At 60.6% G+C, this 55,317-nt stretch carries 59 protein-coding genes and 1 tRNA gene (1 of these 60 cut by a window edge); 34 read left to right on the top strand and 26 right to left on the bottom strand.

What is annotated here, in order from left to right; all coding sequences use genetic code 11:
• From coaD to tgt, 5 genes are all read left to right on the top strand, one after another.
• A protein-coding gene (gene coaD, locus JL39_RS04945; protein ID WP_037146892.1) for a pantetheine-phosphate adenylyltransferase crosses the window boundary here: on the top strand, positions 1-245 show its 3' end. Its footprint begins 250 nt before the window's first position; the window shows 245 of its 495 coding nt (coding positions 251-495); the start codon falls outside the window, past its left edge; its stop codon occupies positions 243-245.
• A 24-nt stretch (positions 246-269) separates the two neighbouring features.
• Complete coding sequence (locus tag JL39_RS04950) at positions 270-842, top strand: peptidylprolyl isomerase (RefSeq protein ID WP_037146894.1); 573 nt, start codon at positions 270-272, stop codon at positions 840-842.
• A 53-nt stretch (positions 843-895) separates the two neighbouring features.
• Complete coding sequence (locus JL39_RS04955; RefSeq protein WP_037146897.1) at positions 896-1,405, top strand: peptidylprolyl isomerase; 510 nt, start codon at positions 896-898, stop codon at positions 1,403-1,405.
• Between the two features lie 65 nt (positions 1,406-1,470).
• Positions 1,471-2,556, top strand: a complete 1,086-nt coding sequence (queA, locus tag JL39_RS04960) for a tRNA preQ1(34) S-adenosylmethionine ribosyltransferase-isomerase QueA (protein ID WP_037146899.1) — start codon at positions 1,471-1,473, stop codon at positions 2,554-2,556.
• Entirely contained in the window at positions 2,553-3,683 is a 1,131-nt protein-coding gene (gene tgt / locus JL39_RS04965; protein ID WP_037146902.1) for a tRNA guanosine(34) transglycosylase Tgt, read from the top strand. Before queA ends, tgt begins: the two co-directional genes overlap by 4 nt.
• A 3-nt stretch (positions 3,684-3,686) precedes the next feature.
• On the opposite strand, the gene JL39_RS04970 is transcribed toward tgt, so the two are convergent.
• Positions 3,687-4,112, bottom strand: a complete 426-nt coding sequence (locus tag JL39_RS04970) for a DUF4864 domain-containing protein (RefSeq protein ID WP_037146905.1) — start codon at positions 4,110-4,112, stop codon at positions 3,687-3,689.
• 278 nt (positions 4,113-4,390) lie between these two features.
• Here JL39_RS04970 and JL39_RS04975 point away from each other — a divergent pair, with 278 nt between their 5' ends.
• A complete protein-coding gene (locus JL39_RS04975; RefSeq protein WP_037146908.1) occupies positions 4,391-5,545 on the top strand; it encodes an MFS transporter in 1,155 nt (384 codons plus the stop codon).
• 77 nt (positions 5,546-5,622) lie between these two features.
• On the opposite strand, the gene JL39_RS04980 is transcribed toward JL39_RS04975, so the two are convergent.
• Positions 5,623-6,741: an LLM class flavin-dependent oxidoreductase gene (locus JL39_RS04980; RefSeq protein WP_037146911.1), complete on the bottom strand. Its 1,119-nt coding sequence runs from the start codon at positions 6,739-6,741 to the stop codon at positions 5,623-5,625.
• 101 nt (positions 6,742-6,842) lie between these two features.
• Between JL39_RS04980 and JL39_RS04985 the strand changes: the two genes are divergently transcribed.
• The 3 genes from JL39_RS04985 (at position 6,843) to JL39_RS04995 (ending at position 8,687) form a co-directional block, all read left to right on the top strand.
• Entirely contained in the window at positions 6,843-7,397 is a 555-nt protein-coding gene (locus JL39_RS04985; protein ID WP_037148439.1) for a winged helix DNA-binding protein, read from the top strand.
• Positions 7,398-7,540: 143 nt separating this feature from the next.
• Positions 7,541-8,128 (top strand): J domain-containing protein, encoded by a 588-nt coding sequence (locus JL39_RS04990; RefSeq protein WP_037146913.1) that lies wholly within the window; start codon positions 7,541-7,543, stop codon positions 8,126-8,128.
• 79 nt (positions 8,129-8,207) lie between these two features.
• A complete protein-coding gene (locus JL39_RS04995; protein WP_037146916.1) occupies positions 8,208-8,687 on the top strand; it encodes a GNAT family N-acetyltransferase in 480 nt (159 codons plus the stop codon).
• Positions 8,688-8,832: 145 nt separating this feature from the next.
• On the opposite strand, the gene JL39_RS05000 is transcribed toward JL39_RS04995, so the two are convergent.
• The 7 genes from JL39_RS05000 to JL39_RS05030 all read right to left on the bottom strand — a co-directional run bounded on the left by JL39_RS05000 (position 8,833) and on the right by JL39_RS05030 (position 16,212).
• The gene (locus tag JL39_RS05000) at positions 8,833-9,654 is read right to left on the bottom strand and encodes an MBL fold metallo-hydrolase (RefSeq protein ID WP_037146919.1); all 822 of its coding nucleotides are present in this window, start codon (positions 9,652-9,654) and stop codon (positions 8,833-8,835) included.
• Between the two features lie 3 nt (positions 9,655-9,657).
• Positions 9,658-10,440 carry a TatD family hydrolase gene (locus JL39_RS05005; RefSeq protein WP_037146922.1) on the bottom strand — a complete coding sequence of 261 codons (783 nt, stop codon included), beginning with the start codon at positions 10,438-10,440 and terminating at the stop codon, positions 9,658-9,660.
• 19 nt (positions 10,441-10,459) lie between these two features.
• A complete protein-coding gene (gene metG, locus JL39_RS05010) occupies positions 10,460-12,013 on the bottom strand; it encodes a methionine--tRNA ligase (protein WP_037146925.1) in 1,554 nt (517 codons plus the stop codon).
• A gap of 105 nt (positions 12,014-12,118) precedes the next feature.
• Positions 12,119-13,147, bottom strand: coding sequence for a DNA polymerase III subunit delta' (locus JL39_RS05015; protein WP_037146930.1), 1,029 nt, complete (start codon positions 13,145-13,147; stop codon positions 12,119-12,121).
• Positions 13,144-13,824 carry a dTMP kinase gene (gene tmk, locus JL39_RS05020; RefSeq protein ID WP_037148441.1) on the bottom strand — a complete coding sequence of 227 codons (681 nt, stop codon included), beginning with the start codon at positions 13,822-13,824 and terminating at the stop codon, positions 13,144-13,146. Before tmk ends, JL39_RS05015 begins: the two co-directional genes overlap by 4 nt.
• Before the next feature lie 80 nt (positions 13,825-13,904).
• Positions 13,905-15,071, bottom strand: coding sequence for a D-alanyl-D-alanine carboxypeptidase family protein (locus JL39_RS05025; RefSeq protein ID WP_081952754.1), 1,167 nt, complete (start codon positions 15,069-15,071; stop codon positions 13,905-13,907).
• 67 nt (positions 15,072-15,138) lie between these two features.
• Entirely contained in the window at positions 15,139-16,212 is a 1,074-nt protein-coding gene (locus JL39_RS05030; RefSeq protein WP_037146933.1) for a septal ring lytic transglycosylase RlpA family protein, read from the bottom strand.
• Positions 16,213-16,613: 401 nt separating this feature from the next.
• Between JL39_RS05030 and JL39_RS05035 the strand changes: the two genes are divergently transcribed.
• The 11 genes from JL39_RS05035 (at position 16,614) to JL39_RS05085 (ending at position 27,329) form a co-directional block, all read left to right on the top strand.
• Positions 16,614-16,703 (top strand) — tRNA-Ser (locus JL39_RS05035).
• Between the two features lie 175 nt (positions 16,704-16,878).
• Positions 16,879-17,970, top strand: a complete 1,092-nt coding sequence (locus tag JL39_RS05040; protein ID WP_037146936.1) for a nitroreductase family protein — start codon at positions 16,879-16,881, stop codon at positions 17,968-17,970.
• A 409-nt stretch (positions 17,971-18,379) separates the two neighbouring features.
• Complete coding sequence (locus JL39_RS32080; protein WP_210165744.1) at positions 18,380-18,544, top strand: hypothetical protein; 165 nt, start codon at positions 18,380-18,382, stop codon at positions 18,542-18,544.
• A gap of 373 nt (positions 18,545-18,917) precedes the next feature.
• A complete protein-coding gene (locus JL39_RS05050) occupies positions 18,918-19,265 on the top strand; it encodes a DMT family protein (RefSeq protein WP_037146943.1) in 348 nt (115 codons plus the stop codon).
• 61 nt (positions 19,266-19,326) lie between these two features.
• Positions 19,327-20,301: a DUF72 domain-containing protein gene (locus JL39_RS05055; RefSeq protein ID WP_081952721.1), complete on the top strand. Its 975-nt coding sequence runs from the start codon at positions 19,327-19,329 to the stop codon at positions 20,299-20,301.
• 61 nt (positions 20,302-20,362) lie between these two features.
• The gene (locus JL39_RS05060; protein WP_037146946.1) at positions 20,363-22,246 is read left to right on the top strand and encodes a peptidylprolyl isomerase; all 1,884 of its coding nucleotides are present in this window, start codon (positions 20,363-20,365) and stop codon (positions 22,244-22,246) included.
• Between the two features lie 18 nt (positions 22,247-22,264).
• Positions 22,265-23,281: an anthranilate phosphoribosyltransferase gene (trpD, locus tag JL39_RS05065; RefSeq protein ID WP_037146948.1), complete on the top strand. Its 1,017-nt coding sequence runs from the start codon at positions 22,265-22,267 to the stop codon at positions 23,279-23,281.
• Between the two features lie 4 nt (positions 23,282-23,285).
• Positions 23,286-24,101, top strand: coding sequence for an indole-3-glycerol phosphate synthase TrpC (gene trpC / locus JL39_RS05070; RefSeq protein WP_037146950.1), 816 nt, complete (start codon positions 23,286-23,288; stop codon positions 24,099-24,101).
• Positions 24,101-24,580: a cyclic pyranopterin monophosphate synthase MoaC gene (gene moaC, locus JL39_RS05075; protein WP_037146952.1), complete on the top strand. Its 480-nt coding sequence runs from the start codon at positions 24,101-24,103 to the stop codon at positions 24,578-24,580. Before trpC ends, moaC begins: the two co-directional genes overlap by 1 nt.
• A gap of 16 nt (positions 24,581-24,596) precedes the next feature.
• Positions 24,597-25,811 carry a gephyrin-like molybdotransferase Glp gene (glp, locus tag JL39_RS05080; RefSeq protein WP_037146955.1) on the top strand — a complete coding sequence of 405 codons (1,215 nt, stop codon included), beginning with the start codon at positions 24,597-24,599 and terminating at the stop codon, positions 25,809-25,811.
• A 63-nt stretch (positions 25,812-25,874) separates the two neighbouring features.
• Complete coding sequence (locus JL39_RS05085; RefSeq protein ID WP_037146957.1) at positions 25,875-27,329, top strand: deoxyribodipyrimidine photo-lyase; 1,455 nt, start codon at positions 25,875-25,877, stop codon at positions 27,327-27,329.
• Positions 27,330-27,379: 50 nt separating this feature from the next.
• On the opposite strand, the gene JL39_RS05090 is transcribed toward JL39_RS05085, so the two are convergent.
• Positions 27,380-28,525, bottom strand: coding sequence for a citrate synthase (locus JL39_RS05090; RefSeq protein ID WP_037148447.1), 1,146 nt, complete (start codon positions 28,523-28,525; stop codon positions 27,380-27,382).
• Between the two features lie 79 nt (positions 28,526-28,604).
• Between JL39_RS05090 and JL39_RS05095 the strand changes: the two genes are divergently transcribed.
• Positions 28,605-29,693 (top strand): citrate synthase/methylcitrate synthase, encoded by a 1,089-nt coding sequence (locus JL39_RS05095; protein ID WP_037146959.1) that lies wholly within the window; start codon positions 28,605-28,607, stop codon positions 29,691-29,693.
• A gap of 50 nt (positions 29,694-29,743) precedes the next feature.
• Here JL39_RS05095 and JL39_RS05100 read toward each other — a convergent pair whose 3' ends face one another.
• The 4 genes from JL39_RS05100 to JL39_RS05115 all read right to left on the bottom strand — a co-directional run bounded on the left by JL39_RS05100 (position 29,744) and on the right by JL39_RS05115 (position 33,823).
• On the bottom strand, positions 29,744-31,381 hold the full coding sequence (locus JL39_RS05100) for a CTP synthase (RefSeq protein WP_280107519.1): 1,638 nt from the start codon (positions 31,379-31,381) through the stop codon (positions 29,744-29,746).
• 126 nt (positions 31,382-31,507) lie between these two features.
• The gene (secG, locus tag JL39_RS05105; protein WP_081952755.1) at positions 31,508-31,984 is read right to left on the bottom strand and encodes a preprotein translocase subunit SecG; all 477 of its coding nucleotides are present in this window, start codon (positions 31,982-31,984) and stop codon (positions 31,508-31,510) included.
• Positions 31,985-32,077: 93 nt separating this feature from the next.
• Entirely contained in the window at positions 32,078-32,848 is a 771-nt protein-coding gene (gene tpiA, locus JL39_RS05110; RefSeq protein WP_037146966.1) for a triose-phosphate isomerase, read from the bottom strand.
• Positions 32,849-32,995: 147 nt separating this feature from the next.
• Positions 32,996-33,823, bottom strand: coding sequence for an alpha/beta hydrolase (locus JL39_RS05115; protein WP_227705130.1), 828 nt, complete (start codon positions 33,821-33,823; stop codon positions 32,996-32,998).
• Positions 33,824-34,077: 254 nt separating this feature from the next.
• On the opposite strand from JL39_RS05115, the gene parE reads away from it, so the two are divergent.
• The 3 genes from parE (at position 34,078) to JL39_RS05125 (ending at position 37,835) form a co-directional block, all read left to right on the top strand.
• A complete protein-coding gene (gene parE, locus JL39_RS05120; RefSeq protein WP_037148451.1) occupies positions 34,078-36,129 on the top strand; it encodes a DNA topoisomerase IV subunit B in 2,052 nt (683 codons plus the stop codon).
• Between the two features lie 231 nt (positions 36,130-36,360).
• Positions 36,361-36,492: a hypothetical protein gene (locus tag JL39_RS30835; RefSeq protein ID WP_081952723.1), complete on the top strand. Its 132-nt coding sequence runs from the start codon at positions 36,361-36,363 to the stop codon at positions 36,490-36,492.
• Between the two features lie 128 nt (positions 36,493-36,620).
• Complete coding sequence (locus JL39_RS05125) at positions 36,621-37,835, top strand: AI-2E family transporter (RefSeq protein WP_037146968.1); 1,215 nt, start codon at positions 36,621-36,623, stop codon at positions 37,833-37,835.
• Here the strand turns inward: JL39_RS05125 and JL39_RS05130 are convergent.
• Positions 37,813-38,271, bottom strand: a complete 459-nt coding sequence (locus tag JL39_RS05130; protein ID WP_037146972.1) for a GNAT family N-acetyltransferase — start codon at positions 38,269-38,271, stop codon at positions 37,813-37,815. The genes JL39_RS05125 and JL39_RS05130 overlap by 23 nt on opposite strands.
• Before the next feature lie 123 nt (positions 38,272-38,394).
• Between JL39_RS05130 and JL39_RS05135 the strand changes: the two genes are divergently transcribed.
• Entirely contained in the window at positions 38,395-38,820 is a 426-nt protein-coding gene (locus JL39_RS05135) for a hypothetical protein (RefSeq protein ID WP_037146975.1), read from the top strand.
• A gap of 5 nt (positions 38,821-38,825) precedes the next feature.
• Here the strand turns inward: JL39_RS05135 and JL39_RS05140 are convergent, their stop codons facing one another.
• The gene (locus tag JL39_RS05140; protein WP_037146977.1) at positions 38,826-39,953 is read right to left on the bottom strand and encodes a DUF2336 domain-containing protein; all 1,128 of its coding nucleotides are present in this window, start codon (positions 39,951-39,953) and stop codon (positions 38,826-38,828) included.
• A 57-nt stretch (positions 39,954-40,010) separates the two neighbouring features.
• Here JL39_RS05140 and JL39_RS05145 point away from each other — a divergent pair, with 57 nt between their 5' ends.
• Complete coding sequence (locus JL39_RS05145; RefSeq protein WP_152601051.1) at positions 40,011-40,715, top strand: hypothetical protein; 705 nt, start codon at positions 40,011-40,013, stop codon at positions 40,713-40,715.
• Here JL39_RS05145 and JL39_RS05150 read toward each other — a convergent pair.
• Both JL39_RS05150 and JL39_RS05155 read right to left on the bottom strand, forming a co-directional pair.
• Positions 40,712-41,326: a flavin reductase family protein gene (locus JL39_RS05150; RefSeq protein WP_037146983.1), complete on the bottom strand. Its 615-nt coding sequence runs from the start codon at positions 41,324-41,326 to the stop codon at positions 40,712-40,714. The two genes, JL39_RS05145 and JL39_RS05150, sit on opposite strands and share 4 nt — an antisense overlap.
• The gene (locus tag JL39_RS05155; protein ID WP_037146986.1) at positions 41,326-41,913 is read right to left on the bottom strand and encodes a nitroreductase; all 588 of its coding nucleotides are present in this window, start codon (positions 41,911-41,913) and stop codon (positions 41,326-41,328) included. The genes JL39_RS05150 and JL39_RS05155 overlap by 1 nt, the downstream gene beginning before the upstream one ends.
• Positions 41,914-42,022: 109 nt before the next feature.
• On the opposite strand from JL39_RS05155, the gene JL39_RS05160 reads away from it, so the two are divergent.
• Positions 42,023-43,012: a hypothetical protein gene (locus tag JL39_RS05160; protein ID WP_037146988.1), complete on the top strand. Its 990-nt coding sequence runs from the start codon at positions 42,023-42,025 to the stop codon at positions 43,010-43,012.
• On the opposite strand, the gene JL39_RS05165 is transcribed toward JL39_RS05160, so the two are convergent.
• From JL39_RS05165 to JL39_RS05185, 5 genes are all read right to left on the bottom strand, one after another.
• Positions 43,009-43,848, bottom strand: a complete 840-nt coding sequence (locus tag JL39_RS05165; protein ID WP_037146991.1) for a lysophospholipid acyltransferase family protein — start codon at positions 43,846-43,848, stop codon at positions 43,009-43,011. The genes JL39_RS05160 and JL39_RS05165 overlap by 4 nt on opposite strands.
• A 111-nt stretch (positions 43,849-43,959) precedes the next feature.
• Entirely contained in the window at positions 43,960-45,981 is a 2,022-nt protein-coding gene (thrS, locus tag JL39_RS05170) for a threonine--tRNA ligase (RefSeq protein ID WP_037146994.1), read from the bottom strand.
• A 123-nt stretch (positions 45,982-46,104) separates the two neighbouring features.
• A complete protein-coding gene (locus JL39_RS05175; protein WP_052182763.1) occupies positions 46,105-46,572 on the bottom strand; it encodes a DUF1697 domain-containing protein in 468 nt (155 codons plus the stop codon).
• Positions 46,573-46,622: 50 nt separating this feature from the next.
• On the bottom strand, positions 46,623-46,982 hold the full coding sequence (yidD, locus tag JL39_RS05180; protein WP_037146996.1) for a membrane protein insertion efficiency factor YidD: 360 nt from the start codon (positions 46,980-46,982) through the stop codon (positions 46,623-46,625).
• A gap of 4 nt (positions 46,983-46,986) precedes the next feature.
• Positions 46,987-47,436, bottom strand: a complete 450-nt coding sequence (locus JL39_RS05185) for an iron-sulfur cluster assembly scaffold protein (protein WP_037148454.1) — start codon at positions 47,434-47,436, stop codon at positions 46,987-46,989.
• A 286-nt stretch (positions 47,437-47,722) separates the two neighbouring features.
• Between JL39_RS05185 and folE the strand changes: the two genes are divergently transcribed.
• The 3 genes from folE (at position 47,723) to JL39_RS05200 (ending at position 49,894) form a co-directional block, all read left to right on the top strand.
• Positions 47,723-48,337, top strand: coding sequence for a GTP cyclohydrolase I FolE (gene folE, locus JL39_RS05190; protein WP_037146999.1), 615 nt, complete (start codon positions 47,723-47,725; stop codon positions 48,335-48,337).
• 25 nt (positions 48,338-48,362) lie between these two features.
• Complete coding sequence (hisI, locus tag JL39_RS05195; RefSeq protein WP_244446849.1) at positions 48,363-48,827, top strand: phosphoribosyl-AMP cyclohydrolase; 465 nt, start codon at positions 48,363-48,365, stop codon at positions 48,825-48,827.
• A 107-nt stretch (positions 48,828-48,934) separates the two neighbouring features.
• Positions 48,935-49,894, top strand: a complete 960-nt coding sequence (locus JL39_RS05200) for a patatin-like phospholipase family protein (RefSeq protein ID WP_037147004.1) — start codon at positions 48,935-48,937, stop codon at positions 49,892-49,894.
• A 38-nt stretch (positions 49,895-49,932) separates the two neighbouring features.
• Here the strand turns inward: JL39_RS05200 and JL39_RS05205 are convergent, their stop codons facing one another.
• Together JL39_RS05205 and JL39_RS05210 are read right to left on the bottom strand one after the other, a co-directional pair.
• Complete coding sequence (locus tag JL39_RS05205; protein ID WP_037147007.1) at positions 49,933-50,367, bottom strand: CBS domain-containing protein; 435 nt, start codon at positions 50,365-50,367, stop codon at positions 49,933-49,935.
• A 95-nt stretch (positions 50,368-50,462) separates the two neighbouring features.
• On the bottom strand, positions 50,463-51,227 hold the full coding sequence (locus JL39_RS05210; RefSeq protein WP_200883915.1) for a rhomboid family intramembrane serine protease: 765 nt from the start codon (positions 51,225-51,227) through the stop codon (positions 50,463-50,465).
• A gap of 214 nt (positions 51,228-51,441) precedes the next feature.
• Between JL39_RS05210 and JL39_RS05215 the strand changes: the two genes are divergently transcribed.
• The 3 genes from JL39_RS05215 (at position 51,442) to JL39_RS05225 (ending at position 53,850) form a co-directional block, all read left to right on the top strand.
• On the top strand, positions 51,442-52,029 hold the full coding sequence (locus JL39_RS05215; protein WP_052182683.1) for a PAS domain-containing protein: 588 nt from the start codon (positions 51,442-51,444) through the stop codon (positions 52,027-52,029).
• A 98-nt stretch (positions 52,030-52,127) separates the two neighbouring features.
• Positions 52,128-52,739, top strand: coding sequence for a PilZ domain-containing protein (locus JL39_RS05220; RefSeq protein ID WP_037147010.1), 612 nt, complete (start codon positions 52,128-52,130; stop codon positions 52,737-52,739).
• 499 nt (positions 52,740-53,238) lie between these two features.
• Positions 53,239-53,850 (top strand): transglutaminase-like cysteine peptidase, encoded by a 612-nt coding sequence (locus JL39_RS05225; protein ID WP_037147012.1) that lies wholly within the window; start codon positions 53,239-53,241, stop codon positions 53,848-53,850.
• A 47-nt stretch (positions 53,851-53,897) separates the two neighbouring features.
• Here JL39_RS05225 and JL39_RS05230 read toward each other — a convergent pair whose 3' ends face one another.
• Positions 53,898-54,266, bottom strand: a complete 369-nt coding sequence (locus JL39_RS05230) for a VOC family protein (RefSeq protein WP_037147015.1) — start codon at positions 54,264-54,266, stop codon at positions 53,898-53,900.
• Positions 54,267-54,458: 192 nt separating this feature from the next.
• On the opposite strand from JL39_RS05230, the gene JL39_RS05235 reads away from it, so the two are divergent.
• Positions 54,459-55,193 carry a hypothetical protein gene (locus JL39_RS05235; RefSeq protein ID WP_037147019.1) on the top strand — a complete coding sequence of 245 codons (735 nt, stop codon included), beginning with the start codon at positions 54,459-54,461 and terminating at the stop codon, positions 55,191-55,193.
• Positions 55,194-55,317 lie beyond the last annotated feature (124 nt).

A 55,317-nucleotide genomic window follows, 5' to 3' on the forward strand; every position in this document is an offset into this window, starting at 1 on the left:
CCAACGGTGCGGCACTTCTGATCCGCGGGCTGAGGGATGGAACCGATCTCGATTACGAAATGCAGATGGCCGGCATGAACAGGCAGATGGCGCCGGATATCCAGACTGTCTTCCTGCCAGCGGGCACCGCCTCGCGGCCCATTACGGCCACATTGGTCCGGCAGATCGCCTCCATGGGCGGCGATGTCAGCGCCTTCGTGCCTGCCGCAGTCCTCAAAGCCCTGAATAACAAGCTGAAACGCTGATCGTTTCCGAACCCGGAGTTCCGTATGAAATTGCTTGGTTTCACCATTGCCGGCGCTTTCGCCCTCGCTTCCATGGTCATGCCGGCTTTTGCCGCGCCGGACGATGTCCTGACGATCCAGCTCAAGGATGGTCCGGTTGTGATCCAGTTGATGCCGGAGGTCGCTCCGAAGCATGTGGCGCAGGTCGAGGCGCTTGCCGCCAAGGGCGCTTATGACAATGTCGTCTTCCACCGCGTCATCGATGGCTTCATGGCCCAGACCGGCGACGTCCAGTTCGGCAAGGAAGGCGGCCCAGGTTACAACCCCGGCCGCGCCGGCACCGGCGGCTCCGACCTGCCGGATCTTCCAGCCGAATTCTCCAAGGTCCCGTTCGAGCGCGGCACAGTTGGGATGGCGCGCGCGCAAAGCCCGAATTCCGCCAATTCGCAATTCTTCATCATGTTTGATCAGGGCTCTTTCCTGAACGGCCAATATACGGTCATCGGCAAGGTCGTCTCAGGCATGGAGTTTGTCGACAAGATCAAGCGCGGTGAGGGCCGCAACGGAGAAGTCACCAACCCCGACAAGATGATCAAGGTCACCGTCGGCAAGAAGTAACCGAGGGCGCCTCGTCGCAGACGACATATCGGGCGCTAAAAAAGGAGAAGAAAATGGCCGAGATCAAGGATCCGGAAAACACCCTCATCATGGAAACCACCAAGGGCAAGGTCGTCATCTCGCTGATGCCGGACCTGGCACCCGGCCATGTCGCCCGTATCAAGGAGCTTGCGCGCGAAAACGCCTATGACGGCGTCGTTTTCCACCGCGTCATCGCCGATTTCATGGCCCAGACCGGCGACGTGAAGTTCGGCAAACAGGGAAGCGAAAGCTTCAATCCGGCCCGCGCCGGCATGGGCGGTTCCGAAAAGCCTGACTTGAAGGCCGAGTTCTCGGCTGTGCCGCATGTGCGCGGCACCTGCTCGATGGCCCGTTCCCAGAACCCGAATTCGGCGAATTCCCAGTTCTTCATCTGCTTCACCGATGCACCATGGCTCAACAAGCAGTACACCGTGTGGGGCCAGGTCATCGAGGGCATGGACAATATCGACCAGATCAAGAAGGGCGAGCCGGTCAAGGATCCGGACTCGATCGTGTCGTTGCGCGTCGCCGCCGATGTCTGATCTGACTTGAATGACCGACCCGCTCCGTCTCGTGTCGGGGCGGGTTTCGCTTTTCCGGGAAAATTATGCGCGTCGACTTTTTCGACTTTGACCTGCCAGAGGAAAGCATCGCACTGAGGCCCGCAAGCCCGCGCGACAGCGCCCGGCTGCTTGTCGTCCGGCCCGAGAGCGACCCTGTGCTTGCCGACCACAGAGTCTTGGAACTGCCGAATTTTCTGAGAGCCGGCGATGCGCTGGTCTTCAACGATACCAAGGTCATTCCGGCCCAGCTCGAAGGCATCCGCCATCGGGAAGGGGCTGGCGGCCAGCAGGTTTCCGCCACCCTCCACATGCGCACCGCGCCTGATGTCTGGAAGGCCTTTGCGAAACCCGGCAAACGCATCAAGATCGGCGATCGCATCGAATTTGGCCACGGCGGCAATGCCTGTCTGCTGGGGGCGCTCACTGCAACCGTCGAGGAGAAAGGCGAGGGCGGTGAGGTGACGTTGCGCTTCGATCTTTCCGGCCCGGCACTGGACGAGGCGATCGCGGTAGTCGGACACATTCCACTGCCGCCTTATATCGCCGCCAAGCGGCCGGAAGACGCCCAGGACCGCAAGGACTACCAGACGATCTATGCCCGGGAGGAGGGTGCCGTCGCGGCGCCGACAGCAGGCCTGCATTTCACGCCCGGGCTTTTCGCAGCCCTCGATGCCGCCGGTATCGAACGGCATTTCGTGACGCTGCATGTCGGGGCAGGGACGTTCCTGCCGGTCAAGGCCGAGGATACGACCGATCACAGGATGCACCAGGAAATCGGCTATGTGAGCGCCGGGGTTGCGGCAAGCCTGAATGCCGTGAAGAGAAGAGGCGGTCGCATCGTCTGCGTCGGCACGACGTCGCTCCGGCTGATCGAGAGCGCGACTGCCGAAGATGGCATGATAAAACCATGGAGTGGTGCGACCGACATCTTCATCACGCCCGGCTATCGCTTCAAGGCAGTCGACATGCTGATGACCAATTTCCATCTGCCGAAATCGACGCTGTTCATGCTGGTCTCCGCATTTTGCGGGCTTGAGACGATGCGTTCTGCCTATTCCCATGCCATATCGACGGGCTATCGCTTCTACTCCTACGGCGACGCGTGCCTGCTTTTCCGGACCGACAAATGAGTGAAAACTTCCAATTCAACCTCAGGGCCACCGATGGTGGTGCGCGTCTTGGCGAGATCACCATGCCGCGCGGCATGATCCGCACGCCGGCTTTCATGCCGGTCGGGACGGTCGGCACCGTCAAGGCCATGTATCTCGATCAGGTGCGCGACACTGGCGCCGACATCATCCTCGGCAACACCTATCACCTGATGCTGAGGCCGGGGGCGGAGCGCGTCGCCCGCCTCGGCGGGCTCCACAATCTCATCCGCTGGCCGCACCCGATCCTGACCGACAGCGGCGGTTTCCAGGTCATGTCGCTTTCCGGGCTCCGGAAGCTCGACGAGAAGGGCGTGACCTTCAAGAGCCATGTGGACGGCAGCCTGCATCACATGTCGCCGGAACGGTCGATCGAAATCCAGGGCCTTCTGGGCTCGGATATCCAGATGCAGCTCGATGAATGCGTGGCACTGCCGGCAGAACCCAAGGAGATCGAGCGAGCCATGGAATTGTCGCTGCGTTGGGCCGAGCGCTGCCGCGTCGCGTTCGGCGATCAGCCTGGCAAGGCCATGTTCGGCATCGTCCAGGGCGGCGACATAGCAGATCTGCGCATCCGTTCTGCCGAAGGTCTGAAACAGCTTGATCTCAAGGGCTATGCGGTGGGCGGCCTCGCAGTCGGTGAACCTCAGGACGTCATGCTGAAGATGCTGGAGACCACGCTCCCGGTGTTGCCGAACGAAAAGCCGCGCTACCTGATGGGTGTCGGCACGCCGGACGATATCCTGAAGTCGGTCGCGCGTGGCATCGACATGTTCGACTGCGTCATGCCCACCCGTTCCGGCCGCCATGGCCTCGCCTTCACCCGCCGTGGCAAGGTCAATATCCGCAATGCCCGCCATGCCGAGGATCTGCGGCCTCTCGACGAGGAGTCGAACTGCCCGGCAGCGCGGGATTACTCCCGTGCCTATCTTCACCACCTCGTCCGTTCGGACGAGGCGTTGGGCGGCATGCTGCTCTCCTGGAACAACCTGCACTACTATCAGGACCTGATGAAGGGCATCCGTCAGGCGATCGCCGAAGGCCGTTTTGCGGATTTCTACGCCGAAACGCAGGAAATGTGGGCCAAGGGCGATCTCGATCCGCAGTGAGGGTCAGATGCCCTGGCTCGCTGTATTGCGCATCATCCGCACGCCATCGACCTTGTAACTTCCGTCATCCATCAGCCGCATTTGGTAGATGGCGGTCCAGTCCTTACCCTCCCTGGCGCCGATCATCACTTCCTGCAGCACCATTTCTCCGCCACCGATGAGTTTCGAGCGGCCGAAGGCATAGTTGCTGGCCTGATAGACGGGTTCGTAATCCTTGCGCACCATGTCCAGGAACCGGTTCTTGTCGGGGTAGAGGCTACGGATGCCAGGAGAGGCGAAGGAGTAGGCCCTTTCCGCGTCATTGCGCATCAGCGCGGCGATCTGGCCAGAGATGACCGCCTGAGCCTCCGCGACGGGGTCTTCGGCTTTGGCGGCGGTGAAGGATAAGAGAGCGAGACACAGAACGACAGGAAGTAATCGAACGGGCATCGGTTTTCTCCAAGATGGCTGCAAGGAGGCTAGCGCGTTTCTGGGAAAGGAGAAGATGGTCCCCGCAAATTTTTGAGGCATCGCCCCTGGAACGGGCAGGCGAATCTGAACGATTGCAGGATGATGACAGGTGCAGTGGATTGCGCCTGATATTCATACTTTTCCGTGAATTTTCGCCCCTCAGTGGCGCAGGGCAGGGTTCCGTTATCGCCGCTTGTCTGAAGTGATCCGCGCTGGCACGAATGCGCCGGGAGCTCTGATTCGCCCGGAACATTTTTATGAAAACCTTTCTGCCGCCGGCATTGCTTTATTTCAGCAATGCTATCCTGTTCATTTCGCTTTTTACCCGCCTGCCGGCCATCCAGGCGTCGATGGGAATCGATAAGGCAGTCCTTGGTTTCGCGCTGCTGAGCGCGCCGGTCGGTACATTTCTGGCCTTGCCTCTCGCCGGGCGGATTACAGACCGTTTTACACCGCGGCTGACGGCGCTCGTCACATTGCCGATCTGCGCTTTGCTCAGCCCGCTGCTGACGATTTCCCCGGTCATCGGCTTCGTCCTTTGTTTCTTCCTCTTCGGCTTCTTTCGCACAATCTTCGACGTCGCCGCCAACATGATCTCCGCCGGTATCGAGCAAAGAACCGGCACGAAGGTCCTGGCGCGCAGCCATGGCTTCTGGTCGGTTGGACTGCTCGTCGGATCCTTGTGTTCCGGCTTCCTGGCGGAGAGGGCGGTGGCGCCTTTTTCACAACAGGTTATGGCCGCTGCCTTCGTCGTTGCGGCTTGCCTGCTGGTGTTCTGGGTCACGCCGAAGGACGTGGCTCCGGACGCGCAGCCGGAACGCAAGCGCTCTGCCTATGTCTTGCCGGACCGCACGATCCTGCTCATCTGCGTCATGGTCTTCGGGCTCTGTATCGTCGAAGGCGCAGTCTATGATTGGGGCATCTTCTTCTTGCGCGAAGAACTCGGCGCCGATCCGGCAATTGCCGGCATGCTCTATGCTGCGTTTACCATTGGCATGGGCCTGACACGGTTGTCCGGCGATATGCTCCGGGATAGCTTCAGGCCCATGGTTCTGGTGCGCGCATCGGCCGTTTCGGTCGCAATGGGAATCATGCTCTTAGTGATGACGTCGAGCCTCACGCTCGCGGGCGTCGCCTTGTTTCTGATCGGCTGCGGCATCGCGCTCGCTTTCCCGCTGGCGGTCTCGACGACGATCGAGCGCGGCAAAGGGCAGCCGTCGGAAAACCTTGCGGCTTTATCGCTGACGCTGATGCTCTCGACGATCGGTGTGCCGCCGCTGCTGGGCTTCATCGCCGAGCATGTCAGTCTCGCTGCGACTTTCCTCGTATTGCTGCCCTGCGTGATGGTCAGTTTCCTCATGGCGCCGGTGGCGGAGGGCCGGCGCCTATCCCTGTGGCGCAGAGGCAGCTAAGCCAGATGCAGCTTCACGCCGGCTTCTTCCGCTCGATCCGGGCGGTCTTGCGGCGAGCGACTAGCATTTCCACAGTCTCAGGCTGCAGCCGCCGCCGTCGTCACGCTCCTTCGGATTCCCTCGGCCTCCAGGATCGGCAATACCGTGTCCCGGAAGTAGGGAAACTCCTCGGCATAGTCGACGAAGGACAGCGTTGTGCCATTAAGGCCGGCCCTGTGAAGCGACAGTATCCCTTCCGCCACCTGTTCCGGCGTACCGACCAGCGGAAAGCCGCCATGACCCGCTGCCATGCGGTCGCGTATGAGCGCGAGGAGATCGTGCGGGAAGGAATGCGCATGGGCAAACTGCAGCCGGACCAGGTTGTCTACGGCCTCCCAATCCGCATTGTCCTTTCCAAAATGCTGGAGATAGTCGCGTGCCTCCTTTTCCGTCGGCCGGCAGACGACATGCGAGAAGGTGAGAACGCCGAGATCGCGACCGGCGGCCTTGCCTTGCGCTTTTAGTTCGGCAACCTCGGATGCCGAGCGTTCGAGGTCGATCGCCGGCGTGAACAGGAAGTCGGCATTGCGGACGGCGAAGGCACGGCCCTGGCCGGAGCCGGCGGCGTTCAGGATGGGCACCTTGCGTGCCGGGCGAGGATCTCCGAGCACCCGGCTGAGATTGAAGAATTTTCCGTCGTAGTCGAAGGTTTCCGCCCGCTGCCAGAGCGTCTTGACCACATCGAACCATTCTTCCGCATAGGCATAGCGCGTTTCGTGATCGGTTGGCAGTTCGAGCCCGAGCGCCTCGTATTCGGGTTGGTTCCAGCCCGCAACGATGTTCAGGCCGATGCGGCCGCCACTGATCTGGTCAATGGTGGCGATCTGCTTGGCAAGGACGACCGGATGGTTGGCAACGGTGTGGATCGTGGCGAAGACGTTGATGTTTTGGGTTTTCGCCAGAAGGCCGGCCGCCCAGGTAACGGTTTCGAGAACATTGCCGTGGAAATTGGTCTCTCCACCGTAGCCGATCCAGCGGGCGATCGGCAGCATGAAGTCGATGCCGGCCGCATCCAGAAGCTGAGCCAATTTCAGATTGTTGTCCCACGAATTTTTCCAACGCTCAGGAACTTTGGTAACCGACATGCCGCCGGAGCAATTGGAGGCGAAAGTGCCGAGCAAAAACTGCCCGGCGGTGAACATGGAATTCTCCGTCATGGTTTGTTCCCCAGATTTTTGATAGATATTACAATAGAAAGTTTATTTGAAACCTAAAGCTTGTCAACATGATTGCTGCACTGGAGAAGGAAAACACGCCGATGAGTTCGATAGGGCAGGACGAAGGTGAGGCACAGCGCGGTCTGGACCGGAGCTGGCATCTCGCCAGGACGCCGTTGGAGGTGGACGTTGCGGAGCTCGAATATGCTCTGATGCGCGCCTTCGAGGCTTTCGGTCGGTGGCAGGCCGAATGTCTGGCTTCCGTCATCGATTTCGCCGCAAGCGGGCCGGAAAATGCCATGCTGCACATCATTCGCATGAACGATCGGCCAAAGACGATCAAGGACCTGGCACGACTTTCCAACCGCGAGGATATTCCCAATATGCAATACAGTCTGCGTAAGCTGATCGGGGCGGGGCTCGTGGAGCGCAAGGGCAGCGGGCGTTCCGGCGTCACCTATTCGGTGACGGAAAAGGGACGCGACGTAACCGAGCGTTATGCGCAGCTCCGCGCCTCGCTTCTTATCAAGGCGGTCCAGTCTTTGCCCAATTTCGGGGGGAGACTCGATGAGGCGACGAAGACCCTGGAATTCATGACCGGGATTTATGAGCAGGTGGCACGCTCGGCCGCTACCCATCGGCATCTCCCGAGGTGACGCGTCCGGATAAGCAACGCTGTGGGAAAATCGGGCAGGGGGGTGGCCTGCCCCTAATTGGCCATAAGGATGGATAATGGGTTGAGCCTGCGGGACTTAGACGTTACCACGATGAAATTGATTTGCCGAAAACAGGTGACACTGTGATCGACCCCTATGAGATGCTCGGTATTTCCCGCGAGGCGGATGGCGCGACCATCAAGTCTGCCTACCGCAAGCGTGCGAAAACGGCCCATCCGGATGCCGGCGGCGACGTCGACCTGTTCAGCAGGTTGACGACGTCCTACGAGCTTCTTTGCGACCCCGTGCGCCGCAAGGTCTATGACGATACCGGCTTCGATCCGGAACTTGCAGACACCAAGGACCTGCAGGGCCTCGTCATCCTTGAGACGCTGATCAACGAGGTTATCCTTGATGAGCGGGAGCCGGGGAGTTTTGATCCGGTCGCTGCCATGCGCCGCAAGCTCACCGACAAGATCGTCAACGCGCGGATTCATATCCTGGAGATGGAGCGTCACCGCGCCCGCATCCGCAACCATATCGACCGCATCGGCAGGAAACCGGAAACGGATGTTCTGGGTCGCATGCTGAGATCGCGTTGCGAAACGATCGGCGAGGCGATCGGCCGGGCGGAAAACGAGATCGAGAACATCGAAAAAGCCTATGGCATGCTGGACGGCTATTCCTACGAAATCGATGCCGTGGCGGAGATCAAATCAGCGGCTGAGTGACTGCGACCGTAACCTCTGTCTTGACATTGTCATTTGCATCAGGACATGGCTTCAGCCTGTTATTTTCAAAGGGTTTTCCATGGCGCTCATCATACGCGAAGCTGTCCGCGAGGATACTGCGACGCTTCTCGGTTTCATCCGCGAGTTGGCGCTCTATGAGAAGGCCGAACACGAGGTCGCCGCAACGGTTGAAACGATTAGGGAGTCGATCTTCGGCAGGGATTCGGTAACGCGCGCGCTGATCTGCGAACAGGACGGCGAACCGGTTGGCATGGCAATCTGGTTCTTCAGTTACTCGACGTGGCAAGCGAGGAACGGGCTTTATCTCGAAGACCTCTATGTGACGCCAAAGGCGCGCGGGCTAGGTGCTGGCAAGGCCATGCTGAAACGGCTGGCGGCGATCGCGCTTGAAAACGATTGCGGCCGTTTCGAATGGAGTGTGCTCGATTGGAACGAGCCGGCGATCCGCGTCTACGAGGCGATCGGTGCCGAACCGATGAAGGAATGGGTCCGCTATCGGTTGGCTGGCGAGACATTGCGAGACTTCGCCGAAAGCTGAAAGGGGAAGAACAGGCTGTCGCACTTCATCCTTGAACCCACGGGGCTACATACGGAAATCACATAAGATAGATTATGGAACTAATGGCCGTGATCTTGGGGTTGGAAAACCTTGGGGTCAGCGCTCATTCCCGTTCATTATCAGGTCAGAAATCGATCTCGACTTCGAACGCCAGTCCATCATAGGCCGGCTCCACATGCTCCGGCGTTTCCGCCATGACGGTATCGTAGTCGAGCGGAATGTGCATATGCGTCAGGATCGCACGTTTGGGCTGGAAGCGCGCGATCCAGTCGAGTGCCTGTTCGAGCGACAGATGGCTCGGATGATATCTGTATTGCAGCGCGTCGATGATCAGCACGTCGAGACCGGTGAGCTTCGGAATGCTCTCCGGCGGAAAGTCGCTGACGTCGCTGCAATAGGCCACATTACCGATCCGGAAGCCCAGCGAATGGATATCGCCGTGGGCCTGTCTGTACGGCAGGAACCGGATCGGCCCACCGGGACCGTCGATGACGATCGGCTCGTCCATGGTCTCGATCAGGAACGGCCGCGCGATCGGCGGGTAATTGCCGCCCGGCGGCGTCTCCAGGCAATAGCCGAAACCTTGCTGGATCCGCTCCATGGTGAACGGATCGGCATAGACCGGGATGCGGTGGCGCTGCAGCATGAAATAGGTCCGCAGGTCGTCTATGCCATGCAGGTGGTCCGCATGCGCATGGGTATAGAGCACCGCATCGACGCGGCCCACCTTGGCGGCGATCATCTGCTGGCGGAAATCCGGGCCAGTGTCGATCACCACCACGGTGCTGGCGCCGTCCGAGGCGATCTGCTCGACGAGAAAGGCGGCGCGTGTTCGATGGTTTTTCGGATTATCCGGATCGCAGGCGCCCCAATCGCCATTCGGCCGCGGCACGCCGGGTGACGACGAGCAGCCGAGAATGGTGAAGCGCTGCCGATACCGTGCCAACGGTCAGAGCCTCGGCATCTTGGAGAAGATGCGGAAGGCATTCTCGGTGGTGACGCGGGCAATCTCCTCGTAGCTCACGTTCTTGCATTCGGCGAGCACTTCGGCGGTATTGACCACGTAGGACGGCTCGTTTCGTTTTCCCCGCCACCGCTTCGGCGCCAGATACGGCGCGTCGGTCTCGACCAATAACCGGTCTATCGGCACGGTCCGCGCAATGGTTCTCAACTCTTCCGACTTCGGGAATGTCAGGATGCCGGAGAAGGAGACATAGCCGCCAAGTTCCACGCCGACACGGGCGAGCTCGGCACCGGACGAGAAGCAGTGCAGGATGAAGGGAAATGTCCCCTTCCCGCTTTCGACGGTCAGTATCTCGATCATGTCTGCGTCGGCGCTGCGGCTGTGGATGACGAGCGGCAGGCCCGTCTCCCGCGCCGCGGCTATGTGGCGGACGAAGCCGGTCTTCTGATCGGCCGGCGTCTGCGTGTCGTAGAAATAGTCGAGCCCCGCCTCGCCGATTGCGACGATCTTCTGATGCGCCTTCGCGAGCCGCACCAGGTCTTCCGTCTGGATATCGAGTTCTTCGCCGGCATTGTTCGGATGGGTGCCGACCGAGCAGAAGACTGACGGATATTTCTCCGTGATCGCCAGCAGGTCGTCGAGCCTTCGCACACGGGTCGAGATGGTCACCATCTGCCTTACGCCGGCTTCGTGAGCGCGGGCGACGATCGCGTCGCGTTCCTCCGCGAAATCGGCGAAATCCAGATGGCAATGGGTATCGATCAGCATGGGAAAACCTGGAGCTATATTAGGCGCTTGCTTCGGGCGCCACGTAACGCGGAAAGACCGGTTTCGGCGCCTCAAGTGGCGTTCCCGGCTTCAGGCGCCCTGCCTCGCCGAGTGCCGCGAAATCGCGGGCGTCGGCCGGCGCGGCTACCAGATCGAGCAGCTTGGTGGATGAATCCGGCATGAAGGGCTGCAGGAGGATGGCGACCTGGCGCACGACTTCCGCTGCCACGTAGAGCACGGTGCCCATGCGGGCCGGGTCGGTCTTCTTCAGCACCCAGGGCGCCTGCGCAGCGAAATAACGGTCCGTCTCCGAGACGACGCCGATGATCGCCGCGAGCGCACGATGGATAGCCTGTTTATCCATCTCCTCCCGGCAGGCTGCGAGAAGGCTGTCGGCTGCGGCAAGCAGCTCCCTGTCCGCGTCGGTGAATTCACCGGGCTCGGGGACGATGCCATCGCAATTCTTGACGATCATCGACAGCGAGCGGCTGGCGAGATTGCCGATGCCATTGGCGAGATCGGCGTTGACGCGGGTCGCGATGAGCTGCTCGTTGCAATTGCCATCCTGGCCGAAGGAAATCTCACGGCAGAGATAATAGCGAACATAGTCGAGCCCGAACTTTTCCAGAAGCTCGAACGGATCGACCACGTTGCCGAGCGATTTCGACATCTTCTCGCCGGCATTCAGCACGAAGCCGTGCGCGAAGACGCGCTTCGGCAGCGGCAGTTTGGCCGACATCAGGAAGGCCGGCCAATAGACCGCATGGAAGCGGATGATGTCCTTGCCGATGATATGCGCGTCCGCCGGCCAGTATTTCGCACGCGGGCCGTTCGGATTATCCAGATAGCCGGTTGCGGTGATGTAATTGGTCAGCGCATCGACCCAGACATACATGACATGCGCCGGGTCGTTCGGTACCTTGATACCCCAATCGAAGGTGGTGCGAGACACCGACAGGTCCTTGAGGCCGGATTTCACGAAGGAAATGACTTCGTTGCGGCGCTCGTTGGGACCGATGAAATCCGGGTTTTCCTCATAGTGCTTGAGGAGCTTGTCCTCATAAGCAGAGAGCCGGAAGAAATAGCTCGACTCCTCCACCCATTCGACCGGCGAACCCTGGGGGCCGTAACGCACGCCATCACGCACTTCGGTCTCGTTTTCGGCGTAATAGGCCTCGTCACGCACCGAATACCAGCCGGCATAGGTATCCTTGTAGATGTCGCCGTTGTCGGCCATCCGGTTCCAGATGTCCTTCGAAGCCTCGTGATGGCGAGGTTCGGTAGTGCGGATGAAGTCATCGTTGGACGCATTAAGCAACCGGCCCATCACGCGGAATTCATTCGAGTTTCGTTCGGCGAGTGCTTCCGGTGAGATGCCTTCGGCGCGGGCCGTCTGCTGCATCTTCTGGCCATGCTCGTCCGTGCCGGTCAGGAAGAAGACATCCTTGCCGTCGAGGCGCTGGAAGCGCGCCATGGCATCCGTCGCGATCAGTTCATAGGCATGGCCGATATGCGGCTTGCCGTTCGGATAGGAAATCGCGGTGGTGATGTAATAGGGCGTCTTGTTCGGCATTGTCGGCACTCGGGCACTTAAAGGAAATGATGCAGCGCTCTTAGCGCATGTTTCGCAGGAGCGAAACACAAAGTTCCTTTGCGATGTTCCCCACCCTGCCCGCGATCAACGTCGGGCGGCTTCGAGAATCGAGAGGATCGTCTGCTTGCGGTCGAGGTTGTAGGCCTGCGCCACCGTGATCTTTTCGGCGATATCGCTGACGAGCCTGGCCTGCCGGTCGGCGGCCGGAAGATCGCCGGCAAACGCCGCTTCACGTGCGCGGGCGACCAGATAGTCGCTCAGATGCTCCAGGAAGAAGCCGAAGATCACGTCGCTTTCCTTGCCGGACAGCACGTCCGCCAGGCGGTGCATGGCTTTTCGGGCGGTGGGGCCGTCTGCTGCTATCACCTCATTGAAGGCGGCGATGATCTCGGTGCCACCATAGTTCAGAAGCTTCAGCGCCTGCGCAACGCTGCCTTTGCCCATGGACAGCACGATTTCCTCGGTCCGGCCGCCTTCGAGCGGCATGCCAAGCCCGGCGAGCGCCTTCGACAGGTCTTCATCGCTCAGCGGCGACAGCTTCAGCGACTGGCAGCGGGAGCGGATCGTCGGCAGCAGTTTTCCGGGCGCATGCGAGAGCACGATGAAGAGCGCACGCCGCGGCGGCTCTTCGAGGATCTTGAGGATGGCATTGGCGGCATTGCGGTTGAGGTCGTCGGCCGGATCGATGATGACGATCCGCCAATTGCCCGTGCCGGAGGTCTGCGAGAAGAAATGCCCTGCCCTGCGCACTTCGTCCACGGTGATCGCGGTCTTCGCTTTCCCGGTTTTCTCGTCCACCGGACGCGTCAGATGCAGCAGATTATGCGAAGCGCCCGACGCGATCTGCCGGCTCACCGGCGAGTTGGGGTCAGGATCGGAGAGATGGTCCGGCGCCGCTTCAGGATCGGGATGGGTGAGCACATGATTGGCGAAACGGAAGGCGAGTGTCGCTTTGCCGATTCCTTCCGGCCCCTCGATGAGAATTGCGTGATGCCCCTTCCCCGAACGGTAGCTGCGCGCAAGGAAATCCTCGGCCGATCGATGGCCATAGAGATGCGGATTGCGTGCCGGCGGCACGGCGCCGTCGAGGATGCCGGCGGTCTCTTCGCTCATCCGACCGATTCCGCATTGCTTGTCTGCCTGAGGGCGAGCTCGCGTACCAGCGGCTCGATGATCGCGAAAATTTCGTCTGCGATCTCATCCTCGGCACGTTCGGCATTCACCACATGGCAGCGACCTGGCTCCACTTCGGCGATCTCCAGATAGGCTTCGCGGCGCTTCTCGTGCGTTTCGATCTCTTCGCGTTCGAATCGGTCCGGTGCGTTTTCCGCGCCGCGCTTGCGGGCGCGTTTCAGGCCAACCTCGGCCGGGAGATCGAGGATCAGCGTACAATCCGGGACGACGCCATCGATCGCCACCCGCTGCAACGCCTCGATGAAGTCCGGTTCCAGATTGCCGGTCACGCCCTGGTAGACGCGCGAAGAATCGATGAAGCGGTCGCAAAGCACAATAGCCCCGCTTTCGAGCGCTGGGCGTATCACTTCTTCGACATGGTCGTTGCGGGCGGCCGCGAACAGGATCGCCTCCATGCGCACGCCGAATTCTTCTGCCGCACCGGAAAGCAGGACATGGCGCACAGCCTCGGCCCCTGGCGAACCGCCTGGCTCCCGGGTCATGAGCACGTCGTGGCCACGACGCCGCAATTGGTCGGCCAGCCGCCGAATCTGGGTGGATTTGCCGGCCCCCTCGCCGCCTTCGAAAGTCACGAACAATCCGGAACGTTCTGCCACGCGTGTTTCCGCATTCATCTCTTCATCAATTTATAGCGCAATATAGGTGCAGTGCGAAACAATGCGCAAATCTCAAAGTCTTAAAGCCAGAAGAACATCAGTTCGAGCAGAGCATCGGTTGCCTGGCTCGTCAGACTGCCTGTCTTGATGGACTGGGCGGTCACCAGCGGGACTTCGCGCACCACTCTGTCTGCTGAGGAAATCTTGAGTACACCGACAGGCTGCCCTTCCGCAACAGGGGCTCTGAGAGGCCAGCGGTAGACGATTCGCCCCGATAGCCGATCGGGATTGTTGGTCGGCAGGTAGATATCGACCGGCTCCCTGGCGACAAGGTCCACATAGCGCGACGTCCCGCCGTAGACGCTTGCCTGACCAACCACCTCCCCTTGTTTGAAGAGCACCTTGGTCTCGAACGAGGAAAGTCCCCATTCCAGCACCTTTCGTGCCTCCTCAAGCCTCTCCTTGTCGCTCGCGAGGCCGCCCATGGCGAGAAAGAGCCGCGTGCCGTTGCGCGCCACCGAGGCGACCAGCGCGTAGCCGGACCCTTCCGCAAAACCCGCGCCAAGGCCGTCGACGCCGATGTTCAGCGCAAGAAGCGGGTTCTTGTTGCGCTGGAAGATCTTGTTCCATTCGAAATCCGGCTGCGCATAGAGCGGATAGAATTCCGGATATTCACGATGGATATGTCGGGCGAGTTCCACGAGGTCGCGCGCTGTCGTACGGTTTTCCGCACCTGGCAGGCCGGTGGAATTGCCGAAGAGCGAGCGGCTGAGCCCGATATCCTTGGCGCGGGCGGTCATGCGGGCGGCAAATTCGCCTTCGGAACGGGAAATGCCTTCAGCCAGAACGATGCAGGCGTCATTGGCATTCTGCACGATCACGCCTTTGACGAGATCCTCCACCCGAACCTGCGATTTCAGCGCTGCGAACATGGTCGTCGTACCGGATGGCGCACCACCCGTGCGCCAGGCATATTCGCTGACGGGATAAACGGTGTCGCGGCTGATCTCGCCGCGCCTGATGGCGCTGAAAACGACCTCCATCGTCATCAGCTTGGCGAGCGAGGCCGGCGGGAAAGCCTGATTCTCGTTCGAGGCGAGCAGCACTGTGCCCGTCTTGGCCTCGACCATGTAAACCTGTTTCGCCTTGGTGACGAAGGCGGGCGTGGGTTGCTGTGCGCTCGCTGCTCCCGAGAGCCGGGCAACGCCAAGCACAATCAGGCAAAGGAAAAACAGAAGGCGCCGCATCATCACCCCATCGACCACGTCACTCTATGCCTAGCAGCGCCGCCGACTCACCGCAATTGCGGTGCTCTCAACGCACGGGCTTTTGAGCGGGTCTCGGGGCTTCGAGGATCATGTTGCCAAACATCACCTGCGGGGCCTTGGCTCTCGTGGGTTCCGCGTAAGCAACGGTTGCCCGGGCGTTTGTCGGTTCGGCGTAGGTCGCCATAGCCTTGCTCTTGGCCGGCGCTGATTCAGCATAGACCGGAGCGACGGCGCGTGGTTGTCGATCGCCGGCCATCGGCCGTTCGGAGGGAAGCGGCCCTATCTGCGGTAGCGCCGCGAATTGTTCGAATGCCTGAAAGGCCTGTGTCGCGGCCGGCGCGGGACCGCTCGGCGTGCGGCCAGCAAGCGCGACAGGCGTCGGCATGGCGGAGCCATAGCTCTGGAGCTGGTCGCCCAGCGGCTGGTTGGACGCGACCATGACGCCGGTTGCGATCTGCCCTTCCGGCTGGATCGACGGCAGGCGGTCGCCCTTACGGATGTAGGATGCCATCAGGAACGGCATGTCCCTGCCATCCATCCGTGCGCGGCCGACATATTGCACGTTCACATGTGCCGTGCCGGTCCGCTTCATGTCCAGCAGCTCGGCCGTCTTGTCGGAAACGTCGATGATGCGGCCAGGATGATAGGGCCCGCGATCGTTGACCCGGACGATCACCGACGTGCCGTTATCGAGATTGGTGACGCGTGCGTAGCTCGGCAAGGGAAAGGTCGGATGCGCGGCGGAAAGATGTTCGCTGTCGTAAACTTCGCCATTGGCGGTGAACCGGCCATGGAAAGCAGCACCATACCAGGAGGCAAGACCCTTCTTGTTGTAGTTGGGATCTTCCTTCGGGACGTAGGTCTTCCCTTTCACCTGGTAGGGCTGGCCTACCATGAAACGACCGCCACCTTTCGGCACGGGCTTTCCTGCCTCGACGACCCGAGGGCTTGCTTTTACGCCATATTCCTTTTCGGAGAAATATTCCTTGCTGCGGGGTTTCTTCTTGGGCGCCTCGGTCGTGGCGCACGATGCCATTCCGACGCAGACCAATGTTATCCCGAGCCATTTCGCACTCAGCGAAAGCTTGCCGCCACTCAAACCCAAACTCGTCCGTCCCATGCCGCTTTCGCCGCGATCTACGGCAGTCGGTCCTCGTCACCGCTCCGCTTTTCGCAGCCATTGTGAACCGGTTCGAGGCATACCCCTATGCCGCCGAAGTCGATAGCAGGGGAGTCTTGCCGGCAACATGGCAAAAATGCGAACAAAATCGGGCAGATAGATAAACTTTTATCGAGTATGGTTAATCGATTGCGAATGCGGGGGCGGGTGAAAGCCGGAATTTTGACGGCGCGAGGAGCAAGATTACCGCTTTTGTGAGCGATTTAACCATGCTGGCGGCTCACGAATGAAGGGGACGGTCGAATTCGCTCAGACGTATTTCAGACTGTCGGTAGAAAGGAAATGATTGGCGGCGCTCAGTTGACGCCGAAAACCTGCAGGCTATAAAGCCAGCATTCGATGGAAGAGTGTCCGAGTGGTTTAAGGAACCGGTCTTGAAAACCGGCGTGCGGGAAACCGTACCGTGGGTTCGAATCCCACCTCTTCCGCCATTGGCAGCTTGTATCCCGGCCTGAATGACCGCTGCTTCATCTTTTCCAATTGCTGCAAGATTTGTTCGGATCCGGCGGCCATGTCGCTACGGGTCAGCGCATTCGCCTGTCTTCTTGACCAAGCTCAAACGCATACCCATCCTCCCATATAGAATGCCAGAAAAAAGGAGGCGGCATGAACAGACGGAGCATGCTCCTTGGCGCAGCCGGCACGCTGCTGCTTGGGGGCGCGGGGGTCGCCGGGTGGCGGTCGGCTGTCGGGTCTATGAGCGGATATGACGATTATGCGGCCCACCTGCGCGCTCCGATCCCGGCCCGACCGGATATGGCCGACCTTGTCCGTTATGCGACGCTCGCGGCCAACAGTCACAATACCCAGCCATGGCGCTTTCGCATCGAAGACGGCGCTATCGACATCCTGCCCGATCTGTCGCGCAGGACGCCGGCCGTTGATCCGGACGACCATCATCTCTTCGTCAGTCTCGGCTGCGCAGCGGAGAATCTGCTGATCGCTGCGGGGGCGACAGGACGACCGGGCGAACTGGAGATCGATGCAGACGGCGCCCGGGTGCGCTATTCCTTTTCCGAAGGTGCGTCGCGATCCGATCCGCTTTTCGCAGCAATTCCGGCGCGACAGTCCACCCGCGCCACCTATGATCGACGTCCTGTACCTGCCGAACATCTCGAAAAACTCCGGCGGGCTGCCGGAATACCGGGCGTCCGGCTTGTCCTTCTTTCTGACCGGGTCCTGATGCGGCAGGTGCGGGACTTGGTCGTCGCTGGCAATGACGCACAGATGGGCACCCCCGCCTTCATGGCGGAATTGAAGCAGTGGCTGCGCTTCAATCCCCGCGCCGCCATGACTTCCGGAGACGGCCTGTTCTCGGCTGCGAGCGGCAATCCGGTGCTTCCCGATCTTCTTGGCGGCTACGCGTTCGAGCTTTTCTTCAGTCCCACGTCCGAGAACGACAAATATGCACGTCAGATCGATTCGTCGGCGGGAATCGCCGTCTTCCTTGCCGAGGCGGAGAGCCCGGCGCACTGGATTGCAGTCGGCCGCGCCAGTCAGCGTTTCGCGCTGACGGCGACCAGCCTCGGCGTCAAACACGCCTTCGTCAATCAACCCGTCGAGGTGGCGCGTCTGCGACCGGAACTGGCGACGCTGATCGGTGAGAGGGGGATGCGGCCTGATATCGTGATGCGCTTCGGTTATGGCCCGGAACTTGCCTTTTCTCCGCGGCGTCCCGTGGAGACGGTGCTGATCTAGCGCAGGGAAAGATGGCCGTCGGCCTTGTTGGTCAGTCCTTTAACCGTCGCTCGAAATCGCGAATCGACTGCTCAATCCAAGGCTCGCGATATCCCACGGCATAATCGATAACATCATAGTCTCGGCGTCTTTGCCAGACGAAGAACAGACGTTTGAAGATCGCTGCCAGCCGCAAGGCACCCTCCAATTCGATATCGAGACCCGACGTGCGCCTCGTGTGATCCACACGCCGGGTCTCTTGCCGTAAGGCGATACGGCGCAACTGAATTGACATTTGCTAAATGAACGCTAGCTGAATAATGGTGCGCGGAGAGCGACGGCATGCTTGGCGCCTTCCATCCATCAAGCTCGGCGCAAGCCAATATCCCTATCGTTTTCTCGTCGGGATGATCCCGAATGATTGGGGACTATGATGTCGAACGAGACCAACTCTACAAACCAGCCGTCCGAACAGTCGATCGCGCTGTTCCTGCAGACCGGTGACGCCGACAAGCTGACCGATATCCTGGTCGAGGCGCTTTACGAAGCCTTCCGCACGCTCGAGGACGAGATCCGACTCGACACCGTGCATTGAGCCTTCGCAGGCTTTCTGGGGCCTGACGCCGGTATCGAACACGCGATCAACGGCGTTACCAGGCGAAGGATAAGGCGTCTTACGTGAAGGATGCGCTTGCAGTCATGGCCGCGGTGCCGGATTGGACGCATTCGAACTGTCGGAATTCCATGTCCTGACAAAACGTCTCGGCCAACTCTTCTGCAGGTTCGGCAATCCGCGCTGCTCGGAATGCCCGGTCAGGCAGCATTGCCGTTTCGCAGGCTCTGTTGTGCGCCCGGCCGCCGGCGCTGAAGTGGCTTGCTCTCGTCTCATGGATGACCAGCCGCTTGTGTTTCGGGCGCGGACGTGATTGCCGTAAGGCATCTCTTATCCTGCCACGGAATCATCACCTATGCCCAACGCCGCCGTTCCCTTCCTCACCATCGGCTTCCTGATTCTCTCCAACGTCTTCATGACATTTGCCTGGTATGGCCACCTGAAGTTCGGGGATAAGCCGCTCTATATTGTTATATTGGCGAGTTGGGGCATCGCCTTTTTCGAATATTGCATGCAGGTGCCGGCCAACCGGATCGGCTACGGCTATTTCAACGCGGCTCAGCTGAAGACTATTCAGGAGATCATCACGCTCTCGGTCTTCGTGATCTTTTCCGTGCTTTATCTCGGCGAAACGATTCATTGGAAGCAGATCGTCGGTTTCAGTTTCATCGCCCTCGGCGCCTTTTTCATCTTCACAAAATAGGCCGCTTCAGGAACCGTCGCGTCGCCGGAACGTTTCGATCATCGTGATCTCAGGTGGCACGATGAAGAAGCGGTCGGGCGATATACGGATCGGCATTTCGGGCTGGACCTACAAGCCCTGGCGCGGCGTATTTTATCCCAAGGGCCTGCGGCAGAAGCAGGAACTGACCTATGCTGCCGAACATTTTCGCTCGATCGAGATCAACGGCACTTTCTACGGTCTTCAGCGCCCCCAGAGCTTTGCCACATGGTATGATGCGACGCCCGACGATTTCGTCTTCGCGGTCAAAGGCTCGCGTTACATCACCCATATGCGCCGCCTTGATGATATCGGGACACCGCTCGCAAATTTCTTCGCCTCCGGCGTCCTTCGTCTCGGCAAGAAGCTCGGCCCCATTCTCTGGCAGTTTCCGCCGCGGATGAAATTCGAGCCGGCCCGCTTCGAGGCGTTCCTGAAACTGCTGCCGAAGAATACCGAAGAAGCAGTCGAACTTGCCGGAAGGCACGACACCCGCCTCGATGATCGCGCTTATGTCGAGATGGACGCAAGGCGGCCGATGCACCATGCGCTGGAAATCCGCCACGACAGTTTCCGCGCGCAGGAATTCATCGATCTCTTGCGCCATTATCAGATTGGTCTGGTCGTAGCCGACACCGTGGAATGGCCGCTTCTCATGGATCTGACGGCCGATTTCGTCTATTGCCGCCTGCACGGTTCCGAACAGCTTTACGTCAGCGGCTACGACGACAAGGCGCTCGACCGCTGGGCTCATCTGATCCGCCAATGGGCGAAGGGAGAGGATCCGAAGGAGGCCGAACGTGTCGGTTCAGCCTCCCCTCCCCGGACCCATGGTCGGGATGTTTACGTCTATTTCGACAATGACGTGAAGGTCCGCGCACCGCAGGATGCCGGAGCCTTGGCGGATCGCCTGAATGCCGCCCCATTTCCTCGGGTGGGAAGGCTGCCAGACACGCATGAACGAACACCGTTCGCTTTTCCGTCGGCATGCCTTCATTTCCGTCTCGGTTTGATTTAGAGACAGTCCTTCAATCCGCTTTGTTTCAGGCGGCAGGACTATTCGCAAGGTATGTTGATCGATGCTTGATTCCCTCAGAAACGCCGCCCGCTCCTGGGTTGCCAAGGCTCTCCTCCTGCTTCTGGTCGTTTCCTTCGGCATCTGGGGTGTTTCCAGTTCGATGTTGACGGCAAACGGCAATACGGTGATGACGGTCGGGGACCAGCAGATATCGGCTGAGGAATTCCGCCTGGCCTACCAGCGCCAGATCGCCAATCTGAGCCGCCAGTTTGGCACGCAACTGACCGCCGAGCAGGCGCGCGCCTTTGGTGTCGAGAACGAGGTTTTTGCCCAGCTTGCTGCCGGCGCTGCGCTCGATCAGCTTTCGGATGATATGAACCTTGGTCTTTCCGAGGAAAGGCTCGCGGGCCTGATCGCCGAGGATCCGGCCTTCAAGGGCGTCAACGGCCAGTTTGATCGCAACCTCTTCACGTCGAGGCTGCGCAATGCAGGTATCCGGGAGGATGACTATATCAAGGAGCGCAGCAAGGTTGCGGTGCGAAGCCAGGTCGTCGAGGCGGTGTCCGACGGATTCAAGCCGCCGCAAGTGCTCGTCGACGCCTTGAAGCACTATCGCGATGAGAGCCGTTCCGTTGACTATCTCCTGCTCTCCAACGCCAATATCGATCCGGTCAAGGCGCCGACCGACGACGTGCTATCCGCCTGGTTTGAAGGTGTGAAAAGCCGTTATCGGGCGCCGGAATACCGGACTTTCGCCTATGTAAAACTGCAGCCGGCCGATATCGCTGATGCGTCCTCGATCACCGATGATCAGGTGCGTGCCCAGTACGAGAAAAGCAAGGACAGCTACAAGACCCACGAAACCCGCACGATCGAGCAGCTTACCTTCCCGGACAAGGAAATGGCGGAAGCTGCCGCAACGCAGCTCAAGGATGGTACGGCGACCTTCGACCAGATCATCAAGGACCAGGGCAAGACGGCGACCGACGTGCTGCTGGGTGATTTCACCCGAGATAACATGCCGGATCCGACTTTTGCCGAGCCCGCCTTCAAGGTTGCAGCGGCTGGCGGCACGACGCCCGTCATCGACGGCACCTTTGGTCCGGTGATCCTGCGCGTCACCAATATTCGCCCGGAAACGACCCGTTCGTTCGACGAGGTAAAGGAAGATATCCGCAAGCAGCTCGCGGTTTCTGCAGCCTCCCAGGAAGTCCTGAACGTCCACGATCGGTTCGAGGACATGCGCAGCGGCGGCACGTCGCTTGAGGATACAGCCAGAGACCTCAACCTCAAGATCGTCACCGTGACCGCCGACGCGTCGGGTCGCAACGAACAGGAGCAGCGTATCGAGGATATTCCGGCTTCCAATCAGTTGCTCGGCGAGGTCTTCCGCACCGAGCCTGGCGCCGATACCATCCCGGTAAACCTCGGCAATGACGGTTATGTCTGGTTCGAGGTCCGCAACATCGTCCCCGAGCGCGACAGGCCGCTTGCCGAAGTGCGCGACAAGGCGATTGCCGACTGGACCGCGGACCAGCAGCGCCAGGCGCTGGCAGCCAAGGCCAATGAGCTCAAGGGCCGCCTGGATAAGGGCGAGACGATTGAGGCCATCGGCGCAGAGCTCGGCCTTTCGGTCGAAAACAAGCAGGGCCTGCGCCGCGGTGAGGAGGACGCGATTTTCGGAGGTGAAGCGATCGCGGCAGCTTTCTCCGGCCCGGTCGGCATCATTGCCACCGCGCTTGGCGCCGATGGTGAAAGCCGTCTCCTGATGAAGGTCACAGCCGTCGATCAGGTGACCACCGATGCGCTTTCCGGCGATGAGCAACTGGAGCGTATGGCGGAGGCGGTCGGCGACGACATGCTCGATCAGATGGTTAACAGCCTGAAGAACAGTTATGGCGTCTCCGTCAACCAGACCGTCCTTAATCAGGTCATGCTCCAGTGACGCGCGAGGTAACCGAGTATGCCTGAGCTGAAACCCCTTATCGCCAAGGTCGCCAATGGCGAGAGTCTGACGCGTGAGCAAGCGCGCGAGGCTTTCGACATCCTGATGTCGGGAGAGGCAACGCCGTCGCAGATCGGTGGCTTCCTGATGGCACTGCGTGTTCGCGGCGAGACTGTCGCAGAGATTACCGGCGCAGTCGCAACCATGCGCGCCAAGATGCTGCCCGTCGAAGCCCCGGCTGACGCGATCGATATCGTCGGCACCGGTGGCGACGGACTGGGTACATACAATATTTCCACCCTCGCCTCGCTCATCGTCGCCGGCTGCGGCGTGCCGGTCGCCAAGCATGGCAATCGGGCGCAGAGTTCGAAATCCGGCACGGCCGACGCGCTGTCGGTGCTGGGCGTCGATCTGGAAATCGGCCCTGAACTGATAGCCCGCTGCATCAGGGAAGCCGGCATCGGCTTCATGTTCGCCTCTATGCATCATGCGGCGATGCGCCATGTCGGCCCGAGTCGCGTCGAGCTCGGCACGCGCACGATCTTCAACCTGCTTGGTCCCCTCTCAAACCCGGCCGGAGCCAAGCGCCAGCTTCTCGGTGTCTTCGCGCCGAAATGGCTGGAGCCGATCGCTGAAGTGCTGCGCGACCTGGGCTCCGAAACCGTCTGGGTGGTGCATGGCGACGGTATGGATGAAATCACCACGACAGGCATCACCCAGGTTACCGCGCTGGAAGACGGCAAGATCCGTTCCTTCGAGCTGACACCGATGGATTTCGGTGTGCAGCCTGCGACGCTTGCCGAACTCAAAGGCGGCGATGGCGTGGTCAATGCCGCGGCCTTGCGCGCGGTGCTTGCCGGTGCGAAAAATGCCTATCGCGATATCGCCCTTTGCAATGCGGCGGCGGCCCTGGTGATTGCCGGCAAGGCGGAGACGATCGCGGATGGCATGAGGCTTGCCACCCGTTCGCTGGAAAGCGGCGAGGCAGCGGCGGCCCTCGACCGCCTCGTCGCCGTCTCGAACGAAAAGGATTGAAGCCGTGACCGATATCCTGAAGAAGATCGAAGCCTACAAGCGCGAGGAAATCGCCGCTGCCAAGGCGAGTGTGCCGCTCGCCGAGGTGAAGGTCCGCGCCGCCAACCAGCCGGCCCCGCGCGGTTTCTATCGGGCGCTGAAGGCAAAGCAGGATGCAGGCGGATTCGGTCTCATTGCCGAGATCAAGAAGGCCAGCCCGTCAAAGGGCCTGATCCGCCCGGATTTCGACCCCCCTGCCCTTGCAGCCGCTTATGAAGCCGGCGGCGCCGCCTGCCTTTCGGTATTGACCGACAAGCCGAGCTTCCAGGGAGCTCCGGAATTTTTGACCGCGGCCCGTAATGCCTGCTCGCTTCCTGCTCTGCGCAAGGATTTCATGTTCGAGCCCTATCAGGTCTATGAGGCGCGTGCCTGGGGCGCCGACTGTATCCTGCTGATCATGGCCTCGCTGTCCGATGGTGAGGCGCGCGAGCTTTACGATGTTGCCGCAGAACTCGGCATGGACGTGCTGATCGAGGTCCATGATGCCGAAGAGATGGAGCGGGCGCTCAAACTCCCCTCGCCGCTGATCGGTATCAACAACCGTAACCTGCGCACCTTCGAATTGAGCCTGGAAACGAGCGAGAAACTGGCCCCGATGGTGCCGGCCGATCGTCTGCTCGTCGGAGAAAGCGGCATTTTCACGCACGAGGATTGCCAGCGCCTCAGACAGGTCGGCATCAATACCTTCCTCGTCGGCGAAAGCCTGATGCGCAAGGACGACGTGGCTGCGGCGACCCGCCTGCTCCTGACCGGCGGGACCGCGACCCTGGCGGCGGAATAATGGCGAACCTCACCCATATCGGCGCGTCCGGCGAGGCGCATATGGTCGATGTCGGCGACAAGGCCGAGACGAACCGTTCGGCGACGGCCGAAGGTTACGTCCGCATGCTGCCGGAAACGCTCTCGTTGATCCGCGAGGGCAACGCTAAAAAGGGCGATGTGATCGGCACGGCGCGACTGGCCGGCATCATGGCAGCCAAGAAGACGTCGGACCTCATCCCGCTCTGCCATCCGCTGATGCTGACCAAGGTTTCGGTGGATATCACGGAAGACGAGACGCTTCCGGGGCTGCGCGTTACGGCGACAGCGAAGCTTACCGGCAAAACCGGCGTCGAGATGGAGGCGCTGACGGCGGTTTCCGTCTCGTGCCTGACGATCTATGACATGGCCAAGGCCGCCGACAAGGGGATGGAGATCGGGGGGATTCGTCTTCTCGAAAAGACCGGCGGCAAGTCCGGAACCTATCGCCCAAAGGACTGAGTGGGAGGGCTGAGAGATGGCATTGTTGCCCGTTTCCGAGGCGAAGAGCCGCCTGCTGGACAAGGCGGACCCGATTGCCGGAAGCGAAACCGTTCCGCTTGGCGAGGCCAGCGGCCGGATTCTGGCGGCCGAAGTGGTCGCCCGGCTTACTCAGCCGCCATTCGATGCTTCCGCGATGGATGGTTATGCTTTGCGGGCCGAAGATGCATCTGCGATCGGCTCCGAATTGACGGTTATCGGCAGTGCCGCTGCCGGCCATGCTTTCGAAGGGGTGGTCGGCAAAGGGGAGACCGTTCGCATCTTCACGGGAGCGCCCCTGCCGGAAGGTGCCGATTCCGTATTGATCCAGGAGGATGCCGAAAGGCTCGACGGCAACCGTATCCGCACAACCTTCGCCGTCGTGAAGGGCCGGCATGTACGCCCGCGCGGCCAGGACTTTTTTGAGGGCGAGACGGTGCTCCATCCCGGCACCCTTCTCGATTTTTCGCACCTGACGGTCGCCGCTGCGATGAACCATCCGGAGCTTTCCGTCTATCGCCGTCCGCGCGTCGCAATCCTGGCGACCGGCGACGAACTGGTCTTGCCCGGCGACACACCCGGTCTGGCGCAGATCATCGCGTCCAACACGTTCGGTATTTCCGCGCTGGTGCGCGACAATGGCGGCGAGGTTCTGGACTTCGGCATCGTCAGGGATCGGCAGGAAGATATCGCTGTTGCGATCGAAAAGGCCCGCGCCGCGCAAGCCGATGTGCTGGTGACGCTTGGTGGCGCCTCGGTCGGCGATCACGACCTCGTGCAGGCGACGCTGAAGAACGCAGGCATGCAACTCGATTTCTGGCGGATCGCCATGCGGCCAGGCAAGCCGCTCATGGTCGGGACCCTTGAAGGCATGCAGGTGCTCGGCCTGCCGGGCAATCCGGTCGCAAGCCTGGTTACCGGTATGCTCTTTCTGGAGCCGCTGCTTCGCAAGCTCGCCCGCCTGCCGGAAAGGCATCGCGAAGTGGAAGGCATCACGACGAAGGCGCTGGCCGCCAACGACCAGCGCCAGGATTATCTGCGTGCGAGGATCTCGAAGGATCACGCCGGTAATCTGGTGGCCGAGGCCTTCCAGAAACAGGATTCTTCGATGATGAAGATTTTTGCCCAGTCCGGCGGGCTGATCATCCGCCCTCCGCACGCGCCGGAACTGCCTGCAGGCTCTCCTTGTCCCGTACTGCTGATACGTCCCTGACGACGATCCGGATATCGACTAAATCCGGAGCTTGGGAAGCATTGTCCCCTCACGGAGAATAGTGTGCCGAAATCAGAAGTCCCCAGCATCGTCTGGTTCCGCAGGGATTTGCGCCTGGATGACAACCCGGCATTGCACGCGGCGATGGAAACCGGCGGCCCAGTCATTCCGGTCTACATCCGTGAACCGCAGCATTTGAATGTCGGCCCGCTGGGAGCCGCTCAGCGATGGTGGCTGCATCACTCCCTGACGGCGCTGGCGAAATCCCTGAAGTCCGCCGGCAGCGGCCTGACATTGATTTCCGGAAAGGCGGAGGACGTGCTGGTCGATCTCGCCCGCCAGACTGGCGCTCGCATGGTTTTTGTCAATCGCGCCTATGAGCGGCATCAGGTCGATCGCGGCATCGCGCTCGAACTGAAGAAGCGCGATATCGCCGTCCGTGCGTTTCATGGCCAGCTTCTGCAAGAGCCGCATGCGATCCGCACCGGCGCCGGTAGGGCTTTCAGGGTTTTCACACCGTTCTGGAACGCTCTGCAAAAGGCCGGCGAGCCGCGGGAGCCGATCGGCCCGCCGCTGAAAATTCCTTCGCAGGATCATCATCACCGGTCAGAGAGACTGGACAGTTGGGGACTTCTTCCGAAAAAGCCAGACTGGGCGGCCGGGTTCCCGGCAATATGGACCCCCGGTGAAGATGGCGCTCGGGAAAAGCTCGCCGACTTTATCGACCGGAAGCTCCAGGACTACAAGCATGGTCGTGACCTGCCGAGCGTCCGAGCCACGTCCTTGCTGTCGCCCCATCTCACCCACGGAGAGATTTCCCCGGCTCGTATCTGGCATGCGACCAGGGGCATGCCGAAGACCGCTTCCGAAGATGTGGTACATTTTCGCCGTGAACTCGCATGGCGCGACTTCTGCTACAGCCTGCTGATTGAGTTCCCGGAACTGGACGAGAAGAACTGGGACAACACTTTCGATACCTTCCAGTGGGGGTATGATGCGAAGGAATTCCGCGCCTGGACGAAGGGGCTGACGGGTTACCCGATCGTCGATGCCGGCATGCGCCAACTCTGGCGCTACGGCTTCATGCATAATCGGGTGCGGATGATCACCGCATCTTTTCTCATCAAGGATCTGATGATCGACTGGCGGAAAGGCGAGAAGTGGTTCCGCGATACACTGGTCGATGCCGATCCGGCCAACAATGCCGCAAACTGGCAGTGGGTCGCGGGCTCGGGCGCCGACGCTTCGCCCTTCTTCCGTATCTTCAACCCGGTCCTGCAAGGCGAGAGATTCGATCCGGAGGGCGATTACGTGCGCGAGCACGTACCGGAACTCGGCAACCTGGACCGCAAGTACATCCACAAGCCCTTCGATGCTCCGAAGTACGTTCTGGATAAGGCCGGAATCGAGCTCGGCCGAACCTATCCGAGGCCGATCGTCGATCACGGCCTTGCCCGAGACAGAGCGCTCGCAGCCTACAAGGCCAGAACGAATCCATCCGGTCCTGAAACGCTATAGGGGCTTTGGGAAGCGGGGTTCAGGCGCGGTGCAAGAGCCCTCGCATGGCCTCAAAGAGCATCGTCTGGCGGGATGCCTGCATAACGGGCCCGCGGTCGAATCAGCTGGCCGCTATCGACCTGCTCCATGGCATGCGCGAGCCAGCCGGGGGTACGGGCAAGAGCGAAGATGACGAGCGGTGAGTCTTCCGGTAGCCCGAACGTGGCCGCAAGCGCGGCAAGTGCGAAATCGATATTGGCCGGCTCGCCGAGCAGTTCCTCTCCGGCTTCCGCCAGGAATCTGTAGAGGGGTGGAACCTCGAAGCTTGCCAACAGGGCCTTGGCGCGGGGATCGCCCTGCGGGTAGAGCCGGTGGCCGAAGGCCCGCACCAGTCCTTCCGATGACAGGGCGCCCCGAATCGCTTCCCGCACGCCGACAGATACGGCCTGTTCCGCAAGCCGCGTGACGCTGAGCCATGCGCCGCCATGCCGTGGACCGGTCAGCGTCGCCAATCCCGAAAGCGTTGCTGCCGAAAGGGCCGCACCGGATGATGCGGTGACGCGTGCCGCGAAAGCCGAGACGGCGAGCTCATGCTCCGCCGCAAGCACCAGCGCCCTGCGGATCGGGTCGGCCGCTTCGGGCCGTTGCCAGCCAAGCGCAAGGCGCTGATGCAGTGACACCGGCTCGCCATTCCACGGTGCGAGCCCGGCGGCCACCGTGGAGAGCACCGAGACAGCCTCGGCTTGCAGGACGGAAGGCGTCCTGCCCAATGCCGGCAGGTCGTTCATGACGCGCGCCGCAAGGACTGCCAGGGCATTTGCCATGCGTGACGCCTCTCCCGTTCGGTGCTCACCCGTTTCGACACGGATGTCCTGGCTGTTCCAAAGAAGGGCGGCGACCTTTTCCAGCGTCGCATGGCCGGCAAGCTCGATCGCATCATGACCGCGATAGAACAATTTTCCGTCGGAAATCGTCGAGATGGCGGTCGGCAGAACCGGATCGCCCCAGCGGATGGCTTCCGCCGCGACCGCAGCCGCCTGGCGCCGGCCGGCATGGCGCTCTGCGAGCCGCTGCACATCGCTGGCCCGGTAAAGGCTGCGACGCGGGTCGGCAGGGTCCGGCTTGGCACGGATGCGTCCGCGGCTGACATTGGCGTAGAGCGTCTGCGGTTTGGTTCCGAGCCGGGCAAGGGCCTCGTCGGCGGTGATCCAGAGTATGTTCATATTGATCGATTGCATCAAGATTGACGTCAACAAGACTAGGGCGGATCATCCTCGCCGTAAAGGAGAAACACCCATGAAGAATGGACTTGAAGACGTCGTTGCCGCCGAAACCCGGTTGTCGGACGTGGATGGTGAAGCCGGACGCCTGGTTATTCGTGGCGTATCGCTGGATCGTCTTGTCGAGCGCGCGACGTATGAGGATACCGCAGCCCTGCTGCTGGAGGGTCTACTGGATCGTCCTGTCATTGCGGATGACTTGAAGACCCGGCTCGGCCGCATGCGTGCCGAAGTCTTTGCGCATGTCCAGGCGGCGGATGAGGCACTCCAGGAATTACCACCGGTGGATGGCATGCGGGCTCTTATCGCAAGACTGCCGGACGGCGAGGATTTCGAAACCGTGCTGCGGCTGCTGGCCGCTCCTGCCGTCTTCCTGCCGGCCTTGCTGAGGCTGCAGAAGGGCGAGACACCTGTCGCGCCGAGTCCGTCGCTTTCGCAATCCGCCGACATCCTGGCTATGCTGAATGCGAATCTCCCGAGCCGGGAACAGGTATCCGCCCTTGATGCCTATTTGGTGACGATTTCCGACCACGGGCTGAATGCTTCCACTTTCGCCTCCCGGGTCATCGCCTCCACGAGAGCCGGCCTCACTTCGTCGGTCCTGGCGGCGATCAGCGCGCTTAAGGGACCTCTGCATGGAGGCGCTCCGGGGCCGGTACTCGACATGCTGGATGCCGTCGGTACTGAAGCCGATGCAAAAACCTGGCTTGGCCATGCGCTCGATCGCGGCGAGCGCCTGATGGGATTCGGCCACCGGATCTACCGCGTCCGCGATCCGCGCGCCGATGCATTGAAAGGTGCCCTGAAACCGTTGATCGCAACCGGCCAGGTCGATCATGACCGCATCCGGCTTGCGGAAGCGGTCGAACAGGCAGCGCTTGCCATCCTGAGGGAACGCAAGCCGGACCGGCCGCTCGACGTCAATGTGGAGTTCTACACGGCTCTGCTGCTGGATGCGCTGAAGTTTCCGCGCGAAGCGTTCACCGGGGTCTTCGCGATCGGCCGCACGGTCGGTTGGATCGCTCATGCCCGTGAACAGGCGCTTGAAGGCCGGCTCATCCGACCACGCTCGGTTTATGTCGGCCCGCTGCCTCAGGCTGCCTGAAGCGGGACGTGAATCAGAAAACCCGGCCGAAGCCGGGTTTTCTAAACGCATTAAACCAACCGGCTCTGTTCCAGGGCCGCTTCTATGAAGCTGGCAAAGAGCGGGTGCGGATCGAGCGGCCGGCTCTTCAGCTCCGGATGATATTGCACGCCGATGAACCACGGATGATCGGGATATTCGATCGTCTCAGGCAGCACGCCATCCGGCGACATGCCCGAGAACACCAGGCCGCATTTCTCCAGCCGGTCCTTGTAGTCGATATTGACCTCGTAACGGTGGCGATGACGCTCGGAAATATCGGTGGAGCCATAGATATCGGCGATCTTCGTTTCACGCTTCAGAGTTGCCTTGTAGGCACCGAGGCGCATCGTGCCGCCAAGGTCACCCGAAGCAGAGCGCTTCTCGAGCTCGTTGCCTTTCACCCATTCGGTCATCAGGCCGACCACCGGCTCCTTGGTGGGACCGAATTCGGTCGAAGAAGCCTTGTCGATGCCGGCGAGATTGCGGGCCGCCTCGATGACTGCCATCTGCATGCCGAAGCAGATTCCGAAATAAGGCACGTTCTTTTCACGGGCATAGCGCGCCGCATTGATCTTGCCCTGCGAGCCGCGCTCGCCGAAACCGCCCGGCACGAGGATGCCGTTGACCTTTTCCAGATACGGCGCGGGATCTTCCTTCTCGAAGATTTCCGACTCGATCCACTCGATCTTGACCTTGACGTGATTGGCGATGCCGCCGTGATGCAGCGCCTCTATCAGTGACTTGTAGGCGTCTTTGAGGCCGGTATATTTGCCGACCACCGCGATCGTCACCTCGCCTTCCGGCGTGCGGATGCGGTTGCAGACCTCTTCCCAGGGTTCGAGACGCGGCTTCGGTGCCGGCTCGATGCCGAAGGCGGCAAGCACTTCGTTGTCGAGGCCTTCCTTGTGATAGGCCATTGGCACGTCGTAGATGTTGGCGACGTCGAGCGCCTGGATGACGGCGGAAGGCCGTACGTTGCAGAACAGCGACAGCTTGCGCCGTTCGGCCTCCGGGATTTCCCGGTCGGCGCGCACCAGCAGGATGTCGGGCGCAATGCCGAGCGCCTGCAGTTCCTTCACCGAATGCTGGGTCGGCTTGGTCTTGAGCTCGCCCGCTGCCGGAATGTAAGGCATCAGGGTCAGGTGCAGGTAGACGGCCGTGCCGCGCGGCAGGTCGTTGCCAAGCTGGCGGATCGCTTCCAGGAACGGCATCGCCTCGATGTCGCCGACGGTACCGCCGATCTCGCAGATGACGAAATCGTAGTCCTCGTTGCCTTCGGTCACGAAATCCTTGATCTCGTTGGTGACGTGCGGAATGACCTGCACTGTCGCGCCGAGATAGTCGCCGCGGCGTTCCTTGTCGATGATGTTCTTGTAGATGCGGCCGGTGGTGATGTTGTCGGTCTTGGTCGCAGAACGCCCCGTGAAGCGTTCGTAATGGCCGAGATCGAGATCGGTTTCCGCCCCGTCATCGGTCACGAAGACTTCGCCGTGCTGGGTCGGGCTCATCGTGCCCGGATCCACGTTCAGATAGGGGTCGAGTTTTCTGAGCCGCACCCGGTAGCCCCGGGCTTGCAGCAGTGCTCCAAGTGCCGCGGCCGCAATTCCTTTTCCGAGGGAGGAAACCACGCCGCCAGTGATGAATACATATCGCGCCATGGGAGTCACCGGATACCTTTTCATTCGTGATTCCGCCAGCACAAATTGTCCGTTTCGGCAAAACGGCTGTGGAATCTTCCCAAAATAAAACCGGCAGGCTTTTGGCCTGCCGGAGCTTTAAGCGTTGACCGGACCTTATTGGCCGGTCGGGACACCCGAAGGTGCGGCCGGAGCGGCGGGTTCCGCCGGAGCAGAAGGTGCGGCCGGCGTTGCCGGAGCTGCACCCGTTGCAGGAGTCGCAGGAGCGGGCGCAGCCGCGCCGGAACCGGACGGAACGCCGTTTTCCGCGGGGGCCGGGGTCTGTGTCGGGGCGGGACCAAGCTGGTCGAGAATGCCGCTGCCCTGACCTTGCTGGCTCTGCGGAATACGGTTCAGGATATCGCTCGGGCGGCTTTCGTATCTTGCCAGGATGCCGAGCGCCAGCGACGTGAGGAAGAAAAGCGTCGCGAGGATTGCGGTGGTGCGGGTCAGTGCATTGGCCGTGCCGCGCGCCGACATGAAGCCGGAGCCGCCGCCGATGCCCAGTCCGCCGCCTTCGGAACGCTGGATCAGCACCACGCCGACGAGGGCAAGCACGATCATGAGGTGAATAACGATCAGAACGGTCTGCATATCAAAATCCATGCCTCCGCGGGGGAGACAACAAAAAGAGTTGGCGGCTCTTTACATGAGAGCTGCGTGCATTCCAAGCCCCTATCGAAAGGCTCAGGCCATCAGTGTCTCGTAGACCCGATAGATGGCGAGGAAATCGTTGGCTTTCAAGCTCGCGCCCCCGATCAGCGCACCATCCACATTCTCGACGCTCATCAGCTCCCGGGCATTTCCGGGCTTCACCGAGCCGCCGTAGAGGATGCGCATGCGCCTCCCCTCCTCTCCGAGGCAGGCCGTGAGCTCGGCCCGCATGAAGGCATGGGCGATCTCGACGTCATCGGCGGTCGGTGTGAACCCGGTGCCGATCGCCCAGACCGGTTCGTATGCGATCACGGTATTTGCGGCTGTCGCCGTTTCCGGAACTGAGTTGAAAATCTGGCGCTTCAGGACCTCGAGGGTCTGGTAAGCGTCCCGCTCGCCCGCCGTTTCACCGACGCAGATGATGGCGGTGAGGTCTGCCGCATGGGCCGCCTGCGCCTTGGCGCGCACCAGATGATCGGTTTCGGCGTGGTCGGTGCGCCGCTCCGAATGCCCGACGATGACATAGGTTCCGAAGCAGTCGGCAATCATTTCCGCCGAGATGTCACCCGTATGGGCGCCGGAAGCATCCTGATGGCAATCCTGACCGCCGATCATCAGCGGGCTGTCGGTTGAAAGCGCGGTCGCGACATAGAGCAGCGTTGCCGGCGGGCAGATGAGCGCATCGACCTTTTCGGACAGCGCGCCCTGAACGCCCTCGGCCATAGCCTTGATCTCTGTCAGGGACTCGCGCGTGCCGTTCATTTTCCAGTTTCCGGCAACAAGCGGGCGCACATCGGGCGTCATCGGCGATAGCTTCCTCTCCTGTTCGGTTTCTTTCGATGGCAGAAACCGAAACCTCCACAGATACGGGGACCTGTTTTAGACACATCCCGTCCGAATTGGTATGCAAAAGACAGGTCTTGGTTCACGACTTTGGTTAACGGCGGGGCTTCAGCCGGCGGTAAGCAGGAAGTTCAGCACTTTCCGCCAGTCAACCATGCGGATAGGCGTGCCGTGGCTGCCGGTCTGAAACAGCGTGAAACGGGTTGGATAGCCCGCGCTTCCAAGCTTGCGATAGATTGCCGCCTGCTCCTCGGCCTTGTAGACGCCGTCGGCGCTGCCGTGGGCGAAATAGATCGGCAGCTTGAGCTTTGCGAGAGGCGTTTTCGGCAGACCCGCATCAGGCGGACCACCGAGGAGCGCCATGCCTTTGAGATAATGCACGGTCTCCGCGTCGCGGCTGACACCCTGGCAGATGAAACCGCCCATCGAGGCGCAGGCGAGGATGACCGGCCGTCTTGAGGACCGGTCGAACGCATAGCGGATCAGCGCGGCGATGTCGGCGACCCCCTTGTCGTCGAAGGAGGTAACGCTCGGCGAATAGTAGGTGCCGCCATTGTTGACTGCGAGGTTCTTCAGCCGGTTGAAATTGCCGCCGAACGTGTAGTCGTTTGCGCCGAGCCTCCGGTCGCCGCCGCGCCCGTGGATGAAAATCACCGTAAAGGACGCACCTTCCATTTGTCCCACTCTGGTGACATCGAGCTTTCTGTTCTCGGGAAGGTTCAGCGTTTCGTTCTCCTGGTGGCGCCGCACGCCGAGGGAAACATAGGCATCCTTGACGCGTCGCTCCGGCACCCGGTCGCGGCCGTTGATGTCCCGCATTTCCTGGTAGTCGATCACGTCATAGGCGCCGCTGTCGCGGGTCTCCAATACAGCCTGGCGCGAGAACAGGTCGTCCTTGAAGGGCTTGATTGGACCATCCTGGGCAGCGGCGGGCATGCCGGCAAACGCGATCAATGCCGCAAGAAGTGCGCCGAAGACGAAATGAATTGTGGACATGACCTTTTTCATCGGACTCCTGATACGGTCGAATCTTGCCATTGCCTTGTCGGCAAAGCATTGCTGAAAAAGGCCGTTTCTTTGCGGCATCGCGAAAAAGCCTGCTTTCTGGCAGAATCGCGAGTGATTCGAAACAGCATGAGATGGGTATGGCTTCTTCTTCCGCACCCCGACAGGTAGTACCGACGCAGCCGATGGATGACAATGACGACCTTTTCGCCGACCTGCCCTTGACGTCGAAGCCGGTCGCCGTCGAACCGGAGCTTGCCGCGCAGGCAGAGCCTTCGCCGGCACGCCCTGCCCCGGCGCAATCTTCCGGCGACGATTACGGTGCCTCCTCGATTCGCGTCCTCGAAGGGCTCGAACCGGTGCGCATGCGCCCGGGCATGTATATCGGTGGCACGGATGAAAAGGCGCTGCATCACCTGTTCGCGGAAGTCATCGACAACTCGATGGACGAGGCGGTTGCCGGTCACGCGAATTTCATCGAAGTGCATCTCGATGCGGAAGGTTTCCTGACGGTCACGGATAACGGCCGTGGCATTCCGGTCGAAAACCATCCGCAGGTGCCGGGCAAGTCGACCCTCGAAGTCATCATGACCAAGCTGCATGCCGGTGGAAAGTTCGACGGCAAGGCCTATGAGACCTCCGGCGGCCTGCACGGCGTCGGTGTTTCCGTCGTCAACGCGTTGTCGGACCTGCTGGAAGTCGAAGTCGCCCGCAACCGCAAACTCTACCGTCAGCGCTTTTCGCGCGGCGTTCCGCAGGGTGGGCTGGAGCAACTTGGCGACGTGCAGAACCGCCGCGGCACGAAGGTCCGTTTCCATCCGGACCCGCAGATCTTCGGTGAGCATGCGAAGTTCGACGCCGGCCGCATCTTCCGCATGGCCCGCTCCAAGGCCTATCTGTTCGGCGGAGTCGAGATCCGCTGGAGCTGCGACCCGGGCGTGGTGCCGGCGGATGGCGAGATTCCAGAAAAAGCGGTTTTCCACTTCCCCGGCGGCCTGAAGGATTATCTTGGCGCCACACTCGGCAAGGAATTCACCGTTACGCGCGAGATTTTCGCCGGCCGCACGGAAAAGACCGGCGGCCATGGAGCGATGGAATGGGCAGTCACCTGGTATGGTGGCGACCCACAGCTTCATTCCTACTGCAACACCATCCCGACGCCCGAAGGCGGCACCCATGAGGCGGGTTTGCGCATTGCGCTCACCAAGGGGCTCAAGAACTATGCCGAACTGACCCAGAACAAGCGCGCGGCGCAGATCACCACCGACGACGTGATGATCTCGGCCGTCGGCATGCTCTCGGTCTTCATCCGGGAGCCTGAATTCGTCGGCCAGACCAAGGACAAGCTTGCCACTGTCGAAGCGCAGCGCCTCGTCGAGAACGTCTTGCGCGACCCCTTCGACCATTATCTTGCAGGCAATCCGAACGAGGCTGCGAAGCTTCTCGATTGGGTGATCGAGCGCGCCGAGGAGCGCCTTCGCCGCCGCAAGGAAAAGGAAGTCAACCGCAAGACGGCGGTGCGCAAGCTGCGCCTGCCCGGCAAGCTCGCCGACTGCTCGCAGAATACGGCGGAAGGTGCCGAGCTCTTCATCGTCGAGGGCGATTCGGCAGGCGGCTCGGCAAAGCAGGGCCGCAACCGCGCCAATCAGGCGATCCTTCCGCTCCGCGGAAAAATTCTCAACGTCGGCAGCGCCAGCCGCGAAAAACTCTCCGCCAACCAGCAGATCGCCGATCTCATCCAGGCGCTCGGCTGCGGCACGCGAACCAAATACCGCGAGGAAGACCTCCGTTACGAGCGCGTCATCATCATGACCGACGCGGATGTCGACGGCGCCCATATCGCCTCCCTGCTCATCACCTTCTTCTATCAGGAAATGCCGGAGCTGATACGCGGCAACCACCTCTATTTGGCGGTCCCGCCGCTCTATGTTTTGCGACAGGGTGGAAAGACGGTCTATGCCCGTGACGATGCTCACCGGGCAGAGCTGATGGAAACGGTGTTCAAGGGCAAGAAGGTCGAGATCGGCCGCTTCAAAGGTCTGGGCGAAATGATGCCGGCGCAGTTGAAGGAAACCACCATGGATCCCGCCCATCGCACGCTTTTGCGCGTCGCGATCGACGATGTGGATTTCGAGGGAACGCGTGAGGCCGTCGACAACCTCATGGGCACCAAGGCCGATGCCCGCTTCCGTTTCATTCAGGAACGCGCCGCCTTTGCGGAGAATCTCGACATCTGAGCCGGCATTTCGATCGGAGTTAAGATCAGTCCCGACCGTCGAGCGCTTTCGTCAGGGCACCGATCAACGGGGTTCGCGGACCACGGGTGCGGAAAAGCGCGCCGGATTGGCCGCTCTGCCGCTGTAGCGGTAGCAAAACCAAGGAATATCCCTGCGCATCAGTTCTTCGGCGATTGCAGCGAAGCTTCACTGGCCGGATTGTCTCCAGGTGCCTTGCGATGCCAACTATGGATGCAATCGACCTTGGCATGCGACCGAGAGCCAATCCGTATCTCCGGCAGTATCCAGCCTCATGGATGCCTTATCGCATGTGACGCCGCAGGTAGGATTTGCGCTGTACTTTCGGTAAGGGCCGGAAGGTGATTTCACATTTCTATCGCATCTGCAGTCTAGGGCAAGTAAGTAAAGCTTCCTTTTAACGACTGAAGCGTTAGTCTTGTGGCAGGCAGCCGCCCACGCCATATGAAGGCGAGAATGGAAAAGGATAAACGGTGAGCGTGAATAACAGTCGCAAGGGACCCAAGGAGCCGCGCTGGCTTGGGCCAGTCGTGCCAAGGGTTGCGCTCATTCCGCCGATTTCCGCCGCGCGCTGGCTTCTGGTGCTTGTTGCCGCTGCCGGCATCTATTTCTTTCACGGCTTCTTGGTGCCGGTCCTGGCTGCCCTCGTCATCGGCTTTGCAAGCTGGCCGCTCTATCGCGAACTGCTGCGCCGCATTGGCGGCAACACGACGCTCGGCGCGTCGCTGGCGATCATCTTTATCCTGACCTTCCTCATCGTGCCGATCGGCATCGCCATCTCCTATACGATAGATGAGGTCCGGCAGTGGATTGTATGGGCGGCCGAGGTCAACCGCTTCGGAGCGCCCCCTCCTGCCTGGATCACCGGCTTGCCCTGGATCGGCGAATGGGTCGGCGTGCAATGGGTCGAGCATGTGGGATCGCCGGGTGCGATCGGTGGGCTGATCCAGCTCATCAGCGGCGCCAATATCGGCAACATCTACCGAGCAATCGTAGCCGCCGGCGGGGGTGCATTCCATCTGCTGCTGATGCTGCTCTTCATGCTGATCGCCCTTTTTTTCGTCTATCGAGACGGCGCCTCCTTTTCTCAACAGATCGACCTTCTGGGAGAGCGGATCTTCCCGACCCGCTGGGAACGCATATCGCGTGTCGTTCCCGCGACGATCAGCTCGACCGTCACCGGCCAGACGCTGATCGCCATCGGTGAAGGCATCGTACTCGGCATTGCTTATTACATCGCCGGCGTACCCTCACCCGTGACGCTGGGTGTGATTACGGGCATCATGGCGCTCATTCCGGGCGGCGCCCCGCTTTCCTTCACCCTGATCTCGTTCTATCTGGTGGCGAACGGTTCCTATGTCGCGGGAGCCGGCCTCTTCCTCTGGGGCACGGTCGAGCTTTTCATCGTCGACAAGACGCTGCGCCCCCGACTGGTCGGCGGTCCGATCAAGCTGCCCTTCCTTCCGACGTTCTTCGGCCTGGTGGGCGGGGTCAGCACGATGGGCTTCCTTGGCCTTTTCATCGGTCCCGTGCTGATGGCTCTCATCGTGTCGATCTGGCGCGAATGGATCCGGGAAGCGAAGATGGCCGAAAGCACCGACGTGGAAGCAGCCGATTTCACCAGGGGTTCGGGTGCGCAGGAGCTTCCTCCGGAGGTCCCGGTCGTCAGGAAAGCCTCTTCTCCATGAAGATGCTGAGTGGATCGGGCTTGTAGTCTCCAAAGGGCCCGATCTCGACGAAACCGTACGCGCGGTAGAGGCCGATCGCCTGCGGCTGGTATATTCCCGTCTCCAGACGAATGGTCGACATGCCGCGTTCCATGGCCCGTTCCAGGATCACGTCCATCAGCCGCTTTCCGAGTTTCAAGCCGCGCGCTGCCTCATCGACGAACATGCGCTTTATCTCTGCAGTGCCGTCGCTCGCCTCCACCAGCGCACAGCAGCCGAGGATCGCATCGTCCTTCCGTGCGACGAAGAACGACACCCCCGATCCTTCCAGACTCGAAACGTCGACCATGTGGTTGCTTTCGTCGGGGTAGAGCGAGGCGGCATAGGCATCGGATAGTTCGAGAAGCCTGAGAACACCCGCTTGGCGAGGCGGTTCGAGCGCGATCGTCACGGTCATTGGCATTGTCCACTGGTTTCATGCATTCAAGAACGACTACAGGATGCAGCGTGTCGTTGAAAGCTGCCTTGGTCGGGTCAAGATTGCTCGTTTTAAGTCGATCATGATCATCCGGGGGACAACATGAACGCCGCACTTATCGTCATGACCATTCTCGGCTGCAATGACGCCGGAACCGACTGCCATTATATTGCAACGGCCGAGAACCGCTGGCCGACCATCGCGATGTGCGATGCGGTTTCCGAAGATCAGCTTGGCCGCTATGCGAACCAGCCTTATCCGATGATTATTGCCGTCTGCCAGAAGCCCGAAGCGACCGAAATTGCGAATGCTCCCGCAACGCAGGCAAAACCCGAGACGTCGCCCCCTGAGCCGGCCCAGCAGCCGGCCGTCGTGACGCCGCAGGAGGAGGAAACGCTTGCGAGCAGCGCCATCCGACGCGTCAGGAGCGTCCTTCCCACGACCGAAGGTGTGAAAACGCTGATGGTCAAGCCGGTCCGCCTGGTCGAAGACGGTTATTCCTGGGTCGCCAGGAAATTCCACCGATAAGAAGCTTAAGCCGCCAGCGAGACTTCGTTGGCAAAGGACCGCGCCCCGAGCCGTATCTCGGAGAGGTGCAGTTTCTCGATCATGTCGAGCAATGCGGAGACCGGCGAAAGAGGCATCCCTGAACGGTTGAACGTCTTGAGCAGCAGGCCGGATATCCCGTCCGGTGTGCCGCTCGCCGATGCCTTGCGCCAAAGGAAGACGGCTTCGACGAAGACGACGGCGATGTCACGTCCGAGCCCGCAGGCTTCGAAAAGCGCGCGCACCGCATGCATCCGGCCGGTGACAAGGATCGCCCTGACGCGACGATCATCCAGGCCCGAAAGTGAAACTATCGCGCCGGCAAAGAAATCCACCTTGCCGGTGCAGAGTGCGTGGATCAGCAAGGCTGGCGTCAACTGCCCGGCCGTTCGCAGATGATCGACGAGGCCCGGGATTTCCTCCAGCCGCACCGTACCGGCAATCGCTACCGCCGCCGCCTCGCCCGCTTCGCGGATGACATGGTCGATACGCGCTGGCGCCATCGTGGTGCGTACCAGGCCGAAGTTCGCCAGTGCCGCGGTGATGTGGTTGACCAGCATATGCCGGGCGTCTGCGGGCAAGGTCTCCCGCTCCAGCAGCAGGTTGCGGATATCGCTGTGATGCCCGAACCGCTCTGCGATCCGCCGCAGCGAGATACGGGTGATGGATGCGGTTTCGTTTTCGAGCAGGATGATCACCTCACCCTCATCGCCGATTTCGGCAATCGCGGCGGCGATCCCGCGGGAAAGGCCGGGCCGTGCGGCGATCAGGCCGCGGGTCAAGCTGTCGCTTCGTCCGGCGAGATCGACAAGATCGCTTTCGGTGAGTACCGGTGAATGGGTAATCACGGTGCAGGCGATTTCCGGCTGGTCTTCGGCAAGCGAGACGATAATGGCGCGCGGCGCCTCGGAAGACCCGGCAAGCGCTTCGGCGAGCGCCAGCCGCACGCGCGGCGACGGATCATCGAGCAGATAGGTCATGGCGAGCGCCGCAGCCTGATGCTGCTCGCCACCCATTGACGAGCGAAGATAAGCTCGGCCCAGCGCGTTGGCCGCCTTGGCCCTGTCGCTTGCCCTTGCGGTTTCCGCCCAACGAAGAAATGCTTGTACGATCACACCCAGCCCCGGTAACACATGCCGGAACGCGTCCAGCCTGTTGGAGTTCACGCTAGGGTGAAAAAGTTTAAGATTGGTTCATCACGTTTGTTAACCGTGAAAGAGACCCCGAAGATACGCTCCTGGTTGATTGTCGAACCATCGGCGGACATGGCGACTGTTCATGCGGCCGGCGCCGACCGGCTTGTGCTCGACCTGACGGGATCACCCGAGTCGTGGGAATCGGTCGCGGGTTTTTGCAAAGCATGGGCGAAGCTTGATCCTGATCATCTTCCGGCTTTCCTTCTGCCGTCGTTTGCCTCCATGCAAACCGAAGTTGCCGCCGAATACGCAATTCGTGCGGGCGCGGTAACAGTTCTCCTCGGGGGAACTCGGAATGGTGCAGAGGTTCAGCGGCTCGCCGTTGTTCTTCGTGTCGAGGAGTTGCGGTGTGGCCGGCCACCGGGCAGTACCGGGATTGTCGCGCTGGCCGACGCTGCCGGAATGCTTGCGGCCGCCAGCTTCGAGCGCTGCAGTGACCGTCTCTCCGGCTTGGGTTGGGAGCAGGACTTCGACCCCCTCTCCGATGCGACCCGCCTCGCCCGGGCGACGATTGGACTTGCCGCATCCGCTATCGGCGTGATGGCCATCGACGCCGTCTCGCCGACCCGTAACGGCCCCTTCCAATCCGAATGTCGGATCGCTCGGGAAAACGGCTTCACCGGTAAGCTCAGTCGCCGGCTCGACCAAATTCAGATCATCAATCACATTTTTGCGGATTAACCGCCGGCACCCGCCGGGCGAACCATTTCGAAGACGTCCGCGCCGCCGTCGGCATAATCCCGATAACCCATGCGCGCGATCGGCCGGGCGAGGCTCATGTCGATGCGCCCGTCGCGCAAAATCTCTTCACTGATATGGATGCCGATCACCTGGCCGAAGACCATGAAGGCGTCCGCGCCCTCGCCGTCCAGCCCTTTGGGCTGGATCACCTCCGTGACTCGGCATTCGAGCACGGTATAGGCTTCCGCAACGTAGGGTGCATCGATGAGTTCGGCCATCTTCGCCGTCAGTCCTGCCACCTCGAACTCGCTGACGCCGTATTCCACCGCCTCCGAAGAAGCATTCACTTTCTCGGCAAGATGGCGGCTTGCGAGGCTCGCGGTGAAAACCCCGGTTTCCTCGGCATTCTTCAGGCTGTGCTTGCGGCCGCTGGAGGAGAACATCACCAGCTTCGGCCTGTCGGAGACGATGTTGAAAAAGGAATAAGGGGAAAGATTCAGCGAACCGTCCCTGCCCTTCGTCCCGATCCAGCCGATCGGACGTGGAGCCACGATCGCCTTGAAGGGATCATTTTTCAGGCCGTGCTGATTGGTATCGGTCGTGTAGAACATCAGGCGTTGCTTTCGCCGGCATAGGTGACGATCTGCGAAAGTTCCGGCCGCGGACGGTCCGGCGTCGGAAAATCGCTGGAGCCGATGTGGATGAAGCCGGCAACCTTCTCGCCCGGCTTCACGCCGAGAAGCTGCAGCGCCACGTCGTCGTAAGCCACCCATTCGGTACGCCAGTTGGCGACGTAGCCGTGTGCGTTTGCGGCCATCAGCATGTTGAGGCAGACCGCACCGGCCGAGAGCACCTGTTCCCATTCGGGTATCTTCACATGCGGCGCGGCCGTACTGATAACGCCGACGACCAGCGGTGCACGGGTGAAGCGCACCAATTCGGCTTCCTTTGCGGCATCCTCCATATCGGGTGTTTTCTTGAGCAGGAGCGCCAGGAATTCTTCACCGAGCTTTTTCCGCACGTCGCCACGATAGACGACCAGACGCCACGGCGCCAGCTTGCCATGGTCGGGAACACGCGTCGCCAAGGTGAGAATCGCCTCGAGTTCTTCCTGCGAAGGGCCTGGTTCCTTGATCTGGGCCACGGGTGTGGAATGCCTGTCGCGCAGGAAATCAATGAGTTTAACGTCATTTTGCATGGTCAAAACTTTCATTCGGAGGTGAGGCGGCGGGAAGGTCTTGAAATTGCCTTGGCATTGGTTTTCAAGTGACGCTTCGGAAAAGAAGAGTCAACCGGTACAGGAACAGATGTCAGGCACTTCGCTCGCGGTATGCAGGATCCTCGCGGGGGCATTGGCTCTCGGCTTTGCCTTCAGCGCGTCCGCGGAAGATGCCTTCCAAAGTTTCCGCCAGCTCGACAGTACGGCAAAGATGCCGAAGCTCAATGCCTTTTCCGCCCTTCCCGGTGGCGCGTCACCTGTCGCCGGCAAGGATGTGCTGTTCGATGCCAAGTTGACCTCCGACGGTGAGGTCATGCAGGAGGGGCTTGTCTGGCGCGTCTTCAGCCCGATTGCCGGCGAAGACGGCAAGCTTCCGCTGGTTGCCAGTTCCGAAGGTGGTTCGGCCGCCTTCCAGCTCGTGCCGGGTGAGTATTTTGTCAATTGCGCCTTCGGCCGCGCCGGCGTCACCAAGAAACTGATCGTTCCTGCCGACGGCAAGATAGCGAAGCAAACGCTGGTACTCGAGGCGGGCGGTTTCGTCCTGAATGCCGTCGCGGGCGCCGACCAGCGCATCCCACCGAACCAGTTGAGCTTCTCGATCTATTCCGCGGAGGTGCGCGACAACGGCGACCGGGCACTGATCATGGCGGACGTGAAGCCGAACGCAATCGTGCGGCTCAATGCGGGCACCTATCACGTCGTGTCGGAATATGGCGATGTGAACGCCGTGGTGCGCGCCGACATCCAGGTGGAGGCAGGCAAGCTCACGCAGGCGGTATTGCAGCACCGCGCTGCGCAGATCACCCTTAAGCTCGTCTCGCAGCCGGGCGGCGAAGCTATCGCGGACACTGCCTGGTCGGTGCTGACTGCGGCCGGCGACATCGTCAACGAGAGCGTCAGCGCCTTTTCGACCATGGTTTTGTCGGAAGGCGAATATCTCGCCGTCGCCCGCAACAAGAACAAGATTTACCAGCGCGAATTCACCGTGAAGGCCGGCCGGAATACCGAGGTTGAGGTGTTGTTGCGGGATACGCCGCAGGTGGCGGGTGCGGCACAGGCTTTGACCGATAGAAATTAGCCGGCTTTCAGCAGCTTCTGTTTGCTGGATGGTTGCATGGAGAAGACCGCATCGTACAGCCTGGCGAGCAGGTCCTTGCGGTCCGCGATCGCCGACATCTCGTCCCAGGTCATGATCTCGCCCACGCGTGCCCGGATTGTCGAGCCGGAGAGTTGCTTGAACTCACGGATCAGCAATGACAGCCTGAGCGTCATCGAAACGCGGCTTGCGATGTGGAAGAGCGGGCCGTTCTGTCCCTCGAAGAAGATCGGCACGACATTGGCCCGCGCAGCCTGGACAAGCTTGGCAGGAAATATCTTCCAGGGCAGATCCTCGGCGCGACCAAAGCCCTTTTTGGCGGTCGCCACGCCGCCGGCCGGGAAGATGATGATGGTCGTACCTTCCTTCAGAAGGCGCACTGCCTCGTAGCGGGTCTGCATGTTGAGCGCCATCGCCTCCTTGGTCTCTTCGAAGGAGACCGGCAGCGAATAAGGTGCCATTTCCGGGATCCTCAGGAGGTCGTTATGGATCAGCACGCGGAACGGTCGCCCGAGCTGCTCGGCAAGTGCCAGGACCGCAATGCCGTCGCCGATCCCGAACGGATGATTGGCAACGATCACAAGCGGCTTGTCGGACATATCCCGCGGCGGCCAGTTGCCGGCCACGTCGAGGTCGACATCGATGAGATCGAGCATCTTGCCGAAGATGCGGTCGCTTTTTCCGACGATATCCGTTCGCCAGATATCGTAGAGCCGCGCATATCGGTCGCGGCCGGAAAGTCCCTCGATGGAGCGGATGAACCAGCGCTTGATGCGCGGATCCTTCTCATTGGCGTAAGAAAGTTCCTTGAACCGCAAGTCAGTCTCCGCGGAACAGCCCCGCCGCATGACAATGTCATTGCAATATTGCAGCAAGATTACAGTTTTCTGACAGCGCCTGTGATGACGGGCGCTGTCAGGCAAGGATGATCAGGCTGCCGCCTTCCTGGCTTGGAGCCGGCGCAGGATGTCCGGCGGTGTCGCTTCATGGGCGAGCGCAGTGACAGCATCTTCGAGTTTCATCGAGGTCTGGGCCTGGGAGCCGAGACGACGGATGTTGACCGAGCGTTCTTCGGCTTCTTTTTTGCCGCAGACGATAATGACCGGCACCTTGGTAACTGAGTGCTCGCGGATCTTGTAGTTGATCTTCTCGTTGCGGAAATCGGTCTCGACGATCATCCCCGCATCGCGAAGGGCCTCCGCCACCTCACGGCCATATTCGTCGGCGTCCGAGGTAATCGTCGCCACCACGACCTGCAACGGCGCGAACCACAACGGCATATGGCCGGCGAAATTCTCGATCAGGATGCCCAGGAAACGTTCCATCGAACCGCAGATGGCGCGATGGATCATCACCGGCTGCTGCTTTTCCGAGTTCTGATCGATGTAGAACGCGCCGAACCGTTCCGGCAGGTTGAAATCCACCTGCGTAGTACCGCATTGCCATTCGCGGCCGATCGCATCCTTCAGCGTATATTCGAACTTCGGCCCGTAGAAGGCGCCCTCGCCCGGCAGGATGCCGGTCTTGATATTGTTCGACTGCGACTGGATCGTCTTCAGGACGTCCATCATCACGCTTTCGGCACGATCCCACAGTGCGTCGGAACCGACGCGCTTGTCGGGCCTTGTAGAGAGCTTGATGGTGATTTCTTCGAAGCCGAAATCCTTGTAGACTGAAAGGATCAGGTCGTTGATCCGAAGGCACTCGGCAGCCATCTGCTCGTCGGTGCAGAAGACATGTGCATCGTCCTGCGTAAAGCCGCGCACGCGCATCAGCCCGTGCAGCGCTCCGGATGCTTCATACCGATGCACAAGGCCGAATTCCGCAAGCCTGATAGGCAGTTCACGGTAAGATTTGAGACCGTGCTTGAAGATCTGCACATGGCCGGGGCAGTTCATCGGCTTGAGCGCAAAGACGCGCTGGTCGGCCTCCTCGTCATCCGGATGGATGAAGGCATGGGCCGATTTCACCGCGAACATGTTCTCGTTGTACCAGCCCCAGTGCCCGGAGGTCTCCCAAAGCGACTTGTCGAGGACCTGCGGCGCGTTGACCTCTTCGTAGGTGCCGGCAAGCCGACGGCGCATGTAGGCAGTCAGCGTCTGGAACATGCGCCAGCCCTTGCCGTGCCAGAAGACGACGCCGGGTCCTTCTTCCTGGAAATGGAAAAGATCCATTTCCCGGCCGAGCTTGCGGTGATCCCGCTTTTCGGCCTCCGCGAGCACGTGCAGATACTGGTCGAGTTCTTCCTGGCTTGCCCAGGCCGTCCCGTAGATGCGCGTCAGCATCGCGTTGTTGGAATCGCCGCGCCAGTAGGCGCCGGCCACCTTCATCAGTTTGAAGGCCGTACCGATCTGGCCGGTGGATGCCATATGCGGGCCGCGGCAAAGATCGAACCAGTCGCCCTGGTAATAGATCTTGAGGTCCTGGTCTTCCGGGATCGCATCCACGAGCTCGACCTTGTAGCCCTCGCCCATGTCGGCAAAGACGTTGCGGGCCTTCTCGCGCGGCCAGACTTCCTTGGTGAACGGCTTGTTGCGGGCGATGATCTCCTTCATCCTCGCCTCGATCCTAGGCAGGTCTTCGGGCGTGAAGGGCCAGTCTTCGCGCGTGTCTGGATGGACGCGCTTGAAGTCGTAATAGAATCCGTTCTCGATCACAGGGCCGATGGTGACCTGCGTTCCCGGCCAGAGTTCCTGTACGGCCTCGGCCATGACATGGGCGGCGTCGTGACGGATCAGTTCCAGCGCTTTGGGATCAGTGCGGGTAACGATCTCGATCGGTCCATTGGTCACCGGATCGGAAAGGTCCTGCAGGTTGCCGTTGATGGCAACCGCGACCGCCTTCTTGGCGAGTGATTTGGAAATGGATTCTGCGACGTCACGGCCGGTTGTTCCGGCATCGAATGCGCGGACGGAGCCATCGGGAAATGTAAGGGAAACGGATTGGGACATGTCTTTCTCCTGTCCAGTCCCGCCAACGAATGCGGGTGGTGTTGGAATAACGGCGGTCCGCCTTGGGCAGCGCCGGCGTGGCTGATAAAGACTTTTGGCTTTGTAGTAAAGGTGGCCCGCGGCTCACTGGATCATTTTGGCGAGCCCGATGACCGTGTTGGCGTTGCGGATCGTGCCGATGCCGAGCTTCCTGGTCGTCAGTGCTGAAATCAGCCGCGTCTCGCTCGCCTTGCCATCGAAATCCACCCAGAGATCTCCGTCGACGATCGCGATCTTTTCCCGGCCGCGATGGCGTTCGAGCAGATCGATCACGTTATCGCCGAGTGGTGTGCGCATCACCCGGACGCAGACTTCGGAGCCTTTCTGCTCCGGAAACGGATTGCCGGCGGAAAGCTTCAGCCAGTCCGGCCCCGAACGGACGAGGACATCGACATGCTTGCCGAAATGTTGTTCGAACGCCTCTTCCAGCACCCGCTCGATATCTCTGACCGGTGAATCGTCGGTTTCGAACACGAGATTGCCGGTCGATACCAGCGTCCGGCAGTTCCGGTAACCGAGACGCTCAGCCATGTCGCGGAAGTCGGCCATCATGAGCCGTTTGCCCCCGCCGACGCTGATGCTGTGAAGCAGTGCCACATAAATCACGGTTTGGCCCGCCAATAGCGCCAGGGCGTCCACCAGTGCTGGCGTCTTTCCAGCGCATCCGGCACTCGGTCAAGCCCGCTCGTGCCGCCGGGCCCGCAGCGGGCGACACGAAAGAGTGTCAGGAAGCCGCCGGGCCAGAGTCCATGCCGGGCGATTGCTTCGTAACCGTACTCGGAGCAGGTCGGGATATGCCGGCAGGAATTGCCGACGAAGCCCGAAAGTGTCAGCTGATAAAATCGGATCAGCCCCATGCCGAAAAGCCGACCCGGCGTCTTTCGGAACGGTCCGGACCAGTTGCGCGAGCGGTTGGTCTTCGGCGGGTGTTCTGAATGCTGGCAATCGGGAGCGTCGCACATCGGATCAGACGGCTGCCGCTTCGGCCCGTTCCCGCGCCTCGATCTGGTCGATCGCATCGACCACGGCTTCGAATGTCAGCATGGTGGAAGGGTGGCGGGCCTTATAGTCTTTGACCGGCTTCAGGTAGCGCATCTCTTCAAAGCGGCCGTCCGGCCCCTCGCCGCCTTCCTTCAGCATCGCGAGCATGTCTTCCCGGGCTTTCCGGATTTCCGCGGCCGTCGCACCGATCACATGGCGGGCCATGATCGAGGACGAGGCCTGGCCGAGCGCGCAGGCACGCACCTCGTGCGCGAAGTCGGTCACTGTGTCGCCGTTCATCTTCAGATAGACGCGTACCTTCGAGCCGCAGAGTTTCGAATGCTTTTCCGAACTCGCGTCGGCATCCGGCAGCGTGCCGGCATGGGTGATATTGCCGGCGAATTCGAGGATCTTGCTGTTGTAGATATCGTCCATGACGGCTCGCTCATAGTCCCGATGGCGGATGTTTTGACGCAGTGCCCTTGCCTTGCGGACTACCACAAAAGGATTTCCGACATTATATGTGACGTGTCGGCGAGATGATCAAGAAAGGATGTTTTCACGAAATCCTCTCGAAATCGAAACAGGATACCTTGTAAAAACGTCCGCCGAGGATCAGATAGCGCCAGATTGCACAAAATTCAGCCGCGGTTGCCTGCGTGTTGGTTCGTGTGAGTAACGCCAGTCGGATGCGACCTTGAACCGCATCGGGAGACGATAGATGGATGCAATTGTGAAGAATTTCCCGGCCTCGAAGGAGAAGCAGGTCCGTCCCACCCAGCAGGAAGCTGAGGAAGCCATACGCGTTCTGCTCCGCTGGGCGGGTGACGATCCGGCCCGCGAAGGACTGCTCGATACCCCGAAGCGTGTCGCTGTTGCCTATCGCGAATTGTTTGCCGGTTACGAGCAGTCGCCGGAAGAGGTGCTGGGCCGTACGTTCGAGGAAGTCTCGGGTTACGATGATATCGTGCTTGTGCGCGACATTCCGTTCTTCTCTCATTGCGAACACCACATGCTGCCGATTGTCGGCAAGGCGCATATCGCCTATCTGCCGAGTGGTCGCGTTCTCGGTCTCTCGAAGATCGCCCGTGTGGTGGAAATCTTCGGTCGCCGTCTGCAGACGCAGGAAAACATGACGGCTCAGATCGCCTCTGCAATCGAGGAACACCTGAAGCCCCGCGGCGTCGCAGTCATGATCGAAGCCGAACACATGTGCATGGAAATGCGCGGCGTGCAGAAGCAGGGTTCGCAGACGATGACTACGACCTTCACCGGCGAGTTCAAGACGAACGCGGCCGAACAGGCCCGCTTTTTCACGCTCGTACGCAGCCGCTGACGGCCGGATTTTCCGGTGGAGTTTCCTGATGTCCGTGAGTTTTGAAAAGCCCTCCACCGACAAGGCGGTGCTGGAAGGTGCCGGCGCCTTTACGCCTCGTTTCGATGCCAACGGCCTCGTCACCGCCGTCGTCACGGACATCCGCGATGGTGAACTCCTGATGGTCGCGCACATGGACGCGGAGGCCCTGGCGTTGACCATCGAGACCGGTATTGCCCATTATTACAGCCGCTCTCGCGGAAAGATATGGAAGAAGGGGGAATCTTCCGGCAATTTTCAGACGGTGCACGAGCTTCGCACCGATTGCGATCAGGACGCTGTCTGGCTCAAGGTTTCCGTGGCCGGTCACGATGCGACCTGCCACACGGGCCGACGTTCTTGTTTTTATCGGCTCGTCACAAAACGTGACAGCAACGCTGTCCTTGAAATTACCGATAACGAGCGCCATTTCGATCCTGATACCGTTTATTCGGACGGGGGAACGAAATAAGCAACTGCCTCGTTTTTCGCCATGCAGGCGTTGGGTAAACGATTTGGAAACCGATCGGTGGTTCAATCCGCAGACCGGGGGTTGTTCAGCTTTGGAGGTTTTTGTCTATGCTGAACTGGAGTTGGAATCGTCACGATCCGCAGGCCGCTCCTGCTGAAGCCGGCGGAACGCAGATTCTTGAACCCTCTCGTCCCGTTGTTGCGACACCTCCTCCAAAAGCAAAACTTGCCCTCGCCCTTGGGGGTGGTGCAGCCCGCGGTTGGGCCCATATCGGTGTACTGAGGGCGCTCGACGAAGCCGGTATTGAAGTGGGCATGATCGCCGGCACCTCGATCGGCGCCCTGGTCGGCGGTTGCTATCTTGCCGGCAAGCTCGATGCGCTCGAAAGTTTCGCCCGCTCGCTCACCATGCGGCGCATCGCCGGTCTGCTCGATCTGACGATCGGCGGCGGCGGACTTTTCGGCGGCATGCGGCTCACCAGGCGTATGCAGGAGCATCTCGAGGACATAGCGATCGAGGATCTCGATCGGCCTTTCGTTGCCGTGGCGACGGAACTTCATACCGGCCACGAGGTCTGGATCTCCAGCGGTTCGCTGATTACCGCATTGCGCGCATCCTATGCGCTGCCCGGCATTTTCGAACCGGTCAAGTCCAATAACCGAACCCTGGTTGACGGCGCATTGGTCAATCCCGTTCCCACCTCCGTCTGCCGGGCCTATGAGCAGCCTCTCGTGGTTGCCGTCAACCTGAACTACGACATCTTTGGTCGTTCTGCGGTGGTCAAGCATAGCGCCGGCGTTCAGCCTGAGGATGACGGTCGCAAGAAGGCGGTCGACGCCCGTGTCGGTGTCACCGGCACCATGGTGCAAGCTTTCAATATCATCCAGGAACGTATTTCGCGCGCAAGGCTCGCCGGCGATCCGCCGGATCTGGCGTTGCATCCGCGCCTTAGTGATATCGGACTTTCCGAGTTCCACCGTGCCGGCGAAGCGATAGATCGCGGCTATAGTGAGACCATGGCGCAGATCGCTGCGCTCAAGCGCGTGCAGGAAATTTTCGCCCGCTGATCCGGGGAAAACCTGTTCTGTCGAATTCCGTGTGGCGATCAGCCGGCGATATAGGCCTTCATCTGTTCGGCTTCGAGTTCCACCTCGCGGATGCGCGACTTGACCACGTCACCGATCGAGACGATACCGTCCAGCTTTCCGTCCTTTTCAACCGGAACGTGGCGGAAGCGTCCGCCAGTCATGATACCCATCAACTCGTCGACGGTCGTTTCCTCCTTGCAGCGATGGACGTTGGTGGTCATGGCCGATTTGACCGGCTGGTCGAGCACGCCGGGACCTTTGCCGGCAATGGCTCGCACTAGGTCGCGTTCGGTGAAGATGCCGGTGATCCGGCCTTCCATGCTGGTGACAACCACGGCACCGATCTTCTTCTGGTTCAGGATTTCGGCGACTTCCAGCAGCGTCCTGTCCGGGCCGACTGTCACCACGTCGCGGCCCTTTGCATCGAGCATGTTCTTGACGATTATTGCCATGGCCCTCTCCTCATCAACCAAGCGTGATCTGGGCATCCTCCTCCCAGAATCGCTTCGTGCTTCCCCCTAAATTTTAGGGCGAGGTCAAACACATATCAAGGTTGAGTGAGCGGCCTTCGTGAAGGCGAGACCGGATCGAAGAATCCGAAAAGCAGAAAGCCGAACAGAAAGCCGCCGATATGCGCATCCCAGGCGATCGGCCCCATGTCCGCACCGAACAGCGTCACGCCAAAGGCGATCAGCAGATTGCCGATGAACCACATTGCCGTGAAGATGACGACCGTGCGGCTGCGGAAGGCGCCGGGAATGGACTGACGGGGATAGAGATGGCCGTGGATTCGATCGTAGCCCCGTCCGGGAGGGAAGGCGAAGCGGCAGGCTGCCCCCATCAACGCGGACACGACGCCGGACGCTCCGATCAGCAGCGTCTCGTTGCCCCAGTTGATCATGGCGTGGAAGAAGGCCGCTGCCGCCGCCGACAGGACCCAGAAGACCACATAGCGCAAGGTGCCGATACGCCTGACGACCGGCGCCCCGAAAGCCATCAGCCAGAGCGCGTTGAAGAGGATATGTTCGAGACTGCCGTGAAGAAGAGAATAGGTGACCGGCGTCCAGAGCCAGGCGAACCCCTGTTCCTCCAGCGGATAGGCATAACGCAGCGGCGTAAAGGCAAGGTTCACGACAAAATAAGCGCGTGTGTCGTCATCAAGCAGATATTCCTGAACGATATAGATTGCCGCGAGCAAGGCCAGCGTCACCACCAGGCTCCGCGGCAGGTTGAAGACCGGCGGTGAGCGCTGATCGTCCTCGTCCATCTCCCGCTGCCCGTCAGCCATGCCCGGTCCGTCGTTCATGCTCATTCCTCTCTGGTCCATTCCCTTTCGGGAATGTCCGCCAGCCATATAGGAGCGGCCCGCCAAAGGAAAGCGTCGCAAGGAGGCGGTGAGGCAGGCTTTGCCTGGTTTATGATTTCTTAACCCTGAGGGGTGGGCCGTGGCACGGATTTCGCTGAGTGGACGGAGAACGCTCGTGCATGAGGCGCGATCTGTATCAAAATGTGACAGGTGACAACGGATGCGAAATAAGGCAAGCCGCGCAATTTTCGACTATTGGGCCAACCTCAGGGGGGACCGCGCGGCACCCTTGCGCACGGAAATCGACCCTGTGGCGCTGCGCCATCTTCTCCCGCATCTCTTCATTGTGACGACCGATGCCTCCGGCCTCCTGACGTTCCGGCTCGCCGGGACGCGTATCTGCGACCTGTTCGATCGCGAATTCCGTGGGGAGGCCTTTGCCGAGGCATGGCTCGAAAACGAGTATCAGCAGCCGGCAGAGATCGTTCAGAACGTCATCCATTATGAGCGGCCGGCATACCTTGAGGTTCTCGCGTCGAACGGCAACCTGCGCCATGCTTATGAAATGCTGCTGCTACCCATTCGGTCGGCTGAGGGAAACGGAAGCGATCGCGTTCTCGGTGCCCTCCTGCCGCAAGGACAGCCCTTCCCCACCACAGAACTTCCCGTCAGTGGTCTTGTGCTGGAAAGCTGGACGTTTCTTGTCGAGAGTGGCGTCCGGATCGATGCGCCGCCGAGCGGCGACCATCACGGCTTTGGCGAAGCGCTGTTGCGTCGTCTCTTCTCATCCCACGGCCAGACATCCTGAACATGGCCTGGAAGTCGCAACGGGGCTGCGCAAAACTTTCTGTTAACCGCGACACGGTATCAGTTTAGCCATACTCTCCAAGAGAAAAGCTTTCTCGAATGTATTCATTTCAGCCGGTGCATACTCCGTCGACGCAGACAATTCCCGCCCAGAGGACTTTTCAGCGGGTGTCGGTCAACGTGGCAGGACGGCTGATGCTCGCGACGCATGAGGAATTTCCCTGCACCGTGGTGGATATGTCGCCCGGCGACGTTGCCTTTGCCTGTGTCGGGCGCCCCGCTGTCGGTGAACGCGTGATCGCCTATCTCGATCACATCGGGCGCCTCGAAGGCACGGTTTTGAACCTTTCGGCGAACGGCTTTTTAATGTCGATCAACGCAACCGATCGCAAGCGGGAGAAGCTTGCGGCCCAGCTTACATGGATCGCCAACAAGCATGAACTCGGCCTGCCCGAGGATCGCCGCCATGACCGCCTGACGCCGCGCAACACCCGGGCAGAAATCACGCTTGACGACGGTCGGCGTTACGCCTGCCGCATCATGGACCTTTCTCTCTCCGGAGCGGCGATCGATATCGATATCCGCCCTGCGATCGGCACGCCCGTGCGTCTCGGCAACATGCGTGGTCGCGTCGTGCGCCATTTTATGGAAGGCGTGGCGGTCGAATTCAATTCTGTCCAGCCGCGCGAGGCACTGACGGAATTCCTTTAAGCAATTCCGCTCTCCCGCCCCTCCCTTCCTCCATCAAGACCCTGTATCATGGCTGCACAGGACGGATTTAGCGCCGTTTGTCTGTGCCAGAACAAACTTTTTCCTAAAAATCGTGCCTTTTCGGGACTTTTTTAGGCCTTCGAAACAGGCCTGGAACACCCCTTCGCGCCTCCCGACAGGCCCCCTGTGGCACGTCTTCTTCGGCGGATGGGCGCCGGATGCAACACGGGCGTTAACTTCCGGAGCCGCTTCCGTCATCCTGGGCGGTTTCGGAAAACCCTTTTCCGGCAAAAGGATAGCAAAAGAAGAAGCCGGTGAGCCGGCTTGATTGCGTGGCATTACAATGAAAATTTCCTTCGGATTTTAGTAAAATTCGATGCGCATTCGAATCATGTTTTAGATAAATTGAATTCAAATAAGATATTGATTTTACTGCGAGATTTTGCGGTCGCTAAAACCCTCTGTGTCAGTGTTCTTCCCACAACGGGGAGACACAAAAATGAAATTCAGCAAGGGACTGGGCCTCGCCGCCATCACCGCTTTCCTGGCGATCTTTTCCGCCGGACATTCCGTCGCCATGCCCGCCGGGGCCATGCGCGTCCTCGGCCCTGCCAATCAGCCGATCGGTCACTACCAGTTCTGCAAAAGCTATGCGAGCGAATGCGCAACGGCCTATAAGGATGCCGGGCCGATTACGCTTACGGAGGACAAGTGGCGGACCCTGCTGGACGTCAATTATACGGTCAATTCCTCGATCATGCCGATGACCGACCAGGAGATTTACGGCGTCGAGGAACTCTGGGCCTATCCCCGCACCGTCGGCGATTGCGAGGACTTTGTCCTTCTGAAGCGCAAGATGCTGATGAAAAAGGGCTTTGACCCTTCCGACCTCCTGATCACTGTCGTGCTTCAGCCGAATGGCGAAGGCCATGCTGTCCTGACCGTCCGCACCGACCGCGGCGATTTCGTGCTCGACAACATGCGCAACAAGGTCATGCTCTGGTCCGATACGGAATATACCTACCTGAAGCGTCAGGCGAGCGACGATCCGGCTCGTTGGGTCAAGCTTCAGGACGGCCGCGCGACAGCCGTCGGTTCTGTCGGCCAGTAATCCCATCGACGAGGGAAAAGGCCGCAGCGACACGGTTGCGGCCAGGATCAGGGCGCGGGGCTGCACATTTGCAGGCGGTTGCCGAACGGATCGTGGAAACTCGCGAATACCACATGGCCCTCGAACATGACGGGTTCGCCGCAAGCCACGCCACGGCACCTGAGTTCGTCGACCGCCGCGTAGCAGTCCCTGACGTTGAACACCACCGTCGTTCCCGTCGACGGCTCCCACTCCGCTCCTGCCATCGTCAGCGAAAGGTTGCCGCCATCGGCGCCGGTCGAGAACTCGATCCAGCCGGCATCCGGCAGATCGTAGAGCGGTTCTCCCAATCCAAGGGTGTCGCGGTAGAAAAGCCGCGCCCGCTCGAGATCCGTAACGGAGATCGACACGACATTGATTCCCTGAAAGAGTTGCACGTCTTCCTCCCTGAGTAACCGGTTCAAGCCATGCGGTCGTGAACTTGGCCCCTCTTTTACGAAGCGTTAACCATGGCGCTCCAGACTTGCGGCGCATTCGCCTGCCCGCATTCCGTATCCTGTCCTGTCTCATTCCAGAGCATGGCTTCAAGGCGGGGTGAATGCCCCTTGGGTGAACATGGAGCGCACGTCATGGCAGGTCCAGCCCCTATCCCTTCGTCCATCGAGGAGGAGCCGCTGATCTCCAACCGGTTTCTCTACCAGTTGACGGCGGTGATCGCAGTTCTGGCGGCGCTGACGGTCGCGATCAGCATCGGCGGCCGCTGGTTCGGTGAGCGCATGGCGCTGGCAGGCCACACCGACAGCACGGAGAAATTCCTCATCCAGATCGGTCAGGACGAGCTCGACCTTTCCGCCAACACGATCCGCTTCCGCGACCAGCGCCAAAACGGTGTTGCCGAGCGCGTGGACCTCTACTTCACCTGGCCGGAACTCGAAGGGTACAGCGCCGCACTGCGCCCGCGGTTTGACGACATTTTCCAGTCCTCATCATTGATTTTTCTGCAATTGTCGCAAGGCACGATGTCGCGCGATATGTCCGGCCGTCTCGACCCGATCTATTCGCGACTTTTCGATGGCGAGCCGCAGCAGTTTGATTTCGGACTGATGCTCCACCGGCTGCGTGCCGATTCCGGCTATGGCCGCGAGGTCATTCTCACCGCCCCTCGCCCTGGCGCCACAGACTACGTCGTTCGCTGCCTGCTGCCGATTGCCGGTGAGAAGCCCACAAGCGGGGATTGCCAGCGCGATATCCACATCGGCCAGGACCTCACGGTGCTCTATCGTTTCTCCAGCGCGCTTTTGAACGACTGGCAACATATTGATGCCTCAGTTCGATCCTTTGTCGAAAACCGGCTGACGAAGTAGGTCTCCACGGACGGTCGGGATTTTGATGCTTAAAATGCAGCATATCTAAGCAAGCTGCTGTTCATCATAAACCTCTTGGTAACGCTGTTCTCCTAGATTGGAGGATAACGGCTGCGACGGGGGA

The sequence above is a fragment of the Rhizobium sp. YS-1r genome (assembly GCF_000757525.1).
Taxonomy (GTDB): Bacteria; Pseudomonadota; Alphaproteobacteria; order Rhizobiales; family Rhizobiaceae; genus Neorhizobium; species Neorhizobium petrolearium.

Bases quoted from the DNA above. Each gene is read 5' to 3' on its own strand.
- JL39_RS04950 (WP_037146894.1), top strand. From the start codon at position 270: ATGAAATTGCTTGGTTTCACCATTGCCGGCGCTTTCGCCCTCGCTTCC.
- JL39_RS04955 (WP_037146897.1), top strand. From the start codon at position 896: ATGGCCGAGATCAAGGATCCGGAAAACACCCTCATCATGGAAACCACC.
- queA (WP_037146899.1), top strand. From the start codon at position 1,471: ATGCGCGTCGACTTTTTCGACTTTGACCTGCCAGAGGAAAGCATCGCA.
- tgt (WP_037146902.1), top strand. From the start codon at position 2,553: ATGAGTGAAAACTTCCAATTCAACCTCAGGGCCACCGATGGTGGTGCG.
- JL39_RS04970 (WP_037146905.1), bottom strand. From the start codon at position 4,112: ATGCCCGTTCGATTACTTCCTGTCGTTCTGTGTCTCGCTCTCTTATCC.
- JL39_RS04975 (WP_037146908.1), top strand. From the start codon at position 4,391: ATGAAAACCTTTCTGCCGCCGGCATTGCTTTATTTCAGCAATGCTATC.
- JL39_RS04980 (WP_037146911.1), bottom strand. From the start codon at position 6,741: ATGACGGAGAATTCCATGTTCACCGCCGGGCAGTTTTTGCTCGGCACT.
- JL39_RS04985 (WP_037148439.1), top strand. From the start codon at position 6,843: ATGAGTTCGATAGGGCAGGACGAAGGTGAGGCACAGCGCGGTCTGGAC.
- JL39_RS04995 (WP_037146916.1), top strand. From the start codon at position 8,208: ATGGCGCTCATCATACGCGAAGCTGTCCGCGAGGATACTGCGACGCTT.
- JL39_RS05005 (WP_037146922.1), bottom strand. From the start codon at position 10,440: ATGCTGATCGATACCCATTGCCATCTGGATTTCGCCGATTTCGCGGAG.
- metG (WP_037146925.1), bottom strand. From the start codon at position 12,013: ATGCCGAACAAGACGCCCTATTACATCACCACCGCGATTTCCTATCCG.
- JL39_RS05015 (WP_037146930.1), bottom strand. From the start codon at position 13,147: ATGAGCGAAGAGACCGCCGGCATCCTCGACGGCGCCGTGCCGCCGGCA.
- JL39_RS05025 (WP_081952754.1), bottom strand. From the start codon at position 15,071: ATGCGGCGCCTTCTGTTTTTCCTTTGCCTGATTGTGCTTGGCGTTGCC.
- JL39_RS05030 (WP_037146933.1), bottom strand. From the start codon at position 16,212: ATGGGACGGACGAGTTTGGGTTTGAGTGGCGGCAAGCTTTCGCTGAGT.
- JL39_RS05040 (WP_037146936.1), top strand. From the start codon at position 16,879: ATGAACAGACGGAGCATGCTCCTTGGCGCAGCCGGCACGCTGCTGCTT.
- JL39_RS32080 (WP_210165744.1), top strand. From the start codon at position 18,380: ATGATGTCGAACGAGACCAACTCTACAAACCAGCCGTCCGAACAGTCG.
- JL39_RS05050 (WP_037146943.1), top strand. From the start codon at position 18,918: ATGCCCAACGCCGCCGTTCCCTTCCTCACCATCGGCTTCCTGATTCTC.
- JL39_RS05055 (WP_081952721.1), top strand. From the start codon at position 19,327: ATGAAGAAGCGGTCGGGCGATATACGGATCGGCATTTCGGGCTGGACC.
- JL39_RS05060 (WP_037146946.1), top strand. From the start codon at position 20,363: ATGCTTGATTCCCTCAGAAACGCCGCCCGCTCCTGGGTTGCCAAGGCT.
- trpD (WP_037146948.1), top strand. From the start codon at position 22,265: ATGCCTGAGCTGAAACCCCTTATCGCCAAGGTCGCCAATGGCGAGAGT.
- moaC (WP_037146952.1), top strand. From the start codon at position 24,101: ATGGCGAACCTCACCCATATCGGCGCGTCCGGCGAGGCGCATATGGTC.
- glp (WP_037146955.1), top strand. From the start codon at position 24,597: ATGGCATTGTTGCCCGTTTCCGAGGCGAAGAGCCGCCTGCTGGACAAG.
- JL39_RS05095 (WP_037146959.1), top strand. From the start codon at position 28,605: ATGAAGAATGGACTTGAAGACGTCGTTGCCGCCGAAACCCGGTTGTCG.
- secG (WP_081952755.1), bottom strand. From the start codon at position 31,984: ATGCAGACCGTTCTGATCGTTATTCACCTCATGATCGTGCTTGCCCTC.
- tpiA (WP_037146966.1), bottom strand. From the start codon at position 32,848: ATGACGCCCGATGTGCGCCCGCTTGTTGCCGGAAACTGGAAAATGAAC.
- JL39_RS05115 (WP_227705130.1), bottom strand. From the start codon at position 33,823: ATGCCCGCCGCTGCCCAGGATGGTCCAATCAAGCCCTTCAAGGACGAC.
- parE (WP_037148451.1), top strand. From the start codon at position 34,078: ATGGATGACAATGACGACCTTTTCGCCGACCTGCCCTTGACGTCGAAG.
- JL39_RS30835 (WP_081952723.1), top strand. From the start codon at position 36,361: ATGCAATCGACCTTGGCATGCGACCGAGAGCCAATCCGTATCTCCGGC.
- JL39_RS05130 (WP_037146972.1), bottom strand. From the start codon at position 38,271: ATGACCGTGACGATCGCGCTCGAACCGCCTCGCCAAGCGGGTGTTCTC.
- JL39_RS05135 (WP_037146975.1), top strand. From the start codon at position 38,395: ATGAACGCCGCACTTATCGTCATGACCATTCTCGGCTGCAATGACGCC.
- JL39_RS05150 (WP_037146983.1), bottom strand. From the start codon at position 41,326: ATGTTCTACACGACCGATACCAATCAGCACGGCCTGAAAAATGATCCC.
- JL39_RS05155 (WP_037146986.1), bottom strand. From the start codon at position 41,913: ATGCAAAATGACGTTAAACTCATTGATTTCCTGCGCGACAGGCATTCC.
- JL39_RS05160 (WP_037146988.1), top strand. From the start codon at position 42,023: ATGTCAGGCACTTCGCTCGCGGTATGCAGGATCCTCGCGGGGGCATTG.
- thrS (WP_037146994.1), bottom strand. From the start codon at position 45,981: ATGTCCCAATCCGTTTCCCTTACATTTCCCGATGGCTCCGTCCGCGCA.
- JL39_RS05175 (WP_052182763.1), bottom strand. From the start codon at position 46,572: ATGATGGCCGACTTCCGCGACATGGCTGAGCGTCTCGGTTACCGGAAC.
- yidD (WP_037146996.1), bottom strand. From the start codon at position 46,982: ATGTGCGACGCTCCCGATTGCCAGCATTCAGAACACCCGCCGAAGACC.
- JL39_RS05185 (WP_037148454.1), bottom strand. From the start codon at position 47,436: ATGGACGATATCTACAACAGCAAGATCCTCGAATTCGCCGGCAATATC.
- folE (WP_037146999.1), top strand. From the start codon at position 47,723: ATGGATGCAATTGTGAAGAATTTCCCGGCCTCGAAGGAGAAGCAGGTC.
- JL39_RS05200 (WP_037147004.1), top strand. From the start codon at position 48,935: ATGCTGAACTGGAGTTGGAATCGTCACGATCCGCAGGCCGCTCCTGCT.
- JL39_RS05205 (WP_037147007.1), bottom strand. From the start codon at position 50,367: ATGGCAATAATCGTCAAGAACATGCTCGATGCAAAGGGCCGCGACGTG.
- JL39_RS05210 (WP_200883915.1), bottom strand. From the start codon at position 51,227: ATGAGCATGAACGACGGACCGGGCATGGCTGACGGGCAGCGGGAGATG.
- JL39_RS05215 (WP_052182683.1), top strand. From the start codon at position 51,442: ATGCGAAATAAGGCAAGCCGCGCAATTTTCGACTATTGGGCCAACCTC.
- JL39_RS05220 (WP_037147010.1), top strand. From the start codon at position 52,128: ATGTATTCATTTCAGCCGGTGCATACTCCGTCGACGCAGACAATTCCC.
- JL39_RS05225 (WP_037147012.1), top strand. From the start codon at position 53,239: ATGAAATTCAGCAAGGGACTGGGCCTCGCCGCCATCACCGCTTTCCTG.
- JL39_RS05235 (WP_037147019.1), top strand. From the start codon at position 54,459: ATGGCAGGTCCAGCCCCTATCCCTTCGTCCATCGAGGAGGAGCCGCTG.